Consider the following 56,460-nt stretch of genomic DNA (forward strand, 5'->3'; position numbering starts at 1 on the left):
GGTGCTGCGCTCGAAACCGGCTTTGCCGACCAGGCGCATTTCACCCGTCATTTCAAGCGCGCCTACGGCCTGACGCCCGGCCGCTGGGCAAGCCTCGCCGTCGCCGGCTAATCCTGTCACCAAAGCTTCATCGGGTTGTAAAGCAAGCATCACCCAACCGTCATCATAGCCGCCTATCGGGTTGCGGACTGCAGCGCCGCGCGTGCTGGGACGCGCAAGGGTCGCTGCAGCACGTCGAATTTGCTGCACGTCTGCCTCCTTGGTTCTAGGGCGATCCAAGGAGACATGCAGAAGGCTCCAACCCAAGGTGAACCTCATGACGAAAACGCTTCTCGCCACCGCGGCTCTTTCTCTTTTGATGACGATGGCCGCCTCGGCCGAGGAAAAGTCCTTTACCGCGACGCTGAAGGGCCACGCGATCCTGCCGGCCAACACGATCATCGCCGCCACCTCGGACGCACCGGAATACCTCAAGACCTCCGGCAAGTTCACCACCGCGGACCGCAAGCGTGCCGAAGCGCTCGGCACCGTTCCGGGCAAGGACGGCGTTCGCCTGACCGGCCTGTCGCTGCCCTTCGACGGCCAGCCGATGCAGGGTTTTTCCGGCATCAAGGCGATGGAAGACGGCACCTTCTGGAGCCTCTCCGACAACGGTTTCGGCAGCAAGATGAACTCCAGCGACGCCATGCTGATGCTGCACCACGTGAAGATGGACTGGGACGCCGGCAAGGTCGAAGCACTGAAGACGTTGTTCCTGACCGACCCGGACAAGAAGGCCCCCTTCCCGATCGTCATGGAAGGCTCGGACAAGCGTTATCTCACCGGCGCCGACTTCGACGTCGAATCGATCCAGCCGGTTGCGGACGGCTTCTGGGTCGGTGAAGAGTTCGGCCCCTACATCCTCAAGTTCGATCTCGACGGCAAGTTGACCGACGTGATCGCGACCACGGTCGACAGCAAGCCGGTGCTTTCGCCCGACAATCCGACGCTGACGCTGCAGGGCGATCCCTCGAAGAAGACGCCCGCCTTCAACCTGAAGCGCTCCGGCGGCTATGAAGGCATGGCGCTTTCCAAGGACGGCAGCAAGCTTTACGGCCTGCTCGAAGGCCCGCTCTGGACCGACAGCGAAACGGTCGAGCAGGCCGATGGCCGCCCGGCGCTGCGCATCATCGAACTCGATGTTGCGAGCAAAGCCTGGACCGGTCGCAGCTGGCTCTATCCGCTGGCTGAAGGCGGCGAGGCGATCGGCGACTTCAACATGCTCGACGACAAGACCGCACTGGTGATCGAGCGCGACAATGGCGCCGGCACGGTGGACAAGGCCTGCGCCGATCCGAAGGACCCGAAGCCGGACTGCTTCGCAACGGGCTCCAAGGTCAAGCGCATCTACAAGATCGCCTTTGACGACAGCAATGCCGGCAAGGCCGTGCGCAAGATCGGCTACATCGACCTCTTGAAGATCGCCGATCCGGACAACAAGAAGCGCCAGGGCGGCGGCGAAGGCTTCTACGACATGCCCTTCGTCACCATCGAGAACGTCGACCGCGTCGATGAGACCCACATCATCGTCGGCAACGACAACAACCTGCCGTTCTCGGCCGGCCGCGCGCTCGACAAGGCCGACGACAACGAGTTCGTGCTGCTCGAAGTTGGCGACTTCCTCAAGGCCGATTAATCAAAAGGGCGCGCGAACACCGGCTCGCGCGCCCTTCCCGTTTGACCGGTGACTTTTCGGCGTCAGCTTTCGAAGTGGAAAGCGAGACGCTTGCCAGTGAGCTTTCCAAGCTGCTGCAGGCGTCCATCCAGGCGCTCGCCCTGGAATTCCGAATAGTCCGCAGGCACGACGATTTCGAGGTCCACGTCCGGCAGAGACGACTTGCGGAACGTCAGGTTCCGGGCAATCCCCGGCATCGATGCGGAGAAAAGATAGGCGACACGCAAGAGGCCGCCGAGCAGCTTTGCCAGTTCCAGCAGGCGCGGCGTGGTGATGCCGGCAAGCGCGTTCGTGGCGCCGTCGTCGTTGAGCCCCTCGAAGCGGTAATAATTGGAAAGCGCAATATAGGCGCGGCCGGCATGGGTAATGCCGGAGAAGGTCGAGTGGGCGATGATGTTCAGCGCCTGGAGACCGCGATAGTCGGGGTGCGCCCGCCAGCTGATATCCGCAAGCAGGCAGGCCGCCTGGCGATACCGGCCTTCCTCTTCCGTCTCCTCGATCCCGAAGAACGGCACCATGCGACCGGTCCAGTCAGCCAGTTCGCGGGCGTGCTCGGGCGAGCGGGCACGCAGGATGGCGATCTCGTTGGCCGCCGTCAGCAGCGGATCCTGAGCACGTTCCTCGTCCCTCAAGAGCGAGAAAAGATAACCTTCGCGAACGCCGAGCGCCGAGAAGGAAATCCGCTCCGGCTTCATGATCTCCAGCGCTTCCTGCATGGCGATCGCGCCGAAGGGCAGAAGGCTGCGGCGGCTCTTCGAGATCGTCGAATAGGCGGACGGCTTGATGTTCTTCGGCTCGATCACTTCCGGCAAAAGCGCCATCGCCTCGTCAAAGGAAATCTCGTAGCCCTGCATCATGTGCAGCGGATAGTCGCGGATCTCCATGTGCAGCTTGGCGATCGAACGCCAAGTGCCGCCGACCGCATAGAACGTCCGTCCCGTGCCGGTCTTCAGCACCGCCGAGTTCTTCATGAACTTGCGCACCCAGGTGCGCGCCTTGGTGAGTGAGCCGTTGCTGTGCTCGAACAAACGAATACCGCCGAGCGGGAGGGTGATGCCCTTGCCGATCTTCGTGCCGGAGACCTCGACGAGTTCCAGCGAGCCACCGCCAAGGTCGCCGACGACACCGTCGGGATCGTGATAGCCGCTGACGATGCCCATCGCGGAATAATAGGCCTCTTCCTCGCCAGTAAGGATGCGGACCTTGTGACCGAGGATCGCCTCCGCCTTCTCGATGAAGGCGGGGCCGTTGCTCGCTTCGCGTGCGGCGGCCGTCGCCAGCACATACATCGAGGTCGCACGCGCCTGCTTGGAGAGCGCGTGAAAGCGGTGCAGCGCTTTCAGCGCGCGCTCGACGCTGTCTTCATCCATGCGTCCGGTCGCATCGATGCCCTTGCCGAGACCGCACATCACCTTTTCGTTGAACAGCATGGCCGGCGAGCGGCTCAGGCCTTCATAGACGACAAGGCGGATGGAGTTCGAACCGATATCGATAACGGAAACCGGGCGGATGCCGGGCAGACGCCCCTGCGCTTCAGATTCGACCATGCAATTCCAGTTTATTTGTGCCAGCCGCTCTTCCAGCCGGCTATGAGCTTCGGTGCGCTGGACTTCAGGGCCTCGCCCCGGCCGGAGAGGCTGGGATTGGTCATGAAATAGTGCTGTGCGTTGAAAGGCTCGGCATCCTTGCCGACTTCCATCCGGCGAGAGGTGCCATCGGGAAGAATTTCGTAGCTCTGCTGGTTGTCGATGAGATTACCCAGCATGATCTGCGACAGAACCTGTTCGTGCACAGTCCGGTTGATGAGAGGCACGAGCGTCTCGACCCGCCGATCCAGATTGCGCGGCATCATATCCGCCGAGCCGATATAGACAAGGGCATTCTCCGATGGAAGCCCGTGACCGTTGCCGAAGCAGAATATGCGGGAATGTTCGAGGAATCGGCCGACGATGGACTTGACACGGATATTGTCCGAGAGCCCCGGGACCTGCGGGCGCAGGCAGCAGATGCCGCGCACCACCAGGTCGATTTCGACGCCGGCGCGGCTCGCCTTATAGAGCGCGTCGATGATCTCCGGATCGACGAGCGAGTTCATCTTCATCCAGATCGCCGCCGGGCGCCCGGCCTTGGCATGCTCGATCTCTTCGTCGATATGCCTGAGAATGCGCGGGCGCAGCGTGTGCGGCGAGACGGCCAGCTTCATGCCCGCCTCCGGCTCGCCGTAGCCGGTGATGAAGTTGAAGATGTTCGCCATGTCGTGGGCGATGACCGGGTTGCAGGTGAAGAACGACAGGTCGGTGTAGATCTTCGCGGTGACCGGGTGATAGTTGCCGGTGCCGAGATGGCAGTAGGTCCGAAGCTTGCCCTCTTCGCGCCGCACCACCATCGACATTTTGGCATGGGTCTTCAGTTCGATGAAGCCGAAGACGACCTGAACGCCGGCGCGTTCGAGGTCGCGCGCCCAGCGGATATTGGCTTCCTCGTCGAAGCGGGCCTTGAGCTCGACGAGCGCCGTCACCGACTTGCCGGCCTCGGCGGCGTCGATCAGGGCGCGCACGATCGGGCTGTCGTTCGACGTGCGGTAAAGCGTCTGCTTGATGGCGACGACTTCAGGATCGCGCGCCGCCTGCAACAGGAACTGCACGACCACGTCGAAGGACTCGTAGGGGTGATGCACCACCATGTCCTTCTCGCGGATCGCCGCCAGGCAGTCGCCGGCATGCTCGCGCACGCGCTCGGGGAAACGCGGATTGTACGGCTCGAAGCGCAGATCGTCGCGTGGAGCCTTGGTGATTTCGGACAAAGTGTTGAGTGCCAGCAGTCCCGGCAGGACGGCGATCCGGTTTTCCGGGACGCCCAGTTCCTGCACGACGAACTGGCGCAGCGACGCCGGCATTTCCGAATCAGTCTCGATGCGGATCACCGAACCGCGGCGACGGCGCTTCAGCGCGGTCTCGAAAAAGCGAACGAGGTCTTCCGCCTCTTCTTCCACCTCGATATCGCTGTCGCGAATGATGCGGAAGGTACCGGAGCCTTTGACCTCATAGCCCGGAAACAGCCGGTCGATGAACTGGCTGACCATGTCTTCGAGGGTGATGTAGCGGATGACGTTCTTGACGTCGGGCAGCCGGATGAAGCGGTCGAGTGCCACCGGCAGACGCAGGAGCGCCGTCATTGGCTCGCGGCCGGTCTTGCTGACGAGCTGCAGGCCCATCGAAAAGCCGAGGTTCGGAATGAAGGGGAACGGATGCGCCGGGTCGATGGAGAGCGGTGTCAGCACTGGGAAGATCGACTGATCGAACTCGTTGGCAAGCCAGCTCCTGTCCTGCACCGAAAGCGAGGCCGGGCGAACGATCAGGATGTCTTCCTTGGCGAGATACTGCTGAAGCACGGCGAGCGAGGCCTGCTGCTCCATCTGCAGATTGTCGATTTCCTTCAGGATGTCTTCGAGCTGCTCGACCGGGGTCTTGCCGTCGGGCGAACGCATCGAGAGGCCCTGGCGCACCTGGCCTTCGAGGCCGGCGACGCGCACCATGAAGAACTCGTCGAGGTTGGCGGCAGAGATCGACAGAAAGCGAACACGCTCCAGCAGAGGATGCGCCGTGTTCAGCGTTTCCTCGAGCACGCGGCGATTGAACTGCAGCCAGGAAAATTCGCGGTTGATGAAGCGCTGCGGGCTCGTCAGCAGGTCGACGTCCTCCGCCGATGCCTGGTTTTCGTTCACCGCAGATAGCGCGTTATCCATGCTTTTCAGATCCCATTGCTCCGGCTGCACCGGCTATCTCAGTTTGACGACGGTTCTGTGACAGTCAATCGGACCGACGCTGATTTCCCAGTTCTTCGAGAACTTCGGAAGCGAGTGCGCGCGAAAGCTTCGTGCCGCGGGCCAGCGCCAAGTGGTCGATGCGCTCGACGATCGTCTGCGCTGCCTCCAGCGAGCGCTCCATGCGCTGGACGATGTAGCCCACCAGCCGCTCGTCGACGAAGAGCTGGCGATCGGCAAAGAGCTTGATCAGCACCTGCGTCAGCAATTCGTCGTCCGGCTCACCGATCTCGACCACGGTCGCCGCCTTCAGGCGCGAGCGCAGGTCCGGCAGCGTCACCGGCCAGGACATCGGCCAGAGCCGCGTCGTCATCAGCAGGCCGGTGCCGTGCTGGCGCACATTGTTGATGACGTGGAACAGCGTCGTGTCGTCGAAGCCGCTGCGGTCGGCATCCTCGAAGAGAACAGGTCGTTCGGCCGCGATCAACGCGGCATCGGAACCGGCGAGCGGGTGGATCACTTCCGCTCCTGCCCGCTCCTTCCAGATGCTGGCGAGATGCGATTTTCCCGAGCCGACCGGGCCGGCGATGATGACCACGGGCGCCGGCCAGTCCGGCCAGTGGTCGACGATGGCGATGGCCGCGCTCAGCCTGTCGGAGACGAGCAGGTCCTCACGACCGGTCGCCGGGTCGTGGCCGAAAGCCAGGGGGATTTGTTCAAATGGGCGTTTTGTCATGCTGTACTCGGGACAATCGTCGGAAATCAGGCGGCCTTGTCGCTCTTCGCCTTCTTTTCCACGGCCTTGCCGTGCCCGTGATAGAGGTCGCTATCAAGGTAGCGCTGGATGCCGAAGCGGACAAGCACGCCGATGGCGGCTGCTGCGGGCACCGCGACCAGAAGACCGACGAAGCCGAACAGTGCACCGAAGGCAAGCAGCGCAAACATCAGCCAGACCGGATGCAGGCCGACGCTTTTGCCCACCAGCTTCGGCTGGAGGATATTGCCCTCCATGAACTGGCCGCTGAAAAAGACGGCAAGCACGAGGCCGATCCACAGATAGTCCGGCCAGAACTGGACCAGTGCGACGCCAACGGCGAGCACCAGGCCGACCATGGATCCGACATAGGGAATGAAACTGATCATGCCGGCGAAGAGACCGATCAGCAGACCGAAATTGAGACCGACCAGCGACAGGCCGATCCCGTAATAAAGACCAAGGATGAGGCAGAGCGAGCCCTGCCCGCGCACAAAGCCGGCGATCGTCGCGTTCATGTCGCGGGCGATCTGGCGCACATCCGAGACGTAGTCGCGCGGAACCCAGCTATCGACCTTCTCGACCATCCGGTCCCAATCGAGCAGGATATAGAAGGCGACGACAGGGGTGACGACCAGCAGCGAGATGACGTCGAGCAACGCCACGCCGGAGTTCCAGATCTGCTGGAAGAGCGTGCCGACGAAGGCCGCACCCTGTTCGAGCAGTTTGCCGGAGCTTTGCTTCAGCGAGGGCATCTGGCTCGCGAGCCAATCGGGAATCAGCCGCGTCTGCGCTTCGTTGACGAGCACCTGCAGCTTGGCGGCATAGCCGGGGATGTTCGCAATGAAATCGGCCGCCTGGCTAACGACGACAGGAATGATGACCATGAGGGCCAGCACGAAGACGACGACGAAGCCGATCAGGATCACGACCGTCGCCATCAACCGGCTCAAGCCGAACCGCTCCAGGCGGTCTGCGACCGGATCGAGGAAATAGGCAAGCGCCATGCCGGCCAGGAATGGCAGCAGGATCGAGCTGAAAACCATGAGGAAGGCAATGAAGGCGGCAAGCACCAGTAGCCAGAAAATGACCTGGCGCTGCAATCCGGAACCGCTGACCTTGATATCCATGACACTCCTCGTGAGGCGCCGCTCGCCACTGTTGCGTATCACAACCCTGTCAAGGAGATAGGGGGCGGTGCGCGTAACGGTCAAGTCCGACCGGTGCAGTCATCCAGTTTATGGCCAAGCTGACTGGCTTGCGCCGTGGGATATGGGCAAAATGGTGAAAAAACGCCGCCAAGGCCTGCTCTCGGCTTGCACTCCCTTGCCTGCCGTGCCAATCGCATCCGCAAAATACCTGTCGCACGACGAGCCTTGGAGAACGAGCATGAGCCAGTCGGGAAAGAACGGTCTCACCTATAGCGACGCGGGCGTTGATATCGACGCCGGGAACCTGATGGTCGAGAAGATCAAGCCGCATGTGCGCTCGACCCGGCGGCCCGGCGCCGACGGCGAAATCGGCGGCTTCGGCGGTCTCTTCGATCTCAAGGCCGCGGGCTTCACCGACCCGGTTCTGGTGGCCGCCAATGACGGCGTCGGCACCAAGCTGAAGATCGCCATCGACGCCAACAAGCACGACACCGTCGGCATCGACCTCGTCGCCATGTGCGTCAACGACCTCGTCGTCCAGGGCGCCGAACCGCTCTTCTTCCTCGACTATTTCGCGACCGGCAAGCTTGACCCGGACCAGGGTGCCGCGATCGTCGCCGGCATCGCTGCGGGCTGCCGCGAATCTGGTTGCGCGCTGATCGGCGGCGAGACGGCCGAAATGCCCGGCATGTATTCGGGCGGCGACTACGATCTCGCGGGCTTTGCCGTCGGCGCTGCCGAACGCGGTCAGCTGCTGCCGGCCGGTGACATCTCCGAAGGCGACGTCATCCTCGGCCTCGCCTCTTCCGGCGTGCATTCCAACGGCTATTCGCTGGTGCGCAAGATCGTCACGCTCTCGGGCCTTGCCTGGGATGCTCCTGCTCCGTTCGGCGAAGGTACGCTTGCCGATCTCCTGATGACGCCGACGCGCATCTATGTGAAGCCGCTCCTGAAGGCGATCCGCGAGACCGGTTCGATCAAGGCGCTCGCTCACATCACCGGCGGCGGTTTCCCTGAGAACATTCCGCGCGTGCTGCCAAAGCACCTCGCTGCCGAGATCTACCTCGACGCGATCAAGGCGCCGAAGGTGTTCTCGTGGCTCGCCCAGACCGGTGGCGTTGCCGCCAACGAAATGCTGCGCACCTTCAACTGCGGCGTCGGCATGATCGCCGTCGTTCCGGCCGACAAGGCCGCAGAGGTTTCCGCCGTGCTCACCGGCGAAGGCGAAACCGTCTTTACGCTGGGCCGCATGGTCGCCCGCGACGAAGGTGCAGCCGGCACGATCTACAAGGGCAACCTGGCCCTATGACGACGGAAGTCTCGACGGGCAAGAAGCGGGTCGTCGTCTTCATCTCTGGCGGCGGCTCCAACATGCTGGCGCTCGCAAAGGCAACGGCCGAGCCGGATTTCCCGGCCGAGATCGTCGCCGTCATCGCCGACAAGGCGGATGCCGGCGGCCTCGCCAAAGCCGAGGCGCTTGGCATCCCCACGCGCGCTTTCCTGCGCAAGGACTACGACAGCAAGGACGCCCACGAAGCGGCAATCCTTGCCGAGCTCGACCGGCTGTCGCCGGACATCATCTGCCTCGCCGGCTATATGCGTCTGCTGTCGGCGACGTTCATCCAGCGCCACGAGGGACGCATCCTCAACATCCATCCGTCGTTGCTGCCGCTTTTCCCCGGCCTGCACACCCATCAGCGGGCTATCGACGCCGGCATGAAGGTCGCCGGTTGCACCGTGCACTTCGTCACCGAAGGCATGGACGAAGGCCCGATCCTGGCGCAGGCGGTGGTTCCAGTCGTGCCTGGCGACACGTCCGACAGCCTTGCTGCCCGAGTGCTGACCGTCGAGCACCGCACCTATCCGATGGCGCTTCGGCTGATGGCCGAGGGCAAGATACGCATGGAAGGCGGTCGCGCTGTGAGCAAGAGCCTTGGCGAGGCGACGGGTACGCTGATTTCGCCGGCTGCGTAATCACGCCGGGTTGCTTTGTCCCGATCACAGCGCATCACACGCGGTTAACGCCCCTCTGTCATGCCGGGCATCTCCCCCGCAAGGGGGGGAGATCAGCAGATGGCGACCACTCGGCGGTCATTACCCGTTCGCCGGTGGCAACTCTATCTGGCGCAGAAGGATACCCCCATCGTCAACATCGAGCCGGCGGGCAATCTCGTTCAGTTGTAGCGGGTGGGCGCGTCTAGCCGATCTCCCCTTTGTGGGGGGAGATCCCCGGCGGGGCAGAGGGGGGGTAAGCCTCACGCCCCCACACACCGACCGTTCACTTCGCCGAAGCCAGCCTGCGATCGAGGGCGTCGAGCACGCGCCGTGTCAGCGCCGGATAATCCTCGTCGAAGTGGTGGCCGCCGTCGATGCCGATGACGTCGACGCCGGTGCCCTTCAGTTGCGGGCAGGCATCGTCCTCTTCGTCGGTGCCGTAGATGCATTGCACCAGCGCCGGATCGATGCGCTTGATATCGTCGAGCGGATCACCACCCTTGCCGTCGCCCGAAGCTCCTAGCCAACCCAGCACAGAGACCTTGTAATCGACCATGTGCGAGAGGGCCATCAAGGTCACCTGACGAACATGGGCCTTTTCGCCGGCCGGCAGCAGGTTGAAGGTTCGCGGCAGCACGTCGGCACCGAAGGAATAGCCGATGAGGAGCACGTTTCGCACGTTCCAGTGCTTGCGGTAGTAGCTCATCACCTTGGCAAGGTCGTCCGCCGTCACCTGCGGATCGCGCTCGGACCAGAAGTAATGCAGGGAATCGAAACCGACGACCGGTACACCCTGCTGCTGCAGCACGTCGCCGACTTCCTTGTCGATATCGCGCCAGCCACCGTCGCCCGAATAGATCACCGCCATCGTGTCACGGGTCGGCTTTGCGTCGAGGATGGTCAGGGGCAAGCCGAACGGATTGCCGGCGTCGCGCTCGCTGTCGATGATATCGGTGAGGTGATCGGACAGCGTCGTATAGGCGTCGTCGTCACTGTCCTCCTGCTCGACGTCCGGATGCTTGGCGATCAATGCCGCCACATGGGCGCGCCCGTCGGCCGATGCCGCGGGTGAAAAGACGACGGAAACCGGATCCGGCAATGCCCCGTCGGTCAGGCCGTAGACCATGCGGTCGCCCTTCTTCACCTTTTCGGCCGGGGTGCAGAGTTGCTTTTCAAGCGCGACCCCCTCCTCCGGATCAATCGCAAGCGTTTGGCCGATGGTGGCAGGCGGTGTCTGGGCAGCGACGGCGAGTGCCAGCGCACCACCGGCACCGACGCCTGCGACGACGGGCAATTGGTAAGCGTCGGTGCCGACGGCACGCTGCACCTGCTGGCTCAGCGATTCGATGTCGGAGACCATGTAGATGCAGTCGCCATCATCCTTGGCGAGCGAAGCGAGATAGGCCTTGAGGTCGATGCCGACAACGACTGTCTTGTCATCGGTGAGCGTGTCGGCGATCGCCTGCTCCTTGTCCGTCCAGCCGGCGGCGTCCGACAGCAGCACTACAAGTGCGGCCGCCTTTTCCTTCGGCAGCATGATGCGCGGCGACGGGATCATCCCGGTATCGTAGCTCTTCGGCGCGTCTTCCGCGAGAGCGGGGAACATCGATGCGGAGAGCAGCAGCGCCGCCGAAGTCAGGCATTTCCAGGCGTTCGCGACAGGGATCATTTCTTCACCACTCCCTTGAGACCGCCGCCGATCAGGAATGTCGCATCCATCAGGGCGAGGATCGGATTGATGCCGCCACTGGCGACAAGATAGCGCGGTTGCCACTGCGGATGAAACTTCGACTTGAAGGCGCGCAAGCCCTTGAAGTTGTAGAAACGTTCGCCGTGTTCGAAGAAGGTGCGCCCGGCCCGGTCCCAGACCGGCGCGATCTGGCGCGTGGACATGCCCGACAGGGGCGCCATACCAAGGTTGAAGGTACGGTATCCCTCGGCCTTCAGATACTCCATCACCTGGGCGAAGAGAAAATCCATCGCGCCCTTCGGCGCATCCGGCGAAAAGCGCATGAGGTCAACGGTCCCCTCCTCCTTGGTCGCCGTCACCAGAATATTGGCAAATGCGACCGTACGCCCACCACAGGTGAGGATCGCCACCGGCTGCTCGCGAAGATACTCGGGATCGAAGGCACCGAGCGAGAAGCCTTTCTCCTTTGCATTGTGATGCGCGAGCCAGGCATCGGAGACCGCGGTCAGGTCAGGCATGACGTCCGGAACGTTTTCGGGCGCTACGACACGGAACTCGAGCCCGTCGCGCTGGGCGCGGCTCACCTGCTGGCGCAGGTTCGCCCATTTGCCCCCCTTCAGCTCGAAGCGGGCGAGGTCGACGCGCGCGAGTTCGCCGAGCCGGAAGGCGCGCAGCCCGGCATCGGCATAGTATGCAAGCCCCAGGGGCGAGACCTGGTAGAAAACCGCCCGGCAGCCGGCCGCGCGCGCCTTTTCGATGAAGTGCCAGATCAGCTCCGGCCAGGCATCGATCGGGCCGACGGGATCGAAAAGCGCGATCCAGGAACGAGCACGCTGGCCATACATGATGAAGGCTCGGCCGTCGGCGGAAAACAACAGGCTCTTGTCGCCCATGCGCACCAGATTGGCATCGGACATGTCCTGCGCCTCGACGATCGAAAGCGCTCGCTCCATCGCGTCGTCGGAGGCAGGCTCGGCGGCTCCGGTTGCCGGGCGCATCAGGCTCCAGATCGCAAGCATGCTCGCGCCGATCGTCACGCCGAGAAGCGCGCGCAGGCCGCGGGGGGCTTCGGCGGAGAATTCGAACTGCCACCAGAGCTCATGGCTGTATTCGACATCGCGATAGACGAAGAGGAGCACGACCAGCGCGCCCAGGCAGATGACGCCGAGCGCCGTCAGCCATGGCACCGTCAGCGCCTGCCCGAACAGCGAGGCCGGCCGCACGAACAGGCGGCGGCTGACGATGAGCCCCACCAGGAAGAAGGCCAGCATGCCCGCTTCCACCACGGCGATCGCCTTGATCAGCGACAGCAGCAGCGCGGCGATCGCGATCACGATCGAGGCCCACCAGGCGCCGTCGAGCCTCAGCGCCAGTCCGCGCGAGACGACCACGAGGGCAAGGCCGAGCAGGCTGGCGAGGAAGTGTGCGCCCTCGACGATCGGCAAGGGCAGCAGTCCTTCGAGGAATGCCAGGTTCTCGTCGGGCGTCGGGGTCACGCTGGAAAGAACCAGCATGATCGCCAGCACGATGCCGAGCGTTGCCAGAAGCAGCGGCGTCATGCGGCCGCCGATGCGCCGCACGCTGGAGGCAACCGGATGACCGGACAACTGGCGGAGTTCGATGCCGATGACGACGGCGATCGCGATCACCAGCGGCAGCACGTGATAGATCACGCGGTAGAGCACCAGCGCGCCGAGAATGGTGTCGACATCGGCATTGTGGCCGAGCGTCGCGATGATGATCGTCTCGAAGACGCCAAGACCGGCCGGCACATGGCTCAAGACGCCGACGCCGACGGCCAGCGAATAGACCGCAAGGAAGGCCGGCCAGCCGATCGTGCCGGCGGGTAGAAGAACATAGAGAACGGTCGCCGAGGCGGCGAGATCGAGCGCCGTCACCAGGAACTGGCGCGAAACGGTGCGCGAATCCGGGAGCCGAAGCGTCAGACGCCCGATGCTGACCTCGCGCCCGTCACGGGCAAGAAAGAACACTGTGAACAGACCGCCGAGGATCACGGCCGCGATTACGCGCAATACCAGAGGATCCATCCCGGTCATCGGCGCCACATACTCGCCGACGGCAAGCAGGCTGAGGCAAGTCACCGCCAGCAGCCCGAGCCCGAAGGCGAGCGTCACGAAGGCGATAATGCGGGCGATGTTCTCAGGCTCGATGCCGAGGCGCGAATAGGAGCGGTAGCGGATGGCGCCGCCACTGAGCGCCCCGAACCCCGCAGTATTGCCGACCGCGTAGGCCGAGGCCGCCGTCAGCGCCACGTCGGCATAGGGCAGCTTTCGCTTGACGTAATCAAGCGCGCTGACGTCATAGAAGGTGAGCGCGAGGAAACTCAATGCGGTGAAGAACACCGCCGCCGCGACGGAGATCCAACTGGTATCCGCCAATGCCTGGACGACCTCGTCGTACTGGACTTCGGACGTCAGGTGAAAGATCGCAAAGCCGAAAAGGGCGATTACGAAGAGCGTACCGGCAGCCGATAGATAACGGCGATTGCGACGCAGGAAGGAGAACCAGCCTCCCTCCGCCTGCTGCTCGTCGTCGGTTGCACGTTCCGGTAGGGAGGATGTCATGAAGCGCCCATGTCGATAATGAGGACATCAGCGCTTTAGCTTACCCGATACGGATCAAAAAGTGAAATATCGGTAATAAATTATACTCTTATAAAACAATCCCTTAGGCAAACAGTTGCTGCCGGTTGAGCAGCGCCCACTGCAGGAGCATGATCGTCTTGGCATCGCAGATCTCTCCGGTCGCGATCATTGCGACGGCTTCGTCGAAGGGGATTTCCAGCACTTCGATGTCCTCGCCCTCATGCGCAAGCCCGCCGCCGTCGCCGCGTTTCTCGGTGGCGTCGATGTGGCCGGCAAAGAAGCTCGTGCGTTCGGTCAGCGCCCCCGGGCTCATATAGACATCGAAGAGGTGGATGACGTCCTGGACGTGGTATCCGGTCTCCTCCAGCGCCTCGCGGCAGATCGCCTCTTCCGGAGTGTCGCCGTCGAGGAGCCCGGCGGCCGCCTCGATCAGATAAGCCGGGTCGCCCTGGAGCAGAACGGGAACGCGAAGCTGCCGCACCAGGATGACGCTCTGGCGCCTGGCATCGACGAGCAGGATGGTCGCCGCATTGCCATGGTCGTGGATCTCCCGCTTCAGCGTCACGGTCGCGCCATCGGACATCTGCTGTTCGAACGTCACCTCTTCCAGGTGCGCAAAGCCCTTCCACAGCGTGCGGCGGCCGACGATCCTGACGCGTGGGTCATGCTGGGTGCTCATGCAACTTCCTTCTCCGGCGAGTGCAATCCCGCCCTTTCAGCCATCAGTGGATATGTTCCGCTGCCGCGCGATCTTCCCGCTCCATCTGCAGCGTCGTGTGGTGCAGGTCGAACGTCGCGCGCAACTGCTCCTCGATTGCGCGGCGCACGGTCTCGGCATCGGCACCGTCGGCAAGTACCGCATGGGCGGTCAGCGACGGCTGGCTCTGGGTGATCGCCCAGAGATGCAGGTCATGCACGGAGGCAACACCGGGAACGGCGGCAATCGTCGCGTGGACATCGGCGAGGCGCATGCCCGGCGGCACGCCTTCGAGCAGGATGTTGACGCACTCCTTCAGCAGCACCCAGGTGCGCGGAAAGACCATGAAGCCGATGCCGACAGCGAGCAGCGAATCCACCCACTGCCAGCCGGTCAGCCAGATGACCACCGCGCCGACGATGACGGCGAGCGAGCCCAGCATGTCCGACCAGACTTCGAGATAGGCGCCCTTGACGTTGAGGCTTTCGTCCTTGTGGCTGGTGAGCAGCCGCATCGAGGCGAGATTGACGAGAAGGCCGATGACGGCAATCACCAGCATGCCGCCGGACTGGATCTCCTGCGGCTCGGACAGCCGCTTCCAGGCCTCATAGAGAATGTAGAAGGCGACACCGAGCAGGAGCAGCGCGTTGAAGGCGGCAGCCAGGATCTCGAAGCGGGCGTAGCCATAGGTGCGCAAGAGGTCTGACGGGCGACGGCCGACATGGATCGCGACGAGCGCGATCGCAAGGGCCGCCGTGTCGGTCAGCATGTGCATCGCGTCGGATATCAGCGCCAGGCTGCCGGTCAGGATGCCGCCGACGACTTCGGCCAGCATGAAGCCGCCGGTCAGGCCAAGCGAGGCCCAGAGCCTTGAAACCGGCGTGCTCGTGACATCTGCATGGTGGTGGTCGCCGCTCATGGGAGGTTCCGTCTGCCGTTCTAACCTGACTTAGCGCGCCAACCTTACCCAGACCCTGTTGTCGTGAAAGGCGGCACCACCATAGGGCGCCACCGCATCGGCGCCGGTGAGCACGTTGATGCCCTCCCCGTCGAGATGCGCGCCATTCGGCCACAGGCCCTCGGCGATGACCACGCCGCGACGGGCGCCGCCACCGATCTTCGCATGCAGACGCACCTCGCCGCGGACGTTGCCGAGTTGGACGACATCGCCATCGGCAATGCCGAGTTCTGCGGCATCTTCCGCATGAACCATCACTTCCGGGCGCACTTCCTTCTGGATCGAGGACGGTGTCTCGGCAAAGGTCGAATTCAGGAAGGATCGAGCCGGAGAGGTCGCCAGCCGGAACGGGTGCTCGGCGTCGGCGACCTCGATGAGGTCGACATGGTCAGGAAACTCCGGCAGCGCCTGGTGCGGCCCCTGAATGCCCATCGACTTCGGCGGCCGGTTCGGCGCCGGCGTCCCCGTCCAATCCGCCTTGAAGCGGAACTTGCCGTCCGGGTGGCCAAAGCCGTTGAGATAGTGCGCCTCCTCGAAGGCGGGCTGACAGTCGAGCCACTTCTCCCGTTTCATCTCTTCGTAGCCGATGCCGTAGTTGGCGAGCAGCCGATCAATGTGCTCACGCTCGGTCAGGCCGAAGCCGGCATGATCGGCAACGCCAAGGCGCTTGGCCAGTTCCTCGATGACGAACAGATTGGTGCGCACGGTCGAGGGTGGTTCTACCACCTTAGGACCGATCAGGATGTGCTGATGGCCGCCGCCGCGATAGAGATCGTCATGCTCCAGGAACATGGTGGCCGGAAGCACGATATCGGCAACAGCAGCCGTATCGGTCATGAACTGCTCGTGCACGGCAACAAAGAGGTCGTCGCGCAGGAAGCCGCGCTTCACCAGCCGCTGCTCCGGCGCGACGTTCACGGGATTGGTGTTCTGGATCAGCATCGCCGTCACCGGCCCGCGGTGGCGCAGCGCCTCGGCGTCGCCGGTCAGCACCCGGCCGATCTGCGACTGGTCGAGCATGCGCACATCCGGATCGTGAAAGGCCGAGCCGATCAACTCGCGCTTGTCGAGCTTGAAGATATCGTTGTTGGAGTGGAAGGCACCGCCGCCTTCGTGTTTCCAGGAGCCGAGCACGGTCGCCACGGATGCCGCCGCATGTATGGCGACGGCACCGTTGCGCTGGCGCGTGAAACCGTAGCCGAGCCGGAAATAGGTCCGCGGCGTCGTGCCGACCAATTTTGCAAAGGCCTCGATTTCCTCGGCCGAAAGGCCGGTGATCGCCGACGCCCACTCCGGCCCGCGCGACTTCAGATGCGCTTCAAGGCCGGCCGGATCGTCGGCGAATTTCGCCAAGTAGGCCCGGTCGGCGTAGCCGTCGCGAAACGCGATGTGCATCACGGCGCAGGCAAGTGCTGCGTCGGTGCCCGGCTTAAGCACCAGGCCCATGTCCGCTTGCTTGACCGTCGGATTGTCGTAGATGTCGATGACGACGATCTTCGCGCCGCGATCCTTGCGGGCTTTCACCGCATGGGTCATCACGTTGACCTGGGTCGCAACCGCATTCGTGCCCCAGATCACCACGCAATCGGCCTTGGCCATTTCGCGCGGGTCGGGGCCGCGCAAGGCGCCGGTCGCCATGCTCAAACCCGTCCAGGCCATGTTGGTGCAGATCGAGCCGAAAAAGCCGGAATAGCGCTTGGCGTGACGCAGCCGGTCGATCGAGTCGCGCTGCACCTGACCCATGGTGCCCGCATAGAAGTATGGCCACACGGTCTCGGCGCCATATTTCTGCTCGGCGCGAATGAACTGATCGGCGATCTCGTCGAGCGCGGCCTCCCAGCTCACTTCCTGCCAGCCGCCCTCGCCCTTGGCGCCCTTGCGGCGCTTCGGCACCATCAGACGGTCGGGATGATAGATGCGCTCGGAATACCGCGCCACCTTGGCGCAGATCACGCCGGCGGTGTAGGTATTGGCGGCTGCACCGCGCACACGGCCGATCCGCCCTTCGGCGGTCAGGTCGACTTCCAGGGCGCAGGCCGAGGGACAGTCGTGCGGACAGACCGAGTGGCCGATGGTTTTTTCTGCTTTGATGGGGGTCGCAACGTTCATGGCTTTTCTATATGGCATCGGCATTTCGGCTCAAAGAGCCAATCGCCCACCCATCGCAACTATTGATCACAGCCATCGGCGGCGCTCATGAACTATCGGCACATCTATCACGCAGGCAATTTTGCCGACGTCCTGAAGCACGCAGTGCTGGCACGGCTCGTCACCTACCTCCAGCAGAAGGAGAAGGCGTTCCGTGTTCTCGATACCCATGCGGGCATCGGGCTCTACGACCTCTCCAGCGAGGAAGCGCAGAAGACCGGCGAATGGCGCGACGGCGTCGGCCGGCTGCTCGAGGGCGAACTGCCGCCGGAGATCGCGGTGATCCTCGCCCCCTACCTGTCCTCCATCCGCGCGCTGAACCCCGGCTCCGAGCTGACGCTCTACCCTGGCTCGCCGAAGCTCGCGCGCATGCTCTTCCGACCCCAGGACCGGCTTTCGGCGATGGAGCTGCATCCGGACGACTACGAAACGCTGCACCGGCTGTTCGACGCCGATTTCCAGAGCCGCGTCACCGAGCTCGACGGCTGGCTGGCGCTGGGCGCGCACCTGCCGCCGAAGGAAAAGCGCGGATTGATTCTCGTCGACCCACCCTTCGAAAAGGAGGGCGAATACGAACGGCTGGTGGATGGCCTTGCGCGCGGCTACCGCCGCTTTACCGGCGGCGTCTATTGCCTGTGGTATCCCCTGAAGCAGGGCGCGCCGATCAAAGCGTTTCATGAGGCGCTGAAGGCGCTGGACATCCCGAAGATGCTCTGCGCCGAACTGTCCGTCAGAAGCGACCGGGAAACCACAGGGCTTTCCGGTTCCGGCCTCATCATCGTAAACCCGCCCTTCACGCTGAAGAGCGAGCTCGACCTGCTGCTGCCGTTCCTGAAAAGCCGGTTGGGGCAGGATCGTTTCGCGTCCAGTCGCTGCTTCTGGCTGCGCGGGGAAGAACAGACAACCCGAGGGGCTTGACGGACGGGCGCGACGCACCGCAATCTCATGCGACGACATAGGGAGACGCCCATGACTCGCACGCTCGCCGCCACGCTTCTCATTTCGCTTTCCCTCGCCGGCGCTACGGCGCCGGGCGCCATTGCCGCCGACTACATCGGCAGCAGCCAGGCGCAATCCTACAACGCCGGGGTCTGCAGTGAATCCTCGGTTCTCGGCTTCATCACATCCCGTTTCGAGTATCGGGATGCAAACTACCTGCACGCCAATCTCTCGATCGCCGAGATCCGCGACATGGGGCAGAATCGGCAGGAGTTCCGCGACGAGACGCATCTCGTCGAGCGTGAATATTGCTACGGGACCGCTGTGATGACCAACGGCGAACAGCGTGCGCTCTATTACCTCATCGAACGCCCGTGGGGCTTTGCCGGCGTCGGCAGAAGCATCGAGTTCTGCGTCGGCGGCCTCGATCCCTGGTATGTCTACGGCGCCTATTGCGCCTCGCTCCGTTAATCATGAGATCATTCCGGAAAACGCGCCGGCTTCTGCCGGCGCTTTTCGTTGCAGCAGCCCTCGTTGGCTGCAGCGATCAGAACACTGAAAAGGCGCCGACGGCGACGGGAACGCAAGCCACGAAGGCGGTCGTTACGGTGCCGGTCGGCAGCGGCTTCGATTTCTATGTGCTCTCGCTCTCCTGGTCGCCGACCTGGTGCGGCGACAATGACCCCAAGGGAAAATCCAGCCAGTGCGAAGTCGGCGGCAATCGCGGCCTGATCGTGCATGGCCTGTGGCCGCAGAACGAACGGGGTTATCCGGACTTCTGCCCGACACGCCAGTCCGATCGCGTGCCGTCGTCGCTCGGCAAGCAATATCTCGACCTCATTCCATCGATGGGCCTGATCGGCCACCAATGGCGCAAGCACGGGACCTGCTCCGGCCTCAGTCAGGAGGAATACTTCACCGTCACGCGCGCGGCGTGGGACCGGCTGACGCTGCCATCGGAGCTCGCACCTCCCCCGCAAGAAAAGGGCCTGCGCGTCGCCGCCATCGAAGATGCGCTCGTTGCCAAGAATCCCGGCATGACGAAGGACGCGGTCGCCGTGACCTGCGAGGGTAGTCGGCTCGAGGAAATCCGGATCTGCTTCGACAAGTCGCTCAATTTCCGCGCCTGCCCGGCGGTCGATCGCCAGGCCTGCCGAAAGGAAAGCGTGTCGCTGCCCCCGGCGCTTTGACCAGCCGCAGAAGGCGCCTGTCAGAAACCCATCTCGCAATCCCTGGAAGGAAAGACGCCCGATGAAGATCTTGTACTCGCCCGCCTCGCCCTATTCGAACAAGGTGCGCATGGCGGCGCATTATGCGGGCTATGCGGCCGAAAGTGTCTTGACCGACACCAATGCCAACCCGCCGGAGCTGATCGACAACAATCCGCTCGGCAAGATCCCGACGCTGATTCTCGACGACGGACGGGCGCTCTACGACAGCCGCACCATCATGCATTTCATCGACCGGGAGACCAAGGGCAAGCTCTATCCCAGGAACGCCGAAAAGCGCACCGACGTCGAGTTGCTGGAAGCGCTATGCGACGGCGTCTGTGACAGCCTGCTGTCGATCGTCTACGAGAAACGCTCCCATCCGCCGGAAAAGGTGCACCAGCCCTGGATCGACCGGCAATGGGAAAAGGTCGAGCGCAGCCTCGACCATCTGAATGCCAACCTGCCGAAGACCGGGGCCAAGCTCAATGCAGGCCATTTCGCACTCGCGGCGATGCTGCGCTACATCGAGCTGCGGTTTGCCGGCGAATGGCAGAAGGGGCGCGCCAAGCTGAAGAACTGGCCGGCGAAGTTCGAAAAACACTTCCCGGATTACCCCAAGTTCAAGGCCTAACGTGCAGACACAAAAAAGGCCGGGTCTCCCCGGCCTTTTCTTTGATCCGGCAGAAGCCGATCAGAACTTCACGCCCATACCGACTTTAACAGCGTGCTCGTCGTAGCCGGACGAGACCTTGGTGCTGCCCATGCGGAAGTCCTTCGAACCGTAGTCCGTGTAACGGTACTCGACGCGTGCGGTGATGTTGTCGGTGACGAAGGTTTCAGCACCGACGCCTGCGGTCCAGCCGACCATGGTGTTCTTGTCGGAAGCGCCGCCGACGGTGCCCTTGGTCTGGCCGACGGCAAGACCTGCGGTACCGTAGACGAGGACCGGGTTCAGATCGACACCGACGCGGCCGCGGAGCGAGCCGTTGACGCCCTGCTTCATGCGCAGGTTGCCCTTGGTCGAATCCTGGCCGGAGTAACCGATATCGGCTTCGCCGCCGTATACCATCTGGCCGTCCTGAACGTTGTAGCCACCATAGAGGCCGCCGCCGAAGCCGGCTGCGGTGTTGCTGCCGGTCGCATCGTGCTGGCCATGCTTCCAATCGGCGGTACCGCCGACATAGGCGCCCGACCAGTTCTTGACTGCCGGCTCGCTGTATTCGGCCTGCGGAGCTGCCGGAACTTCGTCGATCGCGTCTGCAGCCTGGGCGGCCTGGAAGGCGATGAGGGACATAGCCGAAGCCATGAGGGTGGTGGTGAGCGTACGCATAAATATTCTCCTTTTCGTCCCGATGCGCCGAGGGCTTGGGGTCCCACAGTGAAACATCAGGCAACTCTTAATTTAACCCGCCCGGTTGAGCTGAAATTGGCCAGCAAATGCGGATTCACAAGAGCCAAAATGTGAAATTTTGGTGGCACAAACGCGCCCGAAGTTTGATGTTGCTTTGGCGCCACAGGAGATTTGTTAACCATAAATCAAGATTAACGAAAGCTATACTATAAGTACGCAAAATAATACAATTTACGCCAATTCCATTAATTTTTGGGCAAGGAATCGTCAGGGAGTGTTTCAGCCCCGCGTTTCTTCCCTATATCTTCGTCCGCTGACGCGAAGATTCGAAAAAGCGGGATAAAACGTTGAAGAAAGCACTGAAGGCGGCTCTCGTAACCGGGGGCGCCAAGAGGATCGGTAAAGCTATAGTGGAGGACCTGGCCGCCCACGGCTTTGCGGTCGCCATTCATGCCGATGCCTCGTTTGACGAAGCGCGGGCCCTGGCCGAAACCCTGAAGAAGACGGGAACGAATGCCGTCGCGATTCGAGCCGACCTTACGGATACGGGCGCGACATCGACACTGATCGAGCGCGCGACAGCAGCACTCGGCCCGATCGATCTGCTCGTCAACAATGCGTCGCTGTTCAAGAAGGATAGCCTCGATGCCTTCGACGAAGGGGTCTGGGACCAGCATTTCGCGCTGCATGTGAAAGCCCCTTCCCTGTTGGCGGGCGATTTCGCCGCGCAACTGCCGGCCAACGCCAGCGGGCTCATCATCAATGTGATCGACCAGCGCGTCTGGGCTCCCAATCCGCGCTTTTATTCCTATATGTTGTCCAAGTCGGCGCTTTGGACGGCCACCCGGACGATGGCGCAGGCACTCGCCCCGCGCATCCGCGTCAACGGCATCGGCCCCGGGCCGACGCTGCCGAACGAACGGCAGGACCCGAAGGATTTTGAGGCGCAGGTCGATGCGCTGATCTTGAAGCGCGGGCCGACGCTCGACGAATTCGGACGGACGATCCGCTTCCTGTTCGACACGCCGTCGATTACCGGACAGATGATTGCGCTGGACGGGGGCCAGCACCTCGCTTGGGAAACGCCCGACATCAGGGAGATAGTGGAATGAATGGACGCGTGCCGGCCGACGGCGGCATCCTTTATGATGGCAGCGAAGCGGAAGACGACGACGACCTGATCGAAGTGTCTGACGTGAGCGGCGTTGCGCCCGTCGTCGAGTGGCACGAGAATCACTCGGTGACCGAGGGACTGAAGGGCGCGGAGTTGATCCAGGCCTTCGTCAAGCTGCTGCCGAATGGCCCCGGCGTCTATCGCATGTTCAACGAGGCCGGCGACGTTCTCTATGTCGGCAAGGCGCGCAGCCTGAAGAAGCGCGTCAGCAATTATGCCCAGGGGCGCGGCCATTCCAACCGCATCGCCCGCATGGTGCGCGAGACCGCGAACATGGAGTTCGTGACGACGCGCACCGAGATCGAGGCGCTGCTGCTCGAAGCGAACCTGATCAAGCGCCTTAGGCCCCGCTTCAACGTGCTTTTGCGCGACGACAAGTCGTTTCCCTATATTCTGGTGACCGGCGACAGCCGTGCGCCGGCGCTCTACAAGCATCGCGGCGCACGCAGCCGCAAGGGCGACTTTTTCGGTCCCTTCGCGTCCGCCGGCGCGGTCGGCCGCACGATCAATTCGTTGCAGCGCGCCTTTTTGCTTCGGACCTGCACCGACAGCGTCTTCGAGACGCGCACGCGCCCCTGCCTGCTCTATCAGATCAAGCGCTGTTCGGCGCCCTGCACCGGCGAAATCAGCGATCAGGGCTATGCGGAACTCGTTCAGGAGGCCAAGGACTTCCTCTCGGGCAAGAGCCAAGCGGTGAAGGCGACGATCGCCGCCGCCATGGGCGAGGCAGCCGAGAACCTCGACTTCGAAAGGGCAGCGCTTTACCGCGACCGCCTCGCCGCACTCAGCCACGTCCAGAGCCACCAGGGCATCAACCCCTCTGGCGTCGAGGAAGCCGACGTCTTTGCGATCCACCACGAGGGTGGCATCTCCTGCATCCAGGTGTTCTTCTTCCGCACCGGGCAGAACTGGGGCAACCGCGCCTATTTCCCGAAGGCCGACCCGTCGCTGCCGACGGCCGAGGTGCTCTCGCAATTCCTCGCACAGTTCTACGACGACAAGCCCTGTCCGCGGCAGATCCTGCTTTGCGAAGCGGTGGAAGAGCAGGAACTGCTCGGCCAGGCGCTCAGCGAAAAATCCGGATACAAGGTCGCGATCCAGGTGCCGCAGCGCGGCGAAAAGAAGGATCTCGTCGATCACGCGCTCGCCAATGCGCGCGAGGCGCACGGCCGCAAGTTGGCAGAAACGGCCTCGCAGTCGCGCCTACTCGAAGGCTTCTCGGAAACCTTCAAGCTGGAGCGCACGCCGCGCCGCATCGAGATCTACGACAACTCGCACATCATGGGCACCAATGCCGTCGGCGGCATGGTGGTGGCGGGGCCAGAAGGCTTCGTCAAAGGCCAGTACCGCAAGTTCAACATCAAATCGACCGACATCACCCCGGGCGACGACTTCGGTATGATGCGCGAAGTGATGACGCGGCGGTTCTCGCGGCTGCTGAAGGAAGAGGGCAAACCGGACCGGAGCGTGGAGGTCGGTGACGATGCCGCTTTCCCCGCCTGGCCGGACGTCATTCTCATCGACGGCGGCCAGGGACAGATGACCGCGGTGCGCGCCATCCTCAAGGAGCTCGATGTCGAGGACTGCGTGACGGCGATCGGCGTCGCCAAGGGCGTCGATCGCGACGCCGGCCGCGAACGCTTCTTCGCGCTCGGTCGCGACAGCTTCACGCTGCCGCCGCGCGATCCGGTGCTCTATTTCATCCAGCGGCTGCGCGACGAGGCGCACCGTTTCGCGATCGGCTCGCATCGGGCTCGCCGCAAAAAGGAGATGGTCAAGAACCCGCTCGACGAGATCGCCGGCATCGGGCCGACGCGCAAGCGCGCGCTGCTCACGCATTTCGGCACCGCCAAAGCCGTCTCGCGCGCCGGCATCAACGACCTGATGGCCGTCGCTGGGATTTCCGAAACGGTGGCGCGGCTGGTCTACGAACATTTCCACGACGATGCCGGGAAATGAAAACCTGATGTCACAATTCACCCGGCGTTCACATGCGATAGGGCAAATATGACAGTTGACGACGATGACCTGTTGACCTCCGGCCAGCAAAGTCATTTCTGTACCTGACGAACCAGAGAACACGAATCCATGCCCACGCCCGTCGCCTACAGCATCCCGAACCTGCTCACCTATTTCCGCATCCTGATCGTGCCGCTGATCGTCCTTTGCTTCTTCGTCGAAGGACGGCTGCACAGTTCGGACTTCGCGCGCTGGACGGCAGTGGCGCTTTTTGCCGTTGCCTCGATCACCGATTTCTTCGACGGCTATCTCGCGCGCATCTGGAAGCAGACGTCGAACATCGGCAAGATGCTCGATCCGATCGCCGACAAGCTGCTGGTCGCCTCCATCCTGCTGCTCGTCGCCGCCGACGGCACGATCGCCGGCTGGTCGATCTGGGCTGCGATCATCATTCTGTGCCGTGAAATCCTGGTCTCGGGCCTGCGCGAATATCTGGCGGCGCTGAAGGTCAGCGTTCCCGTTACCCGCATCGCCAAGTGGAAGACGACGATCCAGATGGTCGCCATCGCCTTCCTGCTTGCCGGCCCGGCCGGCGACAAGATTTTGCCCTATACGACGGAAGCCGGTATCGTGCTCCTGTGGATTGCCGCCGCGATCACGCTCTATTCGGGCTACGATTACTTCCGCGCCGGCCTCAAGCACGTGGTCAACGAATGAGCACCGTCAACCTTGTCTATTTCTCATGGGTGCGCGAGCGTATCGGCAAGGGCGAGGAAACCCTCGACCTTCCCGCCGGTGTCGTCACCATTGCCGATCTGCTTCAGCACCTGAAGACGCTCGGCAAGGAATACGAGGCGGCGCTCGAACATGAAAACGTCATCCGCGCGGCAATCAACCAGGAACATGTCGACCACAAGGAGCCGATCGCCGGCGCCCGGGAGATCGCCCTGTTTCCGCCGATGACGGGTGGCTGAGGCCATGCGCGCGCCGGTGACCGTGCGCGTCCAGCGCGAGGATTTCGACCTCAATAGCGAGGTCGCCAAGCTTTCGGCCGGGCGTGCCGACATCGGCGCCATCGCCACCTTTTCCGGGCTTTGCCGCGACGAGGCAGGCACGCTTGCCGCCCTCGAACTGGAACACTACCCCGGCATGGCCGAGGCGGAGATCGAACGCATCTGCCAGGAGGCGGTCGAGCGCTTCTCGCTCCAGGCGGCCACCGCCATCCACCGCTACGGCAAGATCCTTCCCGGCGAGAACATCGTGCTTGTCGTTGCCGCCTCGCGGCACCGGCAGGCCGCCTTCGACGGCGCCAACTTCATCATGGATTTCCTGAAGACATCGGCTCCCTTCTGGAAGAAGGAACATTTGGGCGACGGCACGACCGGCGGCTGGGTCAGCGCCAAGGATGCTGACGACACCGCACGGGACCGCTGGTCGAAGTAGCCGCCCGTTCCTTGAGGTCAGGGAATGACCTTCTCCTTGCGCGTCACCATCAGCACGATCACCAGAAATCCGAAAATCGCAAAGTCGCGCCAGAGGATCGGCCCATAGGCGCTCCATAGTGTTTCGAGCAGGCCGACCGCGGCAGCGCCGAGGGCTGCATAGAGCGGCGAGGCCTGGCCGCCGATCGCGGCGATGAACAGTACCTTGACGCCGAAAGTAAGCCCCGTGCCGAAATCCATGTTGCCGTAGTAGGACGCGGCGAGGATGCCGCAAAGGGCAGCAATCAGGGACGCCGCGCCATAGGCGACGATGTAGACAGTGGCCGCGTCGACCCCGCAAAGCGCTGCAGCCCCCCGGTCTTCGGAGACGGCCCGCCAGAACCGCCCTGCCCGCGAATGGGTCAGGAACCAGTGCCCGGCCGCCACCAACGCCGCCATCAGCGCGGTATTGCCGAGTTGGATGACGGTCAACGTGACCGGGAAACGCGGATCATCCCAGAAGACGATGTTGGCATTGAGGAACGGCGGCAGCCACAGGCTGCGGGTCTCCGAGGCAAGCCGTGCCGTTTCCATCAGCACCAGCAGGCAGCCGAGCGAGGCGACGACGACGGTGTTGGCCGACGAGAAGGCCAACGGCCGCATGACATACCGCCCGGCGACGAGCCCGGCACCAACACTGAAAGTCAGGGCAGCCGCCGCACCGAGACCAAGGGCGGCCGGAAGCACCAGCCACAGCCGGTCCCAGCCGAAAGCAGCAAACAGCACAAAGATCTGGCCCGAGAAGGCAAAGAGCGCACCATAGGTGAGATCGGCCCGGCGGGTCACGGCAAAGGCGATCGCGTAGCCAAAGGCCAGCGCCGCGTAGAGCGCTGCGACGGGAACGGCGTTGGCGAGCTGCTGCAGAAAATAGAGCATGGCGCATCCGGAGCGTGACAAGATCAATATAACTGGTAAAATCAATTTTGCCAGTTAGGATTTTTGCATGACCTTCACCTGGACAGCCCATCGATTTGCCGGCGGCGCCCTGGCACTGGATGTCGCCAATTCCATCGTCCTGCGTTTCGATCCCGAACGCCGGATCGACCGCTTCGCCGATGTCGTCACACTCCATTCCTTTGCGGAAGCGGCCAACCGCTACAGCGCGGAGAGTGTACGCTTCGGCGCGCTTGCGCCTGTCGCCGCGGAGAACCGTGGCCGGCTCTTGCAGTTGCGCGAAGCGACCGACCGGCATTTTCGCGCGGAGATCTCGGACACGGGCCGGCCGGAACTGTTGGCGGATCTGCTGGAAGCCATCGCCGGCGTCTTGCGCGGCTCGACGCACCAGGGTGGCCTGCTTTCGCTCGACACCGCAACGGCGCAATCGGCGCTCACGCTTGCCGCCAACCCCGAGCCCGATCGGCTGAAGATCTGCCCGAATTGCGGCTGGCTGTTTCTCGACCGCAGCCGCAACCGCAGCCGCACCTGGTGCGACATGGCCGTCTGCGGCAACCGCACCAAAGCCAAGCGCCACTATCACCGCAACAGGGAAGAAGCAGGCCCATGACAAGGACATTCGGGATCTTGGCCACACTTGCCATCGCACTTGCCGCTGCGGCATGTCAGCGCGAGAGCGGCCCGGATCCGCTGAAGCTCACGGGCAAGATGTTCGTCTTCAACTACCGCCTCGCCTATGCGACCTACATGGTCACGCTGACCAAGGCCGAGGCGGTGCCCGACGGCAGCATCGTGGTGGCGCGCTTCGAAAATCCGGCCGGCGGCGACGCGCTGACACTGGAGCGCAAGCTCTTTCCGAAGTTGGAGAAGGTGGTGCTGGAAAGCCCCGATGTCACCTGCGTGAAGAAGGATCGCCCTTATACGGTGTCGATCGAGGTCAAAGGCCCCGAAGGCCAGTCACTGCAGAAGCTTGAGACCACCGTCGTCTCCGATGTCGATCAGGACATCATGCCGGCCAAACCGCTGGTCGAGGGCCCGGCCTACGACAAGAACCCGGCGGTGTTCAGCGGCGGCAAGGCACCAGCCCATTTCGAAACCGCGAAGTGCCCCGTCTGAGAGACCGGGCAACAAAAAACCGGAGCGTTTCCGCTCCGGCTCAAATCCTGAGTCAATTCAAGCCGCTATGGCTCGAACCGAAGATTTTGAATCAGCCAACGATCTCGGTGCCCGAGAACCAGTAGGCGATTTCTTCAGCAGCGGTTTCCGGAGCATCCGAACCGTGAACCGAGTTTTCGCCGATCGAGAGAGCGTGAACCTTGCGGATCGTGCCTTCGTCAGCGTTTGCCGGGTTGGTGGCGCCCATGACTTCGCGGTTCTTGGCGATTGCGTTTTCGCCTTCGAGAACCTGAACGATGGTCGGGCCGGAGGACATGAACTCGACCAGTTCGCCGAAGAACGGACGCTCCTTGTGAACGGCGTAGAAGCCTTCGGCTTCGCGACGGCTCATCCAGACGCGCTTGGAAGCGACGACGCGCAGGCCGGCATCTTCGAGCATCTTGGTGATGGCGCCGGTCAGGTTGCGCTTGGTCGCGTCCGGCTTGATCATCGAGAAGGTACGTTCAATAGCCATTGGCTCAAATCCCTTGTTTCTTGAGAAGTGGCGGTTCATTAGCCGCCAATTCCGCGCAAAACAAGGGGGTTCACCGATGATTCGGCTTAGGCCAGGCGGGTTTCACGCAGCCGTCACACTGCGCCCGAGCCCGCCACGCAGATCGAGGCAGCGCTCAAACCAGGCGGTGACGGGATCACCCGGCTGAAGCAGGCGCTGCGGCGAGACGATGCGCGCCCATTGAAACGCGCCGAAGACGATGTAGTCGGCGAAAAGCGGCGTTGCACCACCCAGAAAATCCTGAATCTTCAGCAGATGGCGCAAAGGCTCGAGCTTTTCCGGGAAGGTTGCGAGAGAGGATCCGCCACTTTCGGCCACGGCCTCGAGCGACGTGCCGAAGCGCTTTTCCCGGCTCTCGCGGAAATAGGCCTGATCGACGGGATCCAGCCGGTCGTGAATATCCCGGATGATGATGCGGGTGATGGCCGGGTGCAGCGTCGTCTGCGACCAACCCTCGACGAAGCGGGCGATCGCCATCGCCCCCTCGCCGGCAAAGAGCGCCGGACGGTCCGGATAGGTCCGTTCGAGATAAAGGGCGATCTCGAAGCTGTCCTTCACGAGCTTTTCTCCATCCCGCAGCAACGGCACCAGGTTCGTCGCCCCGTCCTCGATCGCTCGGATCTTGGTGAAACCGATCGGCACGGTGTCAAAGTCGAGCCCCTTGTGGGCCAGCGACATCGCGGTCTTCCACACATGCGGCGAGAAGGGACGCGCCCTGTCGGATCCACACAGCGAATAGAGCTTTCTAGTCATGCAAACTCTCCGGGACGGTTGGCGTCCTCTTGAACGACATATCCGCCGCGTCATCAAATCAGTAAATTTCATGAATGATATCAGACACAGGAATGCGGTTCCGGGTTAGCGTCGCCATCCGCAACCGCAGCCATCAGGAAGGTAGCCGATGCTCGATCATTTTCGCATGTTCGCCGATTATAACCGCTGGGCGAACCGCCTCGTCTATGCTGCTGCTGCGGAGCTGACCGATGCCGAATTGCGGGAAAACCGCGGCGCCTTTTTCGGCTCACTGCTTTCAACCCTCAATCATATCCTCGTTGCCGACCGCATCTGGATGAAGCGCTTCACAGGCGAGGGCAATACCCCTGCTTCACTCGACACGACCCTGCACGAGGACCTCGCCGGGCTTACCGCCGCGCGGGCGGCCGAGGACGAACGCATCATCGCCTGGATCGACAACCTCAGCGACGAGCGCCTTGGCGCTTTGCTTAGCTACAGAACGCTCACCAATCCGGCGGCCGTCACGCAGAGGCTGGCGCCGACGCTCGGCCACTTCTTCAACCACCAGACCCACCATCGCGGTCAGGCGCACGCGACGCTCACCGCGCTCGGGCGCCCGTCCCTGATACTGGACCTGGCCCAGTTTCTGAGGACCCAAGGATCACAGTGGGCGTAACGGCGAGCGCAACGACTCGAAGCCGAACAGCCGCAGTGGCCGGATCTCACGGCCGCGCCATGCGATAAGCTTCTTCAAGAGCTGACGCTGGCCGAGCCATGCGACGAGGCCGAGCGCCACGCCGCCGACGATCGACAGCAGCGAAAAAGCCGCCGGCGGCAAGGCTGGCTGCATCGGCACCATCAGCAATTCCGGCACGAAGCGGTGCAGGATGTAGATGTGGAAACCCGCCGCCGACAGGGGCAGGATGAGCTGAGCCGACCAGCGCGGCAGACTGACGCGTGGAAGGTAAAGCAGCGCTGCCAGGACGGCGATCTGCAGCAGATATTTGATCTTCGTGCCAATCCAGACTCCTTCGTAGAGGCCGAAGAACAGGAAGGCCGCCGTGCCGGCCAGCATCAACAGCAGCCGCTGCCTGGCCGTTTCCGCAACGGCGGCGCACCAGCCAATGACGGCGAGATAGAAGATCCATGGCAGCGTGAAGATCTGGCGATTGCCGATCGGCCAGACGAGTGGCAGCGCCAGACGGGTAACAAGCGCGGCCAGAAGCAAGGCCATCCCGGCGGCGAAGGGTTTTGCCGACACGAAACGGCGAAACTGCGGGACGGCAAAGAGCCCGACGAAGACCACCATCATCTGGCAATAGGCCTCGATGAACCAGTAGAGATAGGGCACCATGCCGTGCGTTTCCGGCAGGGCCACGCCGAAGTTGCCGACGAGAAAGACCGAGGCCCAGGGCACCTCACCCCAGGCGACCGCATAGGCCGCAACGATCAGATAATAGGGGATCAGCACCTGCGCGAGCGGCCGCAGGATCGCCCGGCCGTCGCCTGCAAGCAGCGGTCCCATCTGAAAGCGCGCAAGGCTGAAGCCGGCGAGAACGACCATGGCCGCCGACCCGCCGGGGATCGGCCACAGGACCTCGTGGTGCAGGACGACCAGAAGAATGGCAAGCGCACGGATCAAGAGGTCCGTGCCGATGCGCCGCGTGGCAGTCTCGCGCCGTTCCTGGAGCGATAGCTCGGCGATCGGCAAGGTCTCCCAGGTATCCGGAACTTGCCCCAGCGCTTTTTCCAGCCCGATCGACAGCTGAACGAAGCGCAACGAATCGCCGCCGAGCGAGACAAAGCTGTCGGACCGCTTCACCCGCTTTGGATAGAAGACCTGGGCAAAGAGCCCTTCGATACCGCCGTTATCATCATCGCCACTGGCCGCCGCCTGGCGGGCTGCCATGTTCAGTGCGTTGTAATCGATCTTGCCGCTGGCAAGCCGCGGCATCTCGGCAAGGGGCGTCGCCTTCAGGTGGGCCAATGTCAGCCCGCTTGCCTGCGCCAAGAGCCGCCTGATCTCTTCGGCATCGCGGCTGCCGGCGTAAAAGGCATGAAGGCCGGCATCGTCGCCGACAACGGCAGCGGTGATGCCGCGCGCCTCGAGCCCCGCTTCCAGCACATCGTGCGCGATCCTGAGCCCGGCGATCTTGGAGATCCGCTTCATGCGGCCGACGATCTGGAACAGGCCGTCGGCATGGCGCATGGCGAGGTCGCCGGTCCGCAATTCGGCAAGGTCGGCGCCGCGGCAGAGGTCATCCCGTGAAATGGCATAGCCCATCATGACGTTCGGGCCGCGATAGACGAGTTCGCCAGTCACGCCGTCGTTTTCGATCGGCACGCCGCTCTCGCTCACGATCAGAAGGCGTCCACCTGGAATGGCGACGCCGATCCTGTCCTCGTTGCCGGAAAGCTGAGCCGGCGGCACATAGGCGATGCGGGCGGTGGCCTCGGTCTGGCCGTACATGGCGAAGAAAGCCACACCCTGGGTGCCGAGATGGTCGTTGTAGGCTCGGATGACATCAGCGCTCAAGCGGCCACCGGCGACAGTCATGAAACGCAGCTTGGCGAAGCGACGGTCGCGGAAGCCCACTTTTTCCAGCAGCTCGTAGGAGTAGGGCACGCCCGAGAGGTTCGTGCTTCCGCTTTCCGCGAGACCATCGAGAAAAGCGGCATCGAGGATGGAGCCGCCGGGAATATAGAGGCTGGCGCCGACGGCCAGGTGAGAATTCAGCACCGACAGGCCGTAGGAATAATGGAGCGGCAGGATCAGGCAGCCGCGATCTTCCGCCGTCAGGCCGAGATAGTCCGCGATCGCCACAGCGTTGGCCGAAATGTTTTCCCGCGAGAGGCGCACGGCCTTGCCGCAACCGGTGCTGCCCGAAGTCGAGAGCATGACGGCCAGTTCGTCATGGGGCGTCCTGTCGCCCTGTCGCAGATGCTCCGTGCGCCAGCGGCCATCGATGCGACGGAAGCCGAAGTCTGGCTCGAAGGCATCGACCCAGGAGCCGGCAGCGCCGTTCTTCGGGGCTTGCATGGCGACGGCATGCCCGGCGGGGAGCGCTGCCAGATAGGCGACAATCGCATGCTCGCAAAGCTCGGCCTCGATCGTTACCAGCCCGCGCGGACCGCGAAAGGCAAGTGCCTGGCGGGTGACCCGCTCATGGAGTTCGCGATAGGTGACGATCCGTTGCCCGGAAAAGAGCAGCGCCGGCCGGTCGCCCCATTTCGCCAGATCCGCAATGAACGAGAGGGACATGCTTGACCGTCGCTGTTTGCCCGGGCTCGATGCCCGATTTAGCAGCGCCGAATATAATTGGTGACTAAAGGCGTCAAGTATAAAGATGGCGACAGTTGACGACCGTCCATTCCCCCGCGACATGCGGTTGCGGTGGACGGAGGGCCGATGGAATTTAGCAACCATACCGGGCGGGAATCGCCCAGAGCTCGAAATCTTCAGACTCCCTTAAATGCGGCCTTCTCATAGTGGCGGCTTATCAATCCAGAGATCGAGAAGCGACCGGGGGCCACGACAGAATGAACAGGCAAGTTCCAGCGGATGCCAGCCGATCGCAGGCGAGGCAGGCGGCGATCATTCTGAAGGTGGCGCATGCGATGTCGGCGCACGGGATCGCGGCCCTGCCCCGCAATTACGAGCTTGTCTACGAGGCGCTATCCGGTCGCCTGCCGGAGCTTTCCCGCGAACTCGCCGCACTCGGGCACAACCCGCAGCAGGATGCGCTGGATGCCCTGGGTCTCAGGCATCACCTCATCTCCCATGCAGCACTTGCCGCGGACCGCGCGAGAGCCGCTGGCCAGGAAGCGCTTGTCGAGATTGCCGGAAAGCTCAGGCTCGCCTTGCTGCAGAAACAGAGCTTCAAGGATGAACTGGACCATTTCGCCGGCCGCCTGGCCACGGACCCCGTTGCAGGCATGTCCGAATTCGCCGACGACGCCGCGCGACTGCGGGAAGCGGCTGGCCGTTTGACGAATGAAGAAGGCGCTCTCCAGCAGGCGCTGGAAACCAGCATGAGACATCTCGCCGAACTCGAAGGCGAGCTTGCCGAAAGCCGGCGATCCCTGACCCGCGACCCGACCACGGGCCTGCCGAACCGCCTGGCGCTGACGGCAAAACTCGACTCGATCCTCGAAGCGGAACGGGCAGACCAGCCGGTTGCCCTGCTTCTTGCCTCGGTGGAAGGGCTGCGTGAAATGGCGGAGCACCACGGCGGTACGGTCGCCGCGAAGGCGCTTGCCAAGCTCTCGACGCTGTTTCGCAAGTCGATCAAGAAGGACGATTTCGTCGCCCGCGTAGGCCAGCAGGAGTTTGCCTTCGTGTGCCGGGATGTCAGCACCGAAAATGCCGAGGCCATTGCCCGGCGTCTGCGGCAGTCGGTGAAGGAACTGACGGTCACCCTCCCCGGACGGGCGCACACAGCCGAGACGCTTTCGCTTGCGGCCGGCATCACCCTTGCGCAACCGGCATCGACGAGCGCCGATCTGCTGACCCAGGCGGAGCAGGCCCTCGCCGGCGCACGCGATGGCGCCGGCATCCTGTGCTATTCGGCGGCCCTCGGCCGCGGCAGGGGCTACGGCCAGAGCGCCGCTTGACGCTTGCAAATCAGGCGGCGTCCGGGTGACGGCTTTCGTCGATTTCCGACGCCCTTTCACGCAGACAGCCGAGCAGCCGGAAGAGTTCGGTGCGTTCACAATCGTCGAGCGCTGAGAACAGCTCATCGATCGTGCGATGGCGCGGCTGCAATGCCGCCTCCAGCGCCAGCCGACCGCGGTCGGTGATCGAGATGATCTTCGCGCGACGGTCTTCCGGATCCGGTTCTCGCAGGACCATGCCGTCCCGCTCCAGGCCATCGATCGCTTCGGTGACGGTTCTGGCCGCAAAGCCGAGCGCCGAGGCGATATCCGCGCAGCGACAGGGGCCGAGCGTGTTCAGATAAAACAGGAATTTGCTGCGCGCGAGCGAAACGCCTTCCTCCGACATCGATGCGTTCACCAGGCGATGAACGCAGTGGTAGAGCTCGAAGAGCCGCTCGGCGACCTCGACTTTTTCTGTCATGGCAATGTACCTCATTTGGCAACGCCAAAACGAAACAACCCGGCCCCGCGTGGGCGGGACCGGGTTGTTCGGTCAACCGTCTGGCGTGACTTACTGCTTGTTTTGGTCGGCCTCGCCGAAAGCCCTGGCGCCGCCATTGGCGATCGCGCCGGTTGCCGTCGTGTCGACGGATTTGTCTTCAATGCCTGCATAGTAGTCGCCGCGGCTTGCGGTCGCGGACACGCCGGTGCCGGCGGAAGCCTCGGCGCGGCCGGTAAAGAGCGGCGTGGAGCTCACACCCTCGTAGTAGCTTCCGCCGGCGACAGCGGCGGACGCGCCGCCGAGCATGGCGGCCGCAACGAGGATTGCGGCAAAGGACTTCTTCATCGATCTGTTCCTTGGTGGAGATGTAAGGTCGGGGCTGAGCCCGCATAGGCGCTTGGGGTCGCCTCATAGGACCATCACGGTGATCCATCAAATCCCTTGAAATGGGGTGCGGGCCAAAACCCGCGCCCCCTCATTCATCGCCGTTAGCGCGAAATGCCCTGGTAGTATTCGCCTTCGCCGCCGATCACGCTCTTCGGCGCGACGCTGAAGTTTGCGACCGAGCCGGTGTTGGTGCGATCGACATAGCCGGCTTCGGAGCTGCCGATGGTGAAGGACGACTTGCCGGTGACGGCCGGCGTGCGCTCGGTATAGAGCGGCGTCGGGCTGACGCCTTCATAGTAGCTGCCGCCGGCAAAGGCAGCGGAAGCGCCACCGAGGATAGCGGTTGCAACGAGAGCGGCGGAAAGAGCGGTCTGGATTGCGGTTTTCATGGTCTTCACTCCTGGGAGGCTCGTTCGGCTGAACGAGGTTTCATCAAAAATGTCCTTGGCCGGATCGGTCGTCCCTCGGAACGCGGGGCCACTGCCACTGGCGTTCGGTCGATCGAGGCGGTCAGAAGAGCGTTCCCCGCCCTTCCGTTATTGAGATGGTCCCTCACGATGAGGATGTGTAGTATCGATTGTCGGAACGCCTTGTTCAAAAATCGATAACAATGACCTCTTGAATTCCCGACCCGCCACAGCGGTGGCAACAGCACGCCGACGCCTCTTGCCTTCCCGGCCAAGTCCGGGCAAAAGGCCGCAATGATCCAGATTTCCGGCCTTTCCGCCCGCATCGCGGGACGTCTCCTCATCGAAAACGCATCCGTGACGCTTCCGGCGGGCACGAAGGCGGGGCTCGTGGGCCGAAACGGCGCTGGCAAGTCCACGCTGTTTCGCATCATAACCGGCGAATTCGCGTCGGAAGCCGGCACGATCGCGCTACCCAAAAACGCGCGCATCGGCCAGGTCGCGCAGGAAGCGCCCGGCACAGAAGAACCGCTGATCGAGATCGTGCTCAAGGCGGACAAGGAGCGCACGGCGCTGGTCGCCGAAGCCGAAATCGCGACCGATCCGCACCGGATTGCCGAGATCCAGACGCGGCTTGCCGACATCGGCGCCCATTCGGCCGAAGCGCGTGCTGCAAGCATTCTCGCCGGCCTCGGCTTCGACCATGAAGCACAGCTGCGTCCCGCCTCTTCGTTTTCCGGTGGCTGGCGGATGCGGGTGGCGCTTGCGGGCGTACTCTTTTCCGAGCCGGATTTGCTGTTGCTCGACGAGCCGACCAACTATCTCGACCTTGAAGGCACGCTGTGGCTCGAGGATTACATCCGCCGTTATCCACACACGGTCATCATCATCAGCCACGACCGGGACCTCTTGAACACCGCGGTCAACGCCATCGTGCATCTCGACCAGAAGAAGCTCACCTTCTATCGTGGGCCCTACGACCAGTTCGAGCGGCAGAAGGCGGAAGCCGACGAGTTGCAGATGAAGGCGAAGGCCAAGAACGATGCGGCGCGAAAGCACCTCCAGAGCTTCATCGACCGCTTCAAGGCCAAGGCCACCAAGGCGCGCCAGGCGCAAAGCCGCGTCAAGGCACTGGAGCGCATGGGCACGATTGCGGCCGTGATCGAAGATCATGTCCAGGGCTTCTCCTTCCCGGACCCGGAGAAGGAAGCGGCTTCGCCGATCATCGCCGTCACCGGCGGTACCGTCGGCTACGAGCCCGGCAAGCCCATCCTCAAGCGCTTGAACCTCCGGATCGATACGGACGACCGGATCGCGCTGCTCGGCTCGAACGGCAACGGCAAGTCCACTTTCGCCAAGTTCATCTCGGGTCGCCTCGCGCCTGAGGCGGGCGAACTGAAGATCGCTCCCAATCTCAAGGTCGGCTTCTTTGCCCAGCATCAGCTCGACGACCTGATCCCGACGCAAAGTGCTGTCGAGCACGTGCGCCGGCGCATGCCGGAAGCGCCTGAAGCCAAGGTGCGCTCACGCGTGGCGCAGATGGGGCTTGCGACGGAAAAGATGGAAACGCCCGCCAAGGATCTTTCCGGCGGCGAAAAGGCGCGGTTGCTGATGGGCCTTGCCGCCTTCGACGCGCCGAACCTTCTGATCCTCGACGAGCCGACCAACCACCTCGACATCGACAGCCGCAACGCGCTGATCACCGCACTCAACGACTATTCCGGCGCCGTGATCCTGATTTCACACGACCGGCACCTGATCGAAGCGACGGCCGACCGGCTGTGGCTGGTGCGCGACGGTACCGTGACGAGCTATGACGGCGACCTCGAAGATTACCGCAGCCTGATTGTCGGTGGCCCCAAGGCGAAGGACGAGAAGCCGAGGCCGACCGGTGTCGACGACAGCCTTTCGAAGGCGGACCAGCGCAAGGTCAATGCCGACAAGCGCGCCTCGCTGGCGCCGCTCCGCAAGAAGATCAACGAAATCGAATCCTTGACCGGAAAGCTGGAGAAACTGATTCAGGCACTTGATGTGGAACTTGCCGATCCGGCGCTCTACGAAAAGTCGCCGGCCAAGGCTGCACAAAAGGCCAAGGAACGCTCCGACGCGGCAGCGAAACTGGCGCATGCCGAAGAGCAATGGCTCGAACTTTCCGCCGAATATGAAGACGCGATGGCCGGCTGACAGAAGCCGGCCCCGTCGTCGCCTCCCCTCCGTCAGCCCAGCTCGAAAGTGGTAATTCCGTAGATTCGCGCCAGCGGCAGCCCCGGATCCGGCCCACGATACATGCGCGCGGTCTCAAACACGGGCTTGAGATTGTAGCGATCGCAAAGTGCCTTGGCCGAGGCGTTCGGTTCAGGGATGTCGAGGTATACTTCGCTGCCGTTGACGCCAGCGGCAAGCTTGCGAAAGACCAGATCGGCGCCGGTCTCGATGTCGGAAAAGAGCGGCCCGATCTTGTATCCGTTGCGGCAGGCCCGGATCGTCCCATAGGCCGCCACCGCGCCATCGCGCAGCAGCAAGACGCTGCGCCGCCCGTCGCTCGCCTTCAGCCACTCGCGCAGAAACACCTCGCGACGCGCCGGGACGAAGCGGCGATCATAGTCGATGAGGAGCGGCATATGCACCGGCGCGACCTCCAGAAGATCCGCGCCCGGCGGCTCGACCACGTCGATGATGCCGCCGTAGCGGATGTTCGCGTGGGCGTAGACGAAGCCGGACCGGCTATAGTTCTCCTGCTGCGCGACCACACCGTCCAGACCGACGATGCGCCGATCGGCAACCGACATCGCCTGTTGCCACAGCTGTCGGCCGATGCCCCTGCCACGATGATCCGGCCGGGTGATGAAGAAGCCGAGAAAGCCGAAGCTTTCGTTGTACCGCGCCAGTGAGATCGCGGCGACCGGCGCCCCCTCTCCATCCGCCACCCAATAACCCTCGGGGTCGGCTGCCCAGAAAGGCCCCGCGTCGCCGAGGCCGGGGTTCCACCCCTCTTCCGCGGCCCACTCGATCATGATGTCGAGGTCGGCTCGGCTTGCCCGACGGATCTGCTGCTGCATCGTTCACTCCTCGTTCGGGTGGTCAGACCACCCATGTCAGTCCAGTTGACGGCACGGCATCGCACGTCCACCGGTAGAGTTAGTGCGGCGACGTTGAGAGGGAATGACAATCTGTCGATTCCATCGACATCGATGTCATAGCCGTGGGCGGAGCGGCGGCTTGCTCCCGGTGTGCAATCTGCTACAAGAGCCGACAATAAGTCATACAAATCGAGCGGAACACCATGGCCCCCATCAAAATTGCGCTTGTCGGCATCGGCAAGATCGTTCGCGACCAGCACCTTCCGGCGATCGCCAAGAACAGCGACTATCAGCTGATTGCCGCCGCGAGCCGACATGGGACGGTCGACGGCATCGACAATTTCAAATCGATCGAGGCGATGCTCGACGCGGTTCCTGCGATTGAAGCCGTGTCGCTCTGCATGCCGCCGCAGTATCGCTACGAGGCAGCTCGCGTCGCGCTCGACGCCGGTAAGCACGTGTTTCTGGAAAAGCCGCCGGGCGCGACGCTCAGCGAGGTCGCGGACCTCGAGGCGCTGGCAGCATCGAAGGGGCTGTCGCTGTTTGCAAGCTGGCACTCCCGCTACGCGCCGGCCGTGGAAGCTGCAAAGTCCTTCCTGGCAACGACGACGATCAAGGATGTCCAGGTCATCTGGAAGGAAGACGTGCGGCACTGGCACCCGAACCAGGAATGGATCTGGGCGGCCGGGGGCCTCGGGATCTTCGATCCGGGCATCAACGCGTTGTCGATCGTCACCCACATCCTGCCACGCCCGCTGTTCGTAACGTCGGCCGTGCTCGAATTCCCGGAAAATCGTGACGCGCCGATCGCCGCCAACATCACCTTCACCGACGGCCAAAAATTGCCGGTCGCGGCGGAATTCGACTGGCGCCAGACAGGCAAGCAGAGCTGGGACATCGTTGCCCGCACGGCGGCGGGCGAGATGGTGCTGTCGGAAGGCGGCGCCAAGCTCTCCATCGATGGCAAGCTCGTGCACGAGGAGCCGGAGCAGGAATATCCGATGCTCTACCGGCGCTTCGCCGAAATCGTCAAAGCCGGGAAGTCTGACGTCGATCTGGCGCCGTTGCGCCACGTCGCAGATGCCTTCATGCTCGGCAAGCGCAAATTCGTCGAGGCCTTCCACGACTGATCTTCCGGACATGCCGGAAACAAAAAGCCCGCGGTCTCGTCCGCGGGCTTTTTTGTCGTAACGCTTGTAAACTCAGGCCTTCTTTTCCCAGCGACCATCGCGGTTCTGCTGCCAGTAGGTCAAGGTGTGGCCCTCGCCCTTCAGCCGCTTCCAATGGCCGCGCGCGCCTTCCAGCTGTTCCTGGTCATAGCCGTCGAACATGAAGACGATGCGCTCATAGGCCGAAACGTCAGGCGGGCTCGCGCCATCGATGACGAAACGCACCGTCGCCGCATTGGCATTGCCGTCGTCGGCGACGAGCAACACCGGCTGATCCGCCGCAAAGTCCCCGGCGTCAGTGCCATGCGGCAGGAAACTCTCGTCGCGATAGACCCAGAGATGCGTATCGAGCGCATCGCGGCGTTCGGCATCGACCGTCTGTACGACCACGCGCCAGCCGCGCTCGACACTCTTGTCGAGCAGCGGCGGCAGCGCGTCTTCCAGCTTCGATTCCGTCAGGTGGTAGAACAGGATCTCGGTCATGCCGATTGCCTCCCGCCTTTCATCACGTCCGGCATTGCCGATCAGGCCTCGTAGCTCGCCCGCACCAGCTCATCGAGCAGCCGCACGCCGAAGCCCGAACCCCAGGACTGGTTGACCTCGTCGGTCGGCGCGCCCATCGCGGTGCCAGCGATGTCGAGATGCGCCCAGGGGGTATCCTTGACGAAGCGCTTGAGGAACTGCGCGGCGGTCACCGCGCCACCGTGGCGGCCGCCGGTGTTCTTCATGTCGGCGAACTTGCTGTCGATCATCTTGTCGTATTCCCGGCCGAGCGGCATGCGCCACAGGAGCTCGTGCGTCGCGATGCCGGCGGCAAGAAGCTGCCCCGCCAGACGGTCGTCGTTGGAGAACAGGCCGGCATGATGCGTTGCAAGTGCAACCATGATCGCGCCGGTCAGGGTCGCGAGATCGATGATCGCCTGCGGCTTGAAGCGATCGTTGCAGTACCAGAGCGCATCACACAGCACGAGACGGCCTTCGGCGTCGGTGTTGATCACCTCGATCGTCTGACCGGACATGGAGGTCACGATATCACCCGGGCGCTGCGCACTGCCGTCGGGCATGTTTTCCACAAGGCCGATGATGCCGATGGCGTTGACCTTGGCTTCGCGGGCGGCGAGCACGTGCATGAGGCCGGTGACGGCGGCCGCACCACCCATGTCGCCCTTCATTTCCTCCATGCCGGCAGCCGGCTTGATCGAGATGCCGCCGCTGTCGAAGACGACGCCCTTGCCGACGAAGGCAAGCGGACGGTCCTTGGACTTGCCGCCCTTCCACTGCATGATGACGAGGCGCGGCGGGCGGCTCGACCCTTGCGCGACGCCGAGCAGCGCGCCCATGCCGAGCTTCTTCATTTCCTTTTCGGTGAGGATCTCCACCTCGACGCCGAGCTTTTCCAGCTCCTTCGCCTTGGCGGCAAACTCGACCGGGCCCAGCACGTTGGCCGGTTCGTTCACCAGATCGCGGGCGAGAAACACGCCTTCGGCAACGGCCTGCGCCGCCGTGAACGCCTTTTTCGCCGCGATGACCGTGCCGGTGACGATCGTCACCTTGGTCGGCTTGCCGGATGGCTTCGCGTCGTCGTCGGCCTTCTTGGTCTTGTAGCTGTCGAAGGCGTAGGCATTCATCTCCATGCCGAGTGCGAAGTCCGCTGCCGCCTTTCCGGTCACGTTGGCGTCGGGCGCGTCGATGAAGACCGTCACCTTGTCGACCGAACCAAGCTTCGCAGCGACGGCCCCGCCGGCCTTCAGCCAGTCATGGTCCGTCAGCGCATCCGCGTCTCCAAGACCGAGCACGACGATTCGATCGGCGGGCGAGCCATGCGGCGCGACGATGTCGAGGGAGGAGAACGCCTTGCCGGTAAACTTCTTGATCTTCGCCGCCCTTGCGACGACGTTCTCGGGGTCGGCGACATCGGCGCCGGCAGCCGCCGACGCGCCCGCGCTCTTCAGCAGAACGGCGACGCCACCGCTCGGCTTATGGGACTTGGCAAAGGTGAACTCAAACTTCATCGACATTGAAAACTCCGGGTATTTCCTGTCTGGACGCAACCCTTTGGATCGAATGGATCTTTCCGGGAGATCGAGCGCCAGCCCAAGGGGATCTAGGCCGCACAACGCAACCGGACGACACGGCAAGGCTTATGGCAAGCCGGCCTGTTACCGGGCGGTTACAGTGGCAAATATTCGCATCATTCGCCACCGTCAAAGCTGTGGCCGGCACCCTTCTCGCTTTTCAACCGCTTGGCAAGATGCCCGCAGATGTTTACATGCGGTTAACCGAGGTTCTTCGCCTTAAATTATCCCTGTTGCTGCACAATTCGAGCAGCACGGGTGGCTGGCAAAGAACCGGGCTTCGGTTTACGGACATGGGCGAAATCCGGTTCGATAACCGCCGCCGGAACAGAAACATGAGCAGGATTTTGGACCGGACACGGGCATGAAGCTGATCGAACGCTACATATTCCGGCGTGCCGTGATCATGTTCCTCGCGACGCTCCTGCCGTTGCTTGGCATCACCTGGACGACTCAGGCGCTGACCAACGTCAACCTCGTCACCGACAACGGCCAATCCGTGCTCGCCTTCGCCAAGGTGGCGACCCTCATCCTGCCTTCCGTCATCACGATCATCCTGCCGTTTGCGCTGGTGATCGGCGTCACGCAGACGCTGACGACGATGAACACCGATTCGGAGCTGACGGTCCTCAACGCCGCCGGCAGCTCGCGCATGGCGATCATCCGGCCGGTGGTCTACCTGGCATTGGGCCTCAGCGTGCTTTCCTTCGTGGTCGACAATTTCGTCGAGCCCTATTCGCGTATGGCCTTGCGCAAGATGCTGGCAACCGCCAACGCGGATCTGCTGTCGTCCGTCGTGCAGGAGAACACCTTCCGCAAGGTCGCAGACAATCTTTATGTCCAGGTTGGCGCGCGGCGGGGCGGCGGCGTGCTGCAGGGCATCTTCGTCGCCGATTCGCGCAATCCGAGCTTCGAGCTCGTCTATTATGCCCGCGAAGGCGCCATCGACGACAAGAGCTCGGCCCTGGTGATGAAAGACGGGGAAGTGCAGCGCAAGCTCCCCGACGGCAGCGTGTCGATCATCAAATTCGACTCCTACGCCTTCGATCTCGCCGACATGACCAAGACGACGCGCGAGGCGACCATTCGGGCAAAGGACCGCGACCTTCCCGGCCTGATCAATCCGGACCCGGAAGATCACGTCTACAAGAACAATCCGCTCGCCTTTACCGCCGAGCTCAACCGTCGCTTCACGGAATGGACCTTCCCCCTTCTCTTCGGCCTGATTGCGCTGGTCTTCAGCAGTGACGCACGCTCCCACCGCGAAGCTCGGCTTCATCCGATGGTCAGCGCGCTCGGCATGGCCCTGCTCATCCGCTGGATGACGTTCTATGCCGGCAACAGCGCCGAGGACTCCGTCTGGTTCGTGCCGTTGATGTATGCCGTGCCGCTGATGGCGGGCGCCCTCTGCATTCACCAACTCGTCAGCAACAGGCGACTGGACATTCCGATGACCGGGCAGGAAAAGCTGCAGGAACTCCTGGTTCGCCTGCGCCTGATGCGGCCTGACGCCGAGAAAGGGCAGCCGTCATGATGGGCACGCTCGGCCGCTACTTCTTCATGCGCTACGTGATCACGACGTTCTGGTTCCTCGTCGGGATCTTCTCGCTGGTCTTCATCATCGACTTCAGCGAACAGGCAAGCCGGCTGGCAAACCTGCCGCGCTACAGCATCTCCGGCGCCCTGTTGATGACCGCGCTCCGGATCCCGCTGATCCTGCAGCAGACGATACCCTTCGTCGCGCTGTTTTCGGCCATGGCGGCGCTGATTTCGCTCAACCGCCGCTACGAGCTGGTCGTGACCCGCGCAGCCGGTATTTCCGTCTGGCAGTTCCTGCGGCCCTTCATCCTCGGCTCCTTCCTCTTCGGCGTGCTGGCGGTCGTGGCGCTCAACCCGCTTGCTGCCTGGGGAACGAAGCGCGGCGAGGCGCTTTTGGCCGAATGGGGCTCCACGCGGAACGCCGATGCCGGCTCGATCCCGTGGCTGCGGCAGATCTATAACGGCACGGACACGATCATTGGCGCGCGCTCGGTTCAGGACAACGGCACGACGCTTCTCAACGTCACCGTCATCCACTTTGATCCACAGGGCACGATCATTCTGAGACAGGATGCGGCGTCGGCGAAACTCGAAGATGGTTACTGGCTTCTTAACGACGTCACGGAAACGCGCAACGGACAGCTTCCGCAACGTTTGAAAACAGCACAGCTGGCCACCAATCTTAAGCCCGAGTTTGTTCAGGAACGTCTTGCAAAGGCTGATTCCATTCAGTTTTTCGACCTGCCGCGCAAGATCGAAGTGGCCCGCTCCTTCGGTTTTTCGACCAACGGCATGGAAACTCAATTCCACTCAATGTTGTCGTTGCCGCTGCTGCTCGTCGCCATGACGCTGATCGCCGCTTGCGTGTCGCTGAAATTTAGCCGGTTTAACCAATCGCGCTCCGTAATTCTCGGTGGCATCCTTTCAGGCTTCGTGCTTTATGTCGTCACCGTGCTTGTCAAAGCATTCGGGAGCAGCGGCATTGTGCCTCCTTTCGTTGCAGCCTGGTTGCCAGTTGTTGTAGCGATGGCGCTGGGCTCGACGATTCTTTTAAATCAGGAGGATGGCTAGTGGCGGTAGTGAACCGCAAACGTATAAGGCTGATCAACGCTGCCCTGCTTGCAGGCGTGGCGCTGCAGACACTTGCCATGGGAATGAGTGCGCCTGCAATGGCGCAGCAGGCTTCGGACCGCCTCGATTCGTTGCGCCCGAACATGCCGGAAGACGCCAAGCTGCTTCTGTCCGCCAATGAGCTCGTCTACAACAAGGACGCCGAAAAAGTGATCGTGCGCGGCAACGTGCAGATCGATTACGGCGGCTACAAGATGGTGGCCCGTCAGGTCGAGTACGACCAGAAGAATGGCCGCATCTATGCATCCGGGGAAATCCAGTTCATCGAGCCGGGCGGCAATGTCGTCTATGCCGACAAGATGGATGTCACCGACGATTTCGGGGACGGTTTCCTCGAGCAGATGCGCATCGAAACCACCGATCTGACGCGGCTTGCTGCCACGAGCGGCGAGCGCCGGAACGGCGAAGAATTCATCCTGAACGAGGCCGTCTATACGGCTTGCACGCCGTGCTCGACCAAGCCGGAACATCGCTCGCTGTGGCACATCAAGGCGCAGCGCGTCATCCAGAACGGCCGCACGCGGACCATCCGTCTGGAGAACGCCCGCTTTGAGCTGTTCGGCAAGCCGATCGCCTATATTCCGGTCATGGAGCTGCCGGACCACACGGTCAAGCGCAAGAGCGGCTTCCTGTTCCCGACGTTCCGCTCGGCCCAAAAGCTTGGTGTTGGTGTCGGCGTCCCCTACTACTGGGCGATCTCGCCCTATATGGACGCGACGGCCACGCTTACCGGCCTGACGCGGCAGGGCTTCCTGCTGGAGGGAGAATTCCGCCAGCGGTTCCACAACGGCTTCCATACGCTGAACTTCGCCGGCATCAGCCAGCTCGATAAGGGCAAGTTCACGCCCGGCACCGTCGACGCGATGCATACCAATCGCGGCATGATCGCGTCGAAGGCTGAGTTCGAGATCAATCCGCGCTGGACCTTCGGCTGGAACGTACTCGTCCAGTCCGACGCCAACTTCGCCAAGACCTACGAGCTGTCGACGTTCGACGGCACCACCTATACCAACCAGGCCTACCTGACGGGGCTCGGCAAGCGGAACTACTTCGATCTGCGCGCCTTCTACTTCGACATTCAGGACGCCGACGCCAACAGCATCGAGGAAAACCAGCAGCCGGCGGCGCAGGTCCTCGACTATTCCTACAAGGCGCCTGATCCCGTGCTGGGCGGCGAGCTTTCCGCGACGTTCAACTTCACGAACGTGAAGCGCAACCGGCTCGACGCGTTTACCCAACCGGGCGTGGTCCGCTTCCGCGGCCTAGAAGGCACCTCGCACCGCCTGACCGGCGAACTCGAGTGGAAGCGCACCTTCATCGCCCCGGGCGGCCTGGTCCTCACGCCGCTGCTGGCGGCGCGCGGCGATGCCATCGGGCTGAACATGGACAATCCGGGTCCGGCCTACACCGGCGACTTCAACACGAGCGATGCGGCAACGCGGCGCATGTTGACCGCAGGCCTCGAAGCCCGCTACCCGATCCTGTTCGTCGGCGAGGACAGCAGTCACGTCGTCGAGCCGATCGCACAGCTCTACGCGCGCCCGAACGAGCAATATGCCGGCGGCCTGCCGAACGAAGACGCGCAGAGCTTCGTGTTCGACGCAACGAACCTCTTTGACCGCGACAAGTTCTCCGGTTTCGACCGGATCGAGGGCGGCACCCGCGCCAATGTCGGCTTCCGCTACACAGGGACCTTCGACAGCGGCTACGGCCTGCGTGGCATCGTCGGCCAGTCGTTCCATCTGGGTGGCCTGAACTCGTTTGCGACGGACGACCTGGTCAAGGCCGGGGCGAATTCCGGTCTTGAGACCAAGAGCTCTGACTACGTTGCCATGTTCGGCATCGACGCACCGTCCGGTCTGATGGCGAGCGTTTCCGGCCGCCTCGACGAAAAGGACCTGTCGCTGCGCCGCGCCGATACCACCGTCGGCTATCTCGGCACGACTTGGCAGGCCGCGATGACCTATACGCGCATCGAAGCGCAGCCGCTCTACGGATCTCTGTCCAACCAGGACGAAATCCAGACCGCCGCCGCCTACCGGTTCCACGACTATTGGTCGGTGTTCGGCGCGATCACCTATGACATCAACAAGGATGTCATCTCACGCAACGGTTTCGGCATCACCTACGACGATCAGGACACGCTGTTCTCGATCGTCTACAAGCAGGAACGCGATACCGATGCCAATGTCGCAAACGACTGGTCGATCGGCGCGAGAATCAGCTTCCGTACGCTCGGCGACGTGAACGTCGGCGACACCAAGTTCGAAGAGCTCGACTATTATTGATATCGTCAAGCGAGTGGGCGAGCCAAAAGTTCGCCCATTCGTCGATATCGGCACCGTCAAACGGTCTTGTCATCGTTTGGCCGCATGTATTATGCATTCCCTCCGACAAGATAAGGCAACGGCGCAAGGCCGGCAGGCGGACAAAGCCTGTCGACGGTGATAGTCCGGGATATAGGAAAAGAGAATGGGCGGGAAAATGTCGATCTTGAGGACACTGTCGGTACTGGCTTTGGCCGGCACCTTGAGCGTTGCAATATGCTCCGGAGCTCAGGCAGCAGCGAGCACGGTCAAGGTAACGGTCAACAACACGGTGATTACCTCCGGCGACATCGCCAAGCGCGTGGCCTTCCTTCGCCTGCAGCGCCAGAAGGGCGGCAACGACGAAGCCAAGAAGCAACTCGTCGACGAAGTTCTCAAGCGTGCCGAGATCGCACGCATCGGCCAGTCCGTCAGCACGCAGGAAGTCGATGCCGCCTATGCGCGCTTCGCCTCGGGCAACAAGCTTTCGACCGAGCAGCTCGGCAAGATTCTCGATCAGGCCGGCGTCGGCTCCGAACATTTCAAGCAATTCATCGCCGTGCAGATGAGCTGGCCGCGTGCGGTCAACTTCCGTTACGGCAGCTCTAACCGCCTCCAAGGCGCCGACCTCGTCAAGCGCATGATGGAAGGCGGCGGACAGAAGCCGGTGACCACCGAGTATTTCCTGCAGCAGGTGATCTTCGTCATTCCCGAGAAGAAGCGCGGCGCGATCACCGCGAAGCGGCAGGCGGAAGCCAACGCCTCGCGCGCTCAGTTCCCGGGCTGCGAAACCTCGAAGGTGTTTGCCGCCAACTATCGCGACGTGTCGATCCGCAGCCTCGGCCGTATGCTTGCCCAGCAGCTGCCTGACGAATGGAAGCCGCTGATCGAGAAGGCCGGCGAGAACGGCACCACCGGAACCCGCGTGACAGAAAAGGGCGTCGAGTACCTGGCGATCTGCAAGAAGCGTGAGGTGAACGACGACACCGCCGCCGAAATCGTCTTCCGCGCCGAGGATATCGGCAAGAAGAAGGCCGGTGGCGAAGACCCGAACAGCGAGAAGTACCTCGAGGAGCTGCGCAAGAAGGCGCAAATCGTCAACAAGTAATCACGACGGAAACATGCGCGAAACTACCGGCGGGCCCCTCGCCCTGACCATGGGCGACCCGGCCGGTATCGGGCCGGACATCAGCCTCTCGACTTGGCTCGGCCGCCGCGATCATGCGACGGCCCCCTTCCTTTTCATCGGCGATCCCGCAGTCCTTGCCGCACGCGCCTCGATGCTCGGCTACACGGTGTCCATCCGCGAGACGGATTGCGCCGGCGCCCTCTCCCTCTTCGACACGGCGCTGCCGGTCCTGCCGCTTGCCTGCCCTGCCCCGGTCAAGGCCGGCGAGCCCGACACCGTCAATGCCAGCGCCGTGATCGGGGCGATCGACACGGCCGTGCGACTGGTGACCGCCGGACAGGCCTCGGCCGTGGTCACGAACCCGATCGCCAAGGCGGTTCTCTATGACGCCGGCTTCCGCTTCCCGGGCCATACCGAATATCTCGCCGATCTTGCCGAAAAGGCGACGGGACAGCCGGTGCTGCCGGTGATGATGCTGGCCGGACCGAAGCTGCGCGCCGTTCCCGTCACCATCCATATCCCCTTGAAGGACGTGCCGGAGCAACTGACGCCGGACCTCATCTACCGCACCTGCGCGATTACTGCGGCCGACCTTCGCAATCGTTTCGGACTTCGACAGCCACGGCTCGCGATCGCCGGGCTGAACCCGCATGCGGGCGAAAACGGTGCGCTCGGTCTCGAGGACGACGCCGTCATCCGGCCCGTCATCGACAGGCTGCGTGCCGAGGGTATCGATGCGGTCGGCCCGCTGCCGGCAGATACGATGTTCCATGATCGCGCACGCGCCACCTACGACGTGGCCATCTGCATGTATCACGACCAGGCGCTGATCCCGGCCAAGGCGCTCGGCTTCGACGATAGCGTCAACGTCACGCTCGGTCTTCCCTTCATCCGCACGTCGCCCGACCACGGCACGGCCTTCGGCCTTGCCGGCAAGGGCGTCGCCCGCGACGACAGCCTTCGGGCCGCGCTCGACCTTGCCGCATCGCTTGCGGCCAATATGCCAGGAGATACCCGCTGATGGCCGCCCTTGACGGTCTTCCTCCGCTACGCGACGTAATCCAGCGTCACGGCCTCGATGCCAAGAAGGCGCTCGGCCAGAACTTCCTGCTCGATCTCAACCTGACGCAGAAGATCGCGCGGACCGCCGGTTCGCTCGAAGGGGCAACGGTCATCGAGGTCGGCCCCGGACCGGGAGGCCTCACCCGCGCCATCCTCGCGCTCGGTGCCAAGAAGGTCATTGCGATTGAGCGGGACGCGCGCTGCCTGCCGGCACTTGCCGAAATCGGCGCGCATTATCCCGATCGGCTACAGGTCATCGAAGGCGATGCTTTGAAGACGTCGTCCGAGACGCTTGCCGACGATGGGCCGGTCAAGATCATCGCCAACCTGCCCTACAATGTCGGCACTCAGTTGCTCGTTAACTGGCTGCTGCCCGAGCGCTGGCCGCCCTTCTGGCAGTCGCTGACGCTGATGTTCCAGCGCGAAGTGGGCCTGAGGATCGTCGCCGACGCGGATGACGACCACTATGGCCGCCTCGGCGTGCTCTGTGGTTGGCGCACAAAGGCGCGGATGGCATTCGACGTGCCGCCGCAGGCCTTTACGCCACCACCGAAGGTGACGTCGTCCGTGGTCCATCTGGAGCCGGTGGAAAACCCGATCCCCTGCTCGGTCGCGGCGCTCGAGAAAGTGACGCATGCAGCCTTCGGCCAGCGCCGCAAGATGCTGCGGCAGAGCCTGAAGCCACTCGGTGGCGAGGCGCTGCTTGCCAAGGCCGATATCGACCCGCAGCGACGCGCCGAAACACTTTCGGTGGAAGAGTTCTGTCGCCTGGCCAACTGCCTCTGAGCGGGCATATGGATCGCAAGGCGCGCGCTACAAATAGCGTGAATCAAAAATGGCTCCTCACGGAGCCATTTCTTTTGAAGCCTTAGAACGGGTTTTCGGTCAGCAGCCCGTTGACGAAATCGAACAGGCCGGGGCGCCGGTCGCGGCGCAGGCGTTCGGCCTCGACGATCGCACGCACGGACGCAAAGGCGCGGTCGAGGTCGTCGTTGAGCACGATGTAATTATACTCCCGCCAGTGCTCGATCTCGGCGCGCGAGTTGGCAAGGCGCGTGGCGATCACCTCTTCGCTGTCTTCGGCGCGACGATGCAGGCGTGACTGCAGTTCAGCCATTGACGGCGGCAGGATGAAGATCGAGACGACGTCGCCCGCCATCTTCTCCTGGAGCTGCTGAGCGCCCTGCCAGTCGATATCGAACAGCATGTCCCGGCCCGCGGCCATGGCCGCCTCGACCGCATCGCGCGGCGTGCCGTAGAAGTTGCCGTGCACCTCCGCCCATTCGAGCAGCGAGTCGGTGGACCTCAGCGCCTCGAACTCGCGGATCGACTTGAAGTGATAGTGCCGTCCATCGATCTCGCTTGGTCGCCGCTGACGCGTCGTCACGCTGACCGAAATGCTCATCTCCGGATCGGCTTCCAGGAGATTGCGCGCAATGGTCGACTTGCCTGCGCCCGACGGCGAGGAAATGACGAGCATCAGCCCACGACGGGCGATCTTGATGGGCGAAGGGGTCGCCGGGTTCATACCTTACTCCAGATTCTGGACCTGTTCGCGGAACTGGTCGATGACGACCTTCAGCTCGATGCCGGCGGCAGACACAGCGGCCGCGTTGGACTTGGAACAGATCGTATTCGATTCTCGGTTAAATTCCTGTGCGAGGAAATCGAGCTTGCGCCCGACGGGACCGCCCTTCGACAGAAGCTCCCGGGCGGCAACGATGTGGGAACCAAGCCGGTCGATCTCCTCGCGAAGATCCGCCTTGGTGGCGAGCAAAGCGACTTCGGCATGGAGCCGGTCCCGGTCGAGCGACGAGCCGTTGTCCATCACCAGAGCCACCTGCTGCGCCAGCCGATCGGCAATCGCAGCGGCGCTACGTGACGGGTCGGACTCGACCGTCGCCGTCAGTCGCTCGATCGTCTCGACCTGTCCCAGCAGGATCTGACAGAGTGCCGCGCCCTCGTCTTCTCGCATCGCGCGCAAATCGGCGAGCGCACCCGCCAGACCTGCCAGGATACCGGCATCGAGCGCTGCACGCTCTTCTTCGCTTTCTTCCGGCTCGCGGAAGTCGACGATGCCGCGGATCGAGAGAAGCGTGTCGAACCGGAGCGGCGCGGGATCGACGAGATCACCGAGCTGGCCGCGCAGGTTCAGCACCGCCGTCAAGGCTGCCTGGTTGACCACGGCCTCGACGGCCGCCTCGCCGCCGCTGACGGAGAGGCCGATCTGAAGATTGCCGCGGGAAAAATACTCTGCTGCGAGCTTGCGCGCCTCGGGCTCGAAGCGCTCGAGCCCCTGCGGCAGGCGCAGCCTGAGGTCCAGGCCCTTGCCGTTGACGGAGCGCAACTCCCAGGCCCAACGACGGCGGCCGCTGCTGCCTTCTCTCCGGGCAAAGCCGGTCATCGATTGGAGCGGCATCATCACCTCCGTTGCGGTTTCAGCAGAAGCAATAAGGCGACGGCGCGGCATCCCGCAAGGGATATCCGCGCTGTGATTCGTCCGTCCACAATGCAAGCACCGCTGCGCGGCTATGCGCCGCCAGCAGCCGGCGTTATTGCGGCTGCGTGGCTGCCGGTTCGGCGGTGCCCGCGTCAGCCGCAGCCTTCGCCGCTTCTGCCGCCCGCTCCGCCTCGACCTTGCGCCAGCGGCGGACATTGGCATTGTGCTCGTCGAGCGTCTCGGCAAAGACGTGGCCGCCCGTGCCATCGGCAACGAAGTAAAGCTCAGGCGTGCGCGACGGATTGGCGACCGCTTCCAGCGCTGCACGACCAGGATTGGCGATCGGCGTCGGCGGCAGCCCCTTGATGATATAGGTGTTGTAAGGCGTCTGCTTGTCGATGTCCGACTTCAGGATCGGCCGGTCGGCCGGCTTACCGTCACCGCCGAAGATGCCATAGATGATCGTCGGGTCGGATTGCAGCCGCATGCCCTTGTCGAGCCGGTTGATGAAGACAGAGGCGACGCGCGGACGCTCGTCGGCGCGACCGGTTTCCTTCTCCACGATCGAGGCAAGCGTCACGAGCTCCTCAACCGTCGACACCGGCAGGTTGGGATCGCGCTTTTCCCAGATCTGGCCGACCAGCACCTTCTGGGCTGCGGCCATCTGCTGGACGATCTCGCCGCGCTTGGTGCCGCGCGTGAACTTGTAGGTGTCCGGCATCAGCGTGCCTTCCGGCGGCAGCTCCGTCGGCAGGTCGCCGACGAGCACCGGATCGTCGGCCAGCCTGTGGAACATCTGCTTGACGGTCAGGCCTTCCGGCAGGGAGACGGAGTAGAGGATCGACTTGCCCGACTTCAGGAGCTGCATGACCTCCTGCATCGACGAGCCGGCCTTGATCTCATATTCGCCGGCCTTCAGCGTCTCATTGTCGAGGTAGGCTTCGGAAACGAAACGGAAAACGCGCGCATCGGTGATGATGTTGCCGCGCTCGAGCCCGCTGGCGATCTCGCTCATGCCGGCGCCGCCCCGGACGATGAAGTTCTGGTTCGCCTGCAGCGGACCCGGCTTTTCGTACTGGTGCATCGCATAATAGACCGTGCCGGCAGCGGCGAGCGCTGCAAAGACAATGACGGTCATGACAAAGTTCAGGAAGATCACGACCTGGCTGCGGGCCTTGCGCGATCGTTTCGGCGGTTGCGGCACTTTTTCCGGACGCAGGGCCTCGTTTGCCGATTTCGGAATGATCGGTCCGTTGCTCGCGTTTTCACTGCGGCCAAATTGCGCCGCGCCGTTATCGTTTGAGTCGCTCACGATTATCCCGAACCCGAAATTCGCGGCCTCATTCTCTTCCTGCTTCCGGTGCGAATTTCGGACTGGACCGTGGCAGGCATAGGTCAAATTTATAAAACGGTGCCGCCCAGAAGGCCGACGTCCGCAGTTACTCAAAAATCCGCAGTCGGTGCAATCTCACCGAAGAACCACAGAAATGTGTCGAATCACCGTCCGTTCAAGAGAACGCGGCGGACGACCGACACTTTAATCCGGAACCACGGCCCGCGGCAAAAACCCGGCAAACCGCAATTCCAGGCAATGACTGAAGGGCAATCTGACAGATATGCCTTGCGCGAACATCGCGGTCGGCGAGCGCCGTCTTCCGCGACGACGCCTCCTCCCACCACATGCTTGTAGCGAGCAATACGGCAAAAGCTGGATCATCGCGCCGCCTTTGACGGTCGGCGCGACAATTGGCTCAAGCGACGCTCCGGGCGCGCGATCAGGCGCCGGTGTAGCGGCGCAGGACCAACGAGGCGTTGGTGCCGCCGAAGCCGAAGGAATTCGAGAGCGCCACGTTGATTTCGCGCTTGCGCGCGACATGCGGCACGAGGTCGATCTTCGTCTCGATCGACGGATTGTCGAGGTTCAGCGTCGGCGGCGCAATGTTGTCGCGGATCGCCAGTGCCGAGAAGATCGCTTCCACCGCGCCGGCAGCGCCGAGCAGATGGCCGATGGCCGACTTGGTCGAGGACATCGAGACCTTCGACGCGTGTTCGCCGACCAGGCGCTCGACGGCGCCAAGCTCGATCGTGTCGGCCATGGTGGAGGTGCCGTGGGCGTTGATGTAGTCGATATCGGCAGCCGTCAGGCCGGCTCGCTTCAGCGCCATCTGCATGCAGCGATAGGCACCGTCGCCATCTTCCGACGGAGCGGTGATGTGGAACGCATCGCCCGAGAGGCCGTAGCCGACGACTTCCGCATAGATCTTGGCGCCACGGGCCTTGGCATGCTCGAGCTCTTCGAGGATGACGACGCCGGCGCCCTCGCCCATGACGAAACCGTCACGGTCGATATCGTAGGGGCGCGAGGCTTTCTGCGGATCGTCATTGTGCTGGGTCGATAGCGCCTTGCAGGCGGCAAAGCCGGCGAGCGAGATCCGGCAGATCGGCGATTCCGCACCACCGGCCACCATGACGTCGGCATCGCCGAGCGCGATCAGGCGGCTCGCATCGCCGATCGCATGCGCGCCGGTCGAACAGGCGGTGACGACAGAGTGGTTCGGACCGCGCAGCTTGTGGCGGATCGACACCTGGCCCGAGGCAAGATTGATGAGCCGGCCGGGAATGAAGAACGGCGAGATGCGGCGGGGACCCTTGTCGCGCAGCGTGTAGCCGCCTTCGACGATGCCTTCGAGACCGCCGATGCCCGAACCGATCAGCACGCCGGTCGCGATCTGGTCTTCATCGTTCTCCGGCTTCCAGCCGGCATCGGCCAGCGCCATGTCGGCCGCTGCCATCGCGTAGACGATGAACGGATCGACCTTGCGCTGCTCCTTCGGCTCCATCCAGTCGTCGGCATTGAAGGTAGCATCGGTGCCGTCGCCGAAGGGAATGCGGCAGGCAATCTTGGCAGGAAGGTCCTCGACCTCGAATTCGGTCACCTTGCGCGCGGCATTGTGCCCGGCAAGCAGGCGCGCCCACGTCGCCTCAGTTCCGCAACCCAAGGGAGATACCATGCCGGTACCGGTGATAACGACACGTCTCATAGTCCGCGACCCACCCTGACTTTTCCATTTCAGAGCCGGATCGGACCACGTGTAACGAACCCGATCCGGGCATCCATTTTAAGGTTCTTATTCACGATCAGAGGGATATGCGGGAAACGCTTGCTGATCGAAATCCCCGCTCAGCGCGGGATAGCCCACTTCCCTGGGCTGAAACGGGCCGCTTTAGGCGGCCCGTCCACGGCCGAAGCCGCTTTAAGGTATTAGGCCTGAGCCTTTTCGATGAACTTGACGGCGTCGCCGACAGTCAGGATCGAGTCAGCAGCGTCGTCCGGGATTTCAACGCCGAATTCTTCTTCGAAAGCCATGACCAGTTCGACGGTGTCGAGCGAGTCCGCGCCGAGGTCGTCGATGAAGCTTGCGCCTTCGCTGACCTTTTCGGCGTCGACGCCAAGATGATCAATAACAATTTTCTTTACGCGTTCTGCGATATCGCTCATGTCGGAGTTCCTCGACCTTCGTTTCTGTAGGCGCCTATTCCGGCACCGGTACTCTTCTGTAAGCCTGATAGACCAAGACGGCCCACCCGGCAATCCATCCAACCGGAACTGCGGCAAACCCAAGGCAGCCAAGGCTGCCGGGCACCTGGCGGGACCGGTCGACTGCTAACAGTCATGGCCCGATTAACACGGTTTAACGCTGTCGCAAAGTCCGAAAATGCCTGTCATTCGCTTGCTCAACATTGAATTTCAGGCATTTGGCAGGCGGCGTCCCGGGACGTTGAAGATCGCCCACCGCACAATCTCGGCGGGCGGCCCATCCCGGAAACCGGATCAGATCATGGCCATGCCGCCATTGACGTGAATCGTCTGGCCGGTGACGTAGCCCGCTTCGTTGGAAGCGAGGTAAACGACCGCCGAAGCGATTTCAGCGCCGGTGCCCATCCGCTTCATCGGGATCGCGCCCATGATCGCGTCCTTCTGCTTGTCGTTGAGCTTGCCGGTCATCGCGCTTTCGATGAAGCCCGGAGCCACGCAGTTGACCGTGACGTTGCGCGTCGCGATTTCCTGGGCCAGCGACTTGGAGAAGCCGATCATGCCGGCCTTGGAGGCGCAGTAGTTCGCCTGGCCGGGGTTGCCGGTGACGCCGACGATGGAGGTGATGTTGACGATGCGGCCGAAACGGCGACGCATCATCGGATGGGTGAGTTCGCGCGTCAGGCGGAACACGGCCGTCAGGTTCACTTCGAGAACGGCATCCCAGTCCTCGTCGCTCATGCGCACGAAGAGACCGTCCTTGGTGATGCCGGCATTGTTGACGAGGATGTCGACGCCGCCAAGCTCGGCTTCGGCCTTCTCGCCCAGCGCCTTGACTTCGGCGCGGTCGGAAAGGTTTGCCGGGAAGAGTTGCACGCGATCGCCAAGTTCGTTGGCAAGCGCTTCCAGCTTTTCGACGCGGGTGCCGTGCAGACCGACGGTCGCGCCCTGGGCGTGCAGCATGCGGGCGATTTCTTCGCCGATACCACCGGATGCACCGGTAACGAGAGCCTTGCGGCCGGAAAGATCAAACATCTCTTTGATTCCTTATAACTGGAGCGCCTAGGCGTTCGCTCAGGCGAGCAAGGCGGCGAGTGCTGCGTCGATATCGGCGGGCGTATTGACGGCGATACCGTTGACGGTCTTGTCGATGCGGCGGGCAAGCCCGGTCAGGACCTTGCCGGAGCCGAGTTCATAAAGCGTCGTGACATTGTTGGCGGCAAACCATTCGACCGTCTCGCGCCAGCGGACCTGGCCGGTGACCTGCTCGACCAGCAGCCGGGCGATCTCGTCGGAATCGCTGACCGGGGCGGCGAGCACGTTGGCGATGACAGGCACCACCGGATTACGCTTCTCGACCTTGGCCAGCGCCTCGCGCATCGCGTCGGCAGCCGGCGCCATCAGCGCGGAATGGAAGGGGGCAGAGACCGGCAGCATCAGAGCGCGCTTGGCGCCCTTTTCGGAAGCGAGTGCTGCGGCCTTCTCGACGGCAGCCTTCTCGCCGGAGATCACCAGCTGGCCGCCACCATTGTCGTTGGCGATCTGGCAGGAACCGAGCGCGCAGGCTTCGCGGCAGACGGCTTCGACATCCGCATGTTCAAGGCCGATGATCGCCGCCATTGCGCCCTTGCCGACGGGAACCGCCGCCTGCATGGCGTTGCCGCGGATGCGCAGGAGACGCGCCGTGTCGGCAATGGAGAAGGTACCGGCGGCACAGAGCGCCGAGTATTCGCCGAGCGAATGGCCGGCGACGAAGGAAACCTTGGACTTTAGGTCGAGGCCCTTGGCTTCGAGCACGCGAATGACGGCCATAGATACGGCCATCAGCGCCGGCTGGGCGTTCGCAGTCAGCGTCAGTGTTTCCTCGGGGCCGTTCCACATGATCTCGGACAGCTTCTGGCCGAGTGCTTCATCGACTTCGGCAAAGACGGCTGCCGCTTCCGGAAAAGCGTCGGCCAGATCCTTGCCCATGCCGACAGCCTGGCTGCCCTGGCCTGGAAACGTGAATGCAATGCTCATGGGATCGTCCCTTCCCTAGATCACTAGGATTTCGGGTCGGCGCGACACGAAATCCTAGTGATCGGTTCTTATGAGTTAGAGCGGGATGCAGGCAGAAACCATACATCTCCGGCTTCCTCTCCATTCACATTCCTTACCGACGAGTCAAGCTTGGAGGCCGGCACGGACACGGCCGACGAGGCCTTTTGCCCTTG

52 protein-coding genes (1 of these 52 running past the window's edge) are annotated in these 56,460 nt (G+C 63.0%); 25 read left to right on the plus strand and 27 right to left on the minus strand.

The window, feature by feature from the left end; genetic code table 11:
• Both IB272_RS17850 and IB272_RS17855 read left to right on the plus strand, forming a co-directional pair.
• Positions 1-111: the final stretch of an AraC family transcriptional regulator gene (locus IB272_RS17850; RefSeq protein WP_113135661.1), read on the plus strand. Its footprint begins 786 nt before the window's first position; only the last 111 of its 897 coding nucleotides appear in the window; its start codon lies beyond the left edge, outside the window; its stop codon occupies positions 109-111.
• A 205-nt stretch (positions 112-316) separates the two neighbouring features.
• On the plus strand, positions 317-1,675 hold the full coding sequence (locus tag IB272_RS17855) for an esterase-like activity of phytase family protein (RefSeq protein ID WP_113135660.1): 1,359 nt from the start codon (positions 317-319) through the stop codon (positions 1,673-1,675).
• Positions 1,676-1,737: 62 nt separating this feature from the next.
• On the opposite strand, the gene ppx is transcribed toward IB272_RS17855, so the two are convergent.
• The 4 genes from ppx to IB272_RS17875 form a co-directional block, all read right to left on the minus strand.
• On the minus strand, positions 1,738-3,261 hold the full coding sequence (gene ppx, locus IB272_RS17860; protein ID WP_034803818.1) for an exopolyphosphatase: 1,524 nt from the start codon (positions 3,259-3,261) through the stop codon (positions 1,738-1,740).
• 11 nt (positions 3,262-3,272) lie between these two features.
• Entirely contained in the window at positions 3,273-5,459 is a 2,187-nt protein-coding gene (locus tag IB272_RS17865; protein ID WP_060580904.1) for an RNA degradosome polyphosphate kinase, read from the minus strand.
• A gap of 64 nt (positions 5,460-5,523) precedes the next feature.
• On the minus strand, positions 5,524-6,213 hold the full coding sequence (hdaA, locus tag IB272_RS17870) for a DnaA regulatory inactivator HdaA (protein WP_060580905.1): 690 nt from the start codon (positions 6,211-6,213) through the stop codon (positions 5,524-5,526).
• 26 nt (positions 6,214-6,239) lie between these two features.
• Positions 6,240-7,361, minus strand: coding sequence for an AI-2E family transporter (locus tag IB272_RS17875; RefSeq protein ID WP_060522149.1), 1,122 nt, complete (start codon positions 7,359-7,361; stop codon positions 6,240-6,242).
• Positions 7,362-7,620: 259 nt separating this feature from the next.
• On the opposite strand from IB272_RS17875, the gene purM reads away from it, so the two are divergent.
• On the plus strand, positions 7,621-8,691 hold the full coding sequence (purM, locus tag IB272_RS17880) for a phosphoribosylformylglycinamidine cyclo-ligase (RefSeq protein ID WP_060580906.1): 1,071 nt from the start codon (positions 7,621-7,623) through the stop codon (positions 8,689-8,691).
• Positions 8,688-9,356, plus strand: a complete 669-nt coding sequence (gene purN, locus IB272_RS17885; protein WP_034803831.1) for a phosphoribosylglycinamide formyltransferase — start codon at positions 8,688-8,690, stop codon at positions 9,354-9,356. Before purM ends, purN begins: the two co-directional genes overlap by 4 nt.
• A gap of 304 nt (positions 9,357-9,660) precedes the next feature.
• On the opposite strand, the gene IB272_RS17890 is transcribed toward purN, so the two are convergent.
• The 5 genes from IB272_RS17890 to IB272_RS17910 all read right to left on the minus strand — a co-directional run bounded on the left by IB272_RS17890 (position 9,661) and on the right by IB272_RS17910 (position 17,455).
• Positions 9,661-10,983, minus strand: coding sequence for an AcvB/VirJ family lysyl-phosphatidylglycerol hydrolase (locus tag IB272_RS17890; RefSeq protein ID WP_246810375.1), 1,323 nt, complete (start codon positions 10,981-10,983; stop codon positions 9,661-9,663).
• A 59-nt stretch (positions 10,984-11,042) separates the two neighbouring features.
• Complete coding sequence (gene mprF, locus IB272_RS17895) at positions 11,043-13,652, minus strand: bifunctional lysylphosphatidylglycerol flippase/synthetase MprF (protein ID WP_060580908.1); 2,610 nt, start codon at positions 13,650-13,652, stop codon at positions 11,043-11,045.
• Positions 13,653-13,755: 103 nt separating this feature from the next.
• Complete coding sequence (locus IB272_RS17900; protein ID WP_060580909.1) at positions 13,756-14,352, minus strand: NUDIX domain-containing protein; 597 nt, start codon at positions 14,350-14,352, stop codon at positions 13,756-13,758.
• A gap of 43 nt (positions 14,353-14,395) precedes the next feature.
• The gene (locus IB272_RS17905; RefSeq protein WP_060580910.1) at positions 14,396-15,289 is read right to left on the minus strand and encodes a cation diffusion facilitator family transporter; all 894 of its coding nucleotides are present in this window, start codon (positions 15,287-15,289) and stop codon (positions 14,396-14,398) included.
• Between the two features lie 30 nt (positions 15,290-15,319).
• On the minus strand, positions 15,320-17,455 hold the full coding sequence (locus IB272_RS17910) for a molybdopterin oxidoreductase family protein (protein ID WP_060580911.1): 2,136 nt from the start codon (positions 17,453-17,455) through the stop codon (positions 15,320-15,322).
• A 69-nt stretch (positions 17,456-17,524) separates the two neighbouring features.
• On the opposite strand from IB272_RS17910, the gene IB272_RS17915 reads away from it, so the two are divergent.
• The 4 genes from IB272_RS17915 to IB272_RS17930 all read left to right on the plus strand — a co-directional run bounded on the left by IB272_RS17915 (position 17,525) and on the right by IB272_RS17930 (position 20,257).
• Positions 17,525-18,394 (plus strand): 23S rRNA (adenine(2030)-N(6))-methyltransferase RlmJ, encoded by an 870-nt coding sequence (locus tag IB272_RS17915; RefSeq protein WP_034803845.1) that lies wholly within the window; start codon positions 17,525-17,527, stop codon positions 18,392-18,394.
• Between the two features lie 51 nt (positions 18,395-18,445).
• Positions 18,446-18,886, plus strand: coding sequence for a hypothetical protein (locus IB272_RS17920; protein WP_034803848.1), 441 nt, complete (start codon positions 18,446-18,448; stop codon positions 18,884-18,886).
• 2 nt (positions 18,887-18,888) lie between these two features.
• Positions 18,889-19,605, plus strand: a complete 717-nt coding sequence (locus IB272_RS17925; protein WP_113135659.1) for a ribonuclease T(2) — start codon at positions 18,889-18,891, stop codon at positions 19,603-19,605.
• A gap of 61 nt (positions 19,606-19,666) precedes the next feature.
• On the plus strand, positions 19,667-20,257 hold the full coding sequence (locus IB272_RS17930; protein WP_034803852.1) for a glutathione S-transferase: 591 nt from the start codon (positions 19,667-19,669) through the stop codon (positions 20,255-20,257).
• Positions 20,258-20,317: 60 nt separating this feature from the next.
• On the opposite strand, the gene IB272_RS17935 is transcribed toward IB272_RS17930, so the two are convergent.
• Complete coding sequence (locus IB272_RS17935; RefSeq protein WP_034803854.1) at positions 20,318-20,956, minus strand: outer membrane protein; 639 nt, start codon at positions 20,954-20,956, stop codon at positions 20,318-20,320.
• Between the two features lie 368 nt (positions 20,957-21,324).
• Here IB272_RS17935 and IB272_RS17940 point away from each other — a divergent pair, with 368 nt between their 5' ends.
• From IB272_RS17940 to IB272_RS17960, 5 genes are all read left to right on the plus strand, one after another.
• Positions 21,325-22,089: an SDR family oxidoreductase gene (locus IB272_RS17940; RefSeq protein ID WP_060580912.1), complete on the plus strand. Its 765-nt coding sequence runs from the start codon at positions 21,325-21,327 to the stop codon at positions 22,087-22,089.
• Positions 22,086-24,110 carry an excinuclease ABC subunit UvrC gene (uvrC, locus tag IB272_RS17945; RefSeq protein WP_060580913.1) on the plus strand — a complete coding sequence of 675 codons (2,025 nt, stop codon included), beginning with the start codon at positions 22,086-22,088 and terminating at the stop codon, positions 24,108-24,110. The genes IB272_RS17940 and uvrC overlap by 4 nt, the downstream gene beginning before the upstream one ends.
• 129 nt (positions 24,111-24,239) lie before the next feature.
• Positions 24,240-24,827, plus strand: a complete 588-nt coding sequence (pgsA, locus tag IB272_RS17950; RefSeq protein ID WP_034803862.1) for a CDP-diacylglycerol--glycerol-3-phosphate 3-phosphatidyltransferase — start codon at positions 24,240-24,242, stop codon at positions 24,825-24,827.
• Positions 24,824-25,084, plus strand: coding sequence for a molybdopterin converting factor subunit 1 (moaD, locus tag IB272_RS17955; protein WP_060580914.1), 261 nt, complete (start codon positions 24,824-24,826; stop codon positions 25,082-25,084). The genes pgsA and moaD overlap by 4 nt, the downstream gene beginning before the upstream one ends.
• A gap of 4 nt (positions 25,085-25,088) precedes the next feature.
• Positions 25,089-25,553, plus strand: coding sequence for a molybdenum cofactor biosynthesis protein MoaE (locus IB272_RS17960; protein ID WP_060580967.1), 465 nt, complete (start codon positions 25,089-25,091; stop codon positions 25,551-25,553).
• Between the two features lie 17 nt (positions 25,554-25,570).
• Here the strand turns inward: IB272_RS17960 and IB272_RS17965 are convergent, their stop codons facing one another.
• Positions 25,571-26,467, minus strand: coding sequence for a branched-chain amino acid ABC transporter permease (locus tag IB272_RS17965; RefSeq protein ID WP_060580915.1), 897 nt, complete (start codon positions 26,465-26,467; stop codon positions 25,571-25,573).
• A gap of 67 nt (positions 26,468-26,534) precedes the next feature.
• Here IB272_RS17965 and IB272_RS17970 point away from each other — a divergent pair, with 67 nt between their 5' ends.
• Positions 26,535-27,095, plus strand: coding sequence for a CGNR zinc finger domain-containing protein (locus IB272_RS17970; RefSeq protein WP_060580916.1), 561 nt, complete (start codon positions 26,535-26,537; stop codon positions 27,093-27,095).
• Positions 27,092-27,601, plus strand: a complete 510-nt coding sequence (locus IB272_RS17975; RefSeq protein WP_034803874.1) for a hypothetical protein — start codon at positions 27,092-27,094, stop codon at positions 27,599-27,601. Before IB272_RS17970 ends, IB272_RS17975 begins: the two co-directional genes overlap by 4 nt.
• Positions 27,602-27,692: 91 nt before the next feature.
• On the opposite strand, the gene ndk is transcribed toward IB272_RS17975, so the two are convergent.
• Positions 27,693-28,115 carry a nucleoside-diphosphate kinase gene (gene ndk / locus IB272_RS17980; RefSeq protein WP_034803877.1) on the minus strand — a complete coding sequence of 141 codons (423 nt, stop codon included), beginning with the start codon at positions 28,113-28,115 and terminating at the stop codon, positions 27,693-27,695.
• A gap of 102 nt (positions 28,116-28,217) precedes the next feature.
• The gene (locus IB272_RS17985; RefSeq protein ID WP_192444596.1) at positions 28,218-28,907 is read right to left on the minus strand and encodes a glutathione S-transferase family protein; all 690 of its coding nucleotides are present in this window, start codon (positions 28,905-28,907) and stop codon (positions 28,218-28,220) included.
• A 148-nt stretch (positions 28,908-29,055) separates the two neighbouring features.
• Here IB272_RS17985 and IB272_RS17990 point away from each other — a divergent pair, with 148 nt between their 5' ends.
• Positions 29,056-29,565: a DinB family protein gene (locus IB272_RS17990; RefSeq protein WP_060580918.1), complete on the plus strand. Its 510-nt coding sequence runs from the start codon at positions 29,056-29,058 to the stop codon at positions 29,563-29,565.
• Here IB272_RS17990 and IB272_RS17995 read toward each other — a convergent pair.
• Positions 29,551-32,151, minus strand: coding sequence for an AMP-binding protein (locus IB272_RS17995; protein WP_060580919.1), 2,601 nt, complete (start codon positions 32,149-32,151; stop codon positions 29,551-29,553). The two genes, IB272_RS17990 and IB272_RS17995, sit on opposite strands and share 15 nt — an antisense overlap.
• 278 nt (positions 32,152-32,429) lie before the next feature.
• Between IB272_RS17995 and IB272_RS18000 the strand changes: the two genes are divergently transcribed.
• Entirely contained in the window at positions 32,430-33,503 is a 1,074-nt protein-coding gene (locus IB272_RS18000; RefSeq protein ID WP_060580920.1) for a GGDEF domain-containing protein, read from the plus strand.
• 10 nt (positions 33,504-33,513) lie between these two features.
• Here IB272_RS18000 and IB272_RS18005 read toward each other — a convergent pair whose 3' ends face one another.
• The 3 genes from IB272_RS18005 to IB272_RS18015 all read right to left on the minus strand — a co-directional run bounded on the left by IB272_RS18005 (position 33,514) and on the right by IB272_RS18015 (position 34,763).
• The gene (locus IB272_RS18005; protein ID WP_060580921.1) at positions 33,514-33,966 is read right to left on the minus strand and encodes a MarR family transcriptional regulator; all 453 of its coding nucleotides are present in this window, start codon (positions 33,964-33,966) and stop codon (positions 33,514-33,516) included.
• 90 nt (positions 33,967-34,056) lie between these two features.
• Positions 34,057-34,332, minus strand: a complete 276-nt coding sequence (locus IB272_RS18010; protein WP_060580922.1) for a hypothetical protein — start codon at positions 34,330-34,332, stop codon at positions 34,057-34,059.
• Positions 34,333-34,475: 143 nt separating this feature from the next.
• Positions 34,476-34,763, minus strand: coding sequence for a hypothetical protein (locus tag IB272_RS18015; protein WP_034803904.1), 288 nt, complete (start codon positions 34,761-34,763; stop codon positions 34,476-34,478).
• A 312-nt stretch (positions 34,764-35,075) separates the two neighbouring features.
• On the opposite strand from IB272_RS18015, the gene IB272_RS18020 reads away from it, so the two are divergent.
• Positions 35,076-36,965, plus strand: a complete 1,890-nt coding sequence (locus tag IB272_RS18020; RefSeq protein WP_113135658.1) for an ABC-F family ATP-binding cassette domain-containing protein — start codon at positions 35,076-35,078, stop codon at positions 36,963-36,965.
• Between the two features lie 32 nt (positions 36,966-36,997).
• On the opposite strand, the gene IB272_RS18025 is transcribed toward IB272_RS18020, so the two are convergent.
• On the minus strand, positions 36,998-37,840 hold the full coding sequence (locus tag IB272_RS18025; protein WP_060580924.1) for a GNAT family N-acetyltransferase: 843 nt from the start codon (positions 37,838-37,840) through the stop codon (positions 36,998-37,000).
• Between the two features lie 224 nt (positions 37,841-38,064).
• Here IB272_RS18025 and IB272_RS18030 point away from each other — a divergent pair, with 224 nt between their 5' ends.
• Positions 38,065-38,991, plus strand: a complete 927-nt coding sequence (locus tag IB272_RS18030) for a Gfo/Idh/MocA family oxidoreductase (protein WP_034803912.1) — start codon at positions 38,065-38,067, stop codon at positions 38,989-38,991.
• Between the two features lie 72 nt (positions 38,992-39,063).
• On the opposite strand, the gene IB272_RS18035 is transcribed toward IB272_RS18030, so the two are convergent.
• Together IB272_RS18035 and IB272_RS18040 are read right to left on the minus strand one after the other, a co-directional pair.
• A complete protein-coding gene (locus tag IB272_RS18035) occupies positions 39,064-39,513 on the minus strand; it encodes a DNA polymerase III subunit chi (RefSeq protein ID WP_060580925.1) in 450 nt (149 codons plus the stop codon).
• Positions 39,514-39,554: 41 nt separating this feature from the next.
• Positions 39,555-41,048, minus strand: a complete 1,494-nt coding sequence (locus tag IB272_RS18040; protein WP_060580926.1) for a leucyl aminopeptidase — start codon at positions 41,046-41,048, stop codon at positions 39,555-39,557.
• Between the two features lie 421 nt (positions 41,049-41,469).
• Between IB272_RS18040 and lptF the strand changes: the two genes are divergently transcribed.
• The 6 genes from lptF (at position 41,470) to rsmA (ending at position 49,058) form a co-directional block, all read left to right on the plus strand.
• Positions 41,470-42,639, plus strand: a complete 1,170-nt coding sequence (lptF, locus tag IB272_RS18045; RefSeq protein WP_060580927.1) for an LPS export ABC transporter permease LptF — start codon at positions 41,470-41,472, stop codon at positions 42,637-42,639.
• Positions 42,636-43,715, plus strand: coding sequence for an LPS export ABC transporter permease LptG (lptG, locus tag IB272_RS18050; RefSeq protein ID WP_034803924.1), 1,080 nt, complete (start codon positions 42,636-42,638; stop codon positions 43,713-43,715). Before lptF ends, lptG begins: the two co-directional genes overlap by 4 nt.
• Positions 43,715-46,063 carry an LPS-assembly protein LptD gene (locus IB272_RS18055; RefSeq protein WP_060580928.1) on the plus strand — a complete coding sequence of 783 codons (2,349 nt, stop codon included), beginning with the start codon at positions 43,715-43,717 and terminating at the stop codon, positions 46,061-46,063. The genes lptG and IB272_RS18055 overlap by 1 nt, the downstream gene beginning before the upstream one ends.
• A 184-nt stretch (positions 46,064-46,247) precedes the next feature.
• Positions 46,248-47,189: a peptidylprolyl isomerase gene (locus IB272_RS18060; RefSeq protein ID WP_034803927.1), complete on the plus strand. Its 942-nt coding sequence runs from the start codon at positions 46,248-46,250 to the stop codon at positions 47,187-47,189.
• A 13-nt stretch (positions 47,190-47,202) separates the two neighbouring features.
• Complete coding sequence (gene pdxA / locus IB272_RS18065; protein WP_060522124.1) at positions 47,203-48,231, plus strand: 4-hydroxythreonine-4-phosphate dehydrogenase PdxA; 1,029 nt, start codon at positions 47,203-47,205, stop codon at positions 48,229-48,231.
• Complete coding sequence (gene rsmA, locus IB272_RS18070; RefSeq protein WP_060580929.1) at positions 48,231-49,058, plus strand: 16S rRNA (adenine(1518)-N(6)/adenine(1519)-N(6))-dimethyltransferase RsmA; 828 nt, start codon at positions 48,231-48,233, stop codon at positions 49,056-49,058. Before pdxA ends, rsmA begins: the two co-directional genes overlap by 1 nt.
• A gap of 82 nt (positions 49,059-49,140) precedes the next feature.
• Here the strand turns inward: rsmA and gmk are convergent, their stop codons facing one another.
• From gmk to fabD, 7 genes are all read right to left on the minus strand, one after another.
• On the minus strand, positions 49,141-49,800 hold the full coding sequence (gene gmk / locus IB272_RS18075; RefSeq protein WP_192444598.1) for a guanylate kinase: 660 nt from the start codon (positions 49,798-49,800) through the stop codon (positions 49,141-49,143).
• A gap of 3 nt (positions 49,801-49,803) precedes the next feature.
• Entirely contained in the window at positions 49,804-50,691 is an 888-nt protein-coding gene (locus IB272_RS18080; protein ID WP_060580968.1) for a YicC/YloC family endoribonuclease, read from the minus strand.
• A gap of 133 nt (positions 50,692-50,824) precedes the next feature.
• The gene (gene mltG / locus IB272_RS18085; protein ID WP_034803938.1) at positions 50,825-52,024 is read right to left on the minus strand and encodes an endolytic transglycosylase MltG; all 1,200 of its coding nucleotides are present in this window, start codon (positions 52,022-52,024) and stop codon (positions 50,825-50,827) included.
• A 463-nt stretch (positions 52,025-52,487) separates the two neighbouring features.
• Positions 52,488-53,753: a beta-ketoacyl-ACP synthase II gene (gene fabF, locus IB272_RS18090; protein ID WP_192444600.1), complete on the minus strand. Its 1,266-nt coding sequence runs from the start codon at positions 53,751-53,753 to the stop codon at positions 52,488-52,490.
• 221 nt (positions 53,754-53,974) lie between these two features.
• A complete protein-coding gene (locus tag IB272_RS18095; RefSeq protein WP_003531676.1) occupies positions 53,975-54,211 on the minus strand; it encodes an acyl carrier protein in 237 nt (78 codons plus the stop codon).
• 333 nt (positions 54,212-54,544) lie between these two features.
• Positions 54,545-55,282, minus strand: coding sequence for a 3-oxoacyl-[acyl-carrier-protein] reductase (gene fabG, locus IB272_RS18100; protein ID WP_034803959.1), 738 nt, complete (start codon positions 55,280-55,282; stop codon positions 54,545-54,547).
• A 39-nt stretch (positions 55,283-55,321) separates the two neighbouring features.
• The gene (gene fabD, locus IB272_RS18105) at positions 55,322-56,266 is read right to left on the minus strand and encodes an ACP S-malonyltransferase (protein WP_060580930.1); all 945 of its coding nucleotides are present in this window, start codon (positions 56,264-56,266) and stop codon (positions 55,322-55,324) included.
• Between the last annotated feature and the right edge of the window lie 194 nt (positions 56,267-56,460).

The organism is Ensifer sp. ENS08 (genome assembly GCF_014852195.1).
In the GTDB taxonomy this organism is placed as follows: domain Bacteria; phylum Pseudomonadota; class Alphaproteobacteria; order Rhizobiales; family Rhizobiaceae; genus Ensifer; species Ensifer adhaerens.

What these genes read in the sequence shown, in the direction of transcription:
- IB272_RS17855 (WP_113135660.1), top strand. Translation starts at nt 317, where the DNA reads ATGACGAAAACGCTTCTCGCCACCGCGGCTCTTTCTCTTTTGATGACG.
- ppx (WP_034803818.1), bottom strand. Translation starts at nt 3,261, where the DNA reads ATGGTCGAATCTGAAGCGCAGGGGCGTCTGCCCGGCATCCGCCCGGTT.
- IB272_RS17865 (WP_060580904.1), bottom strand. Translation starts at nt 5,459, where the DNA reads ATGGATAACGCGCTATCTGCGGTGAACGAAAACCAGGCATCGGCGGAG.
- hdaA (WP_060580905.1), bottom strand. Translation starts at nt 6,213, where the DNA reads ATGACAAAACGCCCATTTGAACAAATCCCCCTGGCTTTCGGCCACGAC.
- IB272_RS17875 (WP_060522149.1), bottom strand. Translation starts at nt 7,361, where the DNA reads ATGGATATCAAGGTCAGCGGTTCCGGATTGCAGCGCCAGGTCATTTTC.
- purM (WP_060580906.1), top strand. Translation starts at nt 7,621, where the DNA reads ATGAGCCAGTCGGGAAAGAACGGTCTCACCTATAGCGACGCGGGCGTT.
- purN (WP_034803831.1), top strand. Translation starts at nt 8,688, where the DNA reads ATGACGACGGAAGTCTCGACGGGCAAGAAGCGGGTCGTCGTCTTCATC.
- IB272_RS17890 (WP_246810375.1), bottom strand. Translation starts at nt 10,983, where the DNA reads ATGTTCCCCGCTCTCGCGGAAGACGCGCCGAAGAGCTACGATACCGGG.
- mprF (WP_060580908.1), bottom strand. Translation starts at nt 13,652, where the DNA reads ATGACATCCTCCCTACCGGAACGTGCAACCGACGACGAGCAGCAGGCG.
- IB272_RS17900 (WP_060580909.1), bottom strand. Translation starts at nt 14,352, where the DNA reads ATGAGCACCCAGCATGACCCACGCGTCAGGATCGTCGGCCGCCGCACG.
- IB272_RS17905 (WP_060580910.1), bottom strand. Translation starts at nt 15,289, where the DNA reads ATGAGCGGCGACCACCACCATGCAGATGTCACGAGCACGCCGGTTTCA.
- IB272_RS17910 (WP_060580911.1), bottom strand. Translation starts at nt 17,455, where the DNA reads ATGCCATATAGAAAAGCCATGAACGTTGCGACCCCCATCAAAGCAGAA.
- IB272_RS17915 (WP_034803845.1), top strand. Translation starts at nt 17,525, where the DNA reads ATGAACTATCGGCACATCTATCACGCAGGCAATTTTGCCGACGTCCTG.
- IB272_RS17920 (WP_034803848.1), top strand. Translation starts at nt 18,446, where the DNA reads ATGACTCGCACGCTCGCCGCCACGCTTCTCATTTCGCTTTCCCTCGCC.
- IB272_RS17925 (WP_113135659.1), top strand. Translation starts at nt 18,889, where the DNA reads ATGAGATCATTCCGGAAAACGCGCCGGCTTCTGCCGGCGCTTTTCGTT.
- IB272_RS17930 (WP_034803852.1), top strand. Translation starts at nt 19,667, where the DNA reads ATGAAGATCTTGTACTCGCCCGCCTCGCCCTATTCGAACAAGGTGCGC.
- IB272_RS17935 (WP_034803854.1), bottom strand. Translation starts at nt 20,956, where the DNA reads ATGCGTACGCTCACCACCACCCTCATGGCTTCGGCTATGTCCCTCATC.
- uvrC (WP_060580913.1), top strand. Translation starts at nt 22,086, where the DNA reads ATGAATGGACGCGTGCCGGCCGACGGCGGCATCCTTTATGATGGCAGC.
- pgsA (WP_034803862.1), top strand. Translation starts at nt 24,240, where the DNA reads ATGCCCACGCCCGTCGCCTACAGCATCCCGAACCTGCTCACCTATTTC.
- moaD (WP_060580914.1), top strand. Translation starts at nt 24,824, where the DNA reads ATGAGCACCGTCAACCTTGTCTATTTCTCATGGGTGCGCGAGCGTATC.
- IB272_RS17960 (WP_060580967.1), top strand. Translation starts at nt 25,089, where the DNA reads ATGCGCGCGCCGGTGACCGTGCGCGTCCAGCGCGAGGATTTCGACCTC.
- IB272_RS17965 (WP_060580915.1), bottom strand. Translation starts at nt 26,467, where the DNA reads ATGCTCTATTTTCTGCAGCAGCTCGCCAACGCCGTTCCCGTCGCAGCG.
- IB272_RS17970 (WP_060580916.1), top strand. Translation starts at nt 26,535, where the DNA reads ATGACCTTCACCTGGACAGCCCATCGATTTGCCGGCGGCGCCCTGGCA.
- IB272_RS17975 (WP_034803874.1), top strand. Translation starts at nt 27,092, where the DNA reads ATGACAAGGACATTCGGGATCTTGGCCACACTTGCCATCGCACTTGCC.
- ndk (WP_034803877.1), bottom strand. Translation starts at nt 28,115, where the DNA reads ATGGCTATTGAACGTACCTTCTCGATGATCAAGCCGGACGCGACCAAG.
- IB272_RS17985 (WP_192444596.1), bottom strand. Translation starts at nt 28,907, where the DNA reads ATGACTAGAAAGCTCTATTCGCTGTGTGGATCCGACAGGGCGCGTCCC.
- IB272_RS17990 (WP_060580918.1), top strand. Translation starts at nt 29,056, where the DNA reads ATGCTCGATCATTTTCGCATGTTCGCCGATTATAACCGCTGGGCGAAC.
- IB272_RS17995 (WP_060580919.1), bottom strand. Translation starts at nt 32,151, where the DNA reads ATGTCCCTCTCGTTCATTGCGGATCTGGCGAAATGGGGCGACCGGCCG.
- IB272_RS18000 (WP_060580920.1), top strand. Translation starts at nt 32,430, where the DNA reads ATGAACAGGCAAGTTCCAGCGGATGCCAGCCGATCGCAGGCGAGGCAG.
- IB272_RS18005 (WP_060580921.1), bottom strand. Translation starts at nt 33,966, where the DNA reads ATGACAGAAAAAGTCGAGGTCGCCGAGCGGCTCTTCGAGCTCTACCAC.
- IB272_RS18010 (WP_060580922.1), bottom strand. Translation starts at nt 34,332, where the DNA reads ATGAAGAAGTCCTTTGCCGCAATCCTCGTTGCGGCCGCCATGCTCGGC.
- IB272_RS18015 (WP_034803904.1), bottom strand. Translation starts at nt 34,763, where the DNA reads ATGAAAACCGCAATCCAGACCGCTCTTTCCGCCGCTCTCGTTGCAACC.
- IB272_RS18020 (WP_113135658.1), top strand. Translation starts at nt 35,076, where the DNA reads ATGATCCAGATTTCCGGCCTTTCCGCCCGCATCGCGGGACGTCTCCTC.
- IB272_RS18025 (WP_060580924.1), bottom strand. Translation starts at nt 37,840, where the DNA reads ATGCAGCAGCAGATCCGTCGGGCAAGCCGAGCCGACCTCGACATCATG.
- IB272_RS18030 (WP_034803912.1), top strand. Translation starts at nt 38,065, where the DNA reads ATGGCCCCCATCAAAATTGCGCTTGTCGGCATCGGCAAGATCGTTCGC.
- IB272_RS18035 (WP_060580925.1), bottom strand. Translation starts at nt 39,513, where the DNA reads ATGACCGAGATCCTGTTCTACCACCTGACGGAATCGAAGCTGGAAGAC.
- IB272_RS18040 (WP_060580926.1), bottom strand. Translation starts at nt 41,048, where the DNA reads ATGTCGATGAAGTTTGAGTTCACCTTTGCCAAGTCCCATAAGCCGAGC.
- lptF (WP_060580927.1), top strand. Translation starts at nt 41,470, where the DNA reads ATGAAGCTGATCGAACGCTACATATTCCGGCGTGCCGTGATCATGTTC.
- lptG (WP_034803924.1), top strand. Translation starts at nt 42,636, where the DNA reads ATGATGGGCACGCTCGGCCGCTACTTCTTCATGCGCTACGTGATCACG.
- IB272_RS18060 (WP_034803927.1), top strand. Translation starts at nt 46,248, where the DNA reads ATGGGCGGGAAAATGTCGATCTTGAGGACACTGTCGGTACTGGCTTTG.
- pdxA (WP_060522124.1), top strand. Translation starts at nt 47,203, where the DNA reads ATGCGCGAAACTACCGGCGGGCCCCTCGCCCTGACCATGGGCGACCCG.
- rsmA (WP_060580929.1), top strand. Translation starts at nt 48,231, where the DNA reads ATGGCCGCCCTTGACGGTCTTCCTCCGCTACGCGACGTAATCCAGCGT.
- gmk (WP_192444598.1), bottom strand. Translation starts at nt 49,800, where the DNA reads ATGAACCCGGCGACCCCTTCGCCCATCAAGATCGCCCGTCGTGGGCTG.
- IB272_RS18080 (WP_060580968.1), bottom strand. Translation starts at nt 50,691, where the DNA reads ATGCCGCTCCAATCGATGACCGGCTTTGCCCGGAGAGAAGGCAGCAGC.
- fabF (WP_192444600.1), bottom strand. Translation starts at nt 53,753, where the DNA reads ATGAGACGTGTCGTTATCACCGGTACCGGCATGGTATCTCCCTTGGGT.
- IB272_RS18095 (WP_003531676.1), bottom strand. Translation starts at nt 54,211, where the DNA reads ATGAGCGATATCGCAGAACGCGTAAAGAAAATTGTTATTGATCATCTT.
- fabG (WP_034803959.1), bottom strand. Translation starts at nt 55,282, where the DNA reads ATGTTTGATCTTTCCGGCCGCAAGGCTCTCGTTACCGGTGCATCCGGT.
- fabD (WP_060580930.1), bottom strand. Translation starts at nt 56,266, where the DNA reads ATGAGCATTGCATTCACGTTTCCAGGCCAGGGCAGCCAGGCTGTCGGC.